43 protein-coding genes (1 of these 43 running past the window's edge) are annotated in these 57,671 nt (G+C 66.6%); 19 read left to right on the plus strand and 24 right to left on the minus strand.

Going from position 1 to position 57,671, the window contains the following annotated elements; translation table 11 throughout:
• The 3 genes from tagH to tagF all read left to right on the plus strand — a co-directional run.
• Positions 1-806 (plus strand): type VI secretion system-associated FHA domain protein TagH (tagH, locus tag AC3WOS_RS20785; protein WP_492718155.1); only part of this gene is annotated, 806 nt, incomplete at its 5' end.
• Between the two features lie 45 nt (positions 807-851).
• Positions 852-2,183 (plus strand): type VI secretion system baseplate subunit TssK, encoded by a 1,332-nt coding sequence (tssK, locus tag AC3WOS_RS20790; RefSeq protein WP_492718157.1) that lies wholly within the window; start codon positions 852-854, stop codon positions 2,181-2,183.
• Between the two features lie 12 nt (positions 2,184-2,195).
• The gene (gene tagF / locus AC3WOS_RS20795) at positions 2,196-2,903 is read left to right on the plus strand and encodes a type VI secretion system-associated protein TagF (RefSeq protein ID WP_492718159.1); all 708 of its coding nucleotides are present in this window, start codon (positions 2,196-2,198) and stop codon (positions 2,901-2,903) included.
• A gap of 73 nt (positions 2,904-2,976) precedes the next feature.
• Here tagF and AC3WOS_RS20800 read toward each other — a convergent pair whose 3' ends face one another.
• Complete coding sequence (locus AC3WOS_RS20800; RefSeq protein ID WP_492718160.1) at positions 2,977-3,849, minus strand: PP2C family protein-serine/threonine phosphatase; 873 nt, start codon at positions 3,847-3,849, stop codon at positions 2,977-2,979.
• A 122-nt stretch (positions 3,850-3,971) separates the two neighbouring features.
• Here AC3WOS_RS20800 and AC3WOS_RS20805 point away from each other — a divergent pair, with 122 nt between their 5' ends.
• Together AC3WOS_RS20805 and AC3WOS_RS20810 are read left to right on the plus strand one after the other, a co-directional pair.
• Positions 3,972-6,857 (plus strand): serine/threonine protein kinase, encoded by a 2,886-nt coding sequence (locus AC3WOS_RS20805; protein ID WP_492718161.1) that lies wholly within the window; start codon positions 3,972-3,974, stop codon positions 6,855-6,857.
• 96 nt (positions 6,858-6,953) lie between these two features.
• Positions 6,954-7,739, plus strand: a complete 786-nt coding sequence (locus AC3WOS_RS20810) for a hypothetical protein (RefSeq protein WP_492718162.1) — start codon at positions 6,954-6,956, stop codon at positions 7,737-7,739.
• Here AC3WOS_RS20810 and AC3WOS_RS20815 read toward each other — a convergent pair.
• From AC3WOS_RS20815 to AC3WOS_RS20840, 6 genes are all read right to left on the minus strand, one after another.
• Positions 7,698-8,429, minus strand: a complete 732-nt coding sequence (locus tag AC3WOS_RS20815) for a hypothetical protein (protein WP_492718164.1) — start codon at positions 8,427-8,429, stop codon at positions 7,698-7,700. The two genes, AC3WOS_RS20810 and AC3WOS_RS20815, sit on opposite strands and share 42 nt — an antisense overlap.
• Complete coding sequence (locus AC3WOS_RS20820) at positions 8,426-9,487, minus strand: ABC transporter substrate-binding protein (protein WP_492718165.1); 1,062 nt, start codon at positions 9,485-9,487, stop codon at positions 8,426-8,428. The genes AC3WOS_RS20815 and AC3WOS_RS20820 overlap by 4 nt, the downstream gene beginning before the upstream one ends.
• Complete coding sequence (locus AC3WOS_RS20825; protein ID WP_492718166.1) at positions 9,484-11,484, minus strand: MFS transporter; 2,001 nt, start codon at positions 11,482-11,484, stop codon at positions 9,484-9,486. Before AC3WOS_RS20825 ends, AC3WOS_RS20820 begins: the two co-directional genes overlap by 4 nt.
• Complete coding sequence (locus AC3WOS_RS20830; RefSeq protein ID WP_492718167.1) at positions 11,481-12,170, minus strand: hypothetical protein; 690 nt, start codon at positions 12,168-12,170, stop codon at positions 11,481-11,483. Before AC3WOS_RS20830 ends, AC3WOS_RS20825 begins: the two co-directional genes overlap by 4 nt.
• Before the next feature lie 169 nt (positions 12,171-12,339).
• Positions 12,340-13,266, minus strand: a complete 927-nt coding sequence (locus tag AC3WOS_RS20835) for a lipase secretion chaperone (protein ID WP_492718169.1) — start codon at positions 13,264-13,266, stop codon at positions 12,340-12,342.
• Between the two features lie 10 nt (positions 13,267-13,276).
• The gene (locus AC3WOS_RS20840) at positions 13,277-14,191 is read right to left on the minus strand and encodes a lipase family alpha/beta hydrolase (protein WP_492718171.1); all 915 of its coding nucleotides are present in this window, start codon (positions 14,189-14,191) and stop codon (positions 13,277-13,279) included.
• A 305-nt stretch (positions 14,192-14,496) separates the two neighbouring features.
• Here AC3WOS_RS20840 and AC3WOS_RS20845 point away from each other — a divergent pair, with 305 nt between their 5' ends.
• Positions 14,497-15,153, plus strand: coding sequence for a TetR/AcrR family transcriptional regulator (locus tag AC3WOS_RS20845; protein WP_492718173.1), 657 nt, complete (start codon positions 14,497-14,499; stop codon positions 15,151-15,153).
• Positions 15,154-15,206: 53 nt separating this feature from the next.
• On the opposite strand, the gene AC3WOS_RS20850 is transcribed toward AC3WOS_RS20845, so the two are convergent.
• Entirely contained in the window at positions 15,207-17,528 is a 2,322-nt protein-coding gene (locus AC3WOS_RS20850) for a penicillin-binding protein 1A (RefSeq protein ID WP_492718175.1), read from the minus strand.
• Positions 17,529-17,763: 235 nt separating this feature from the next.
• Between AC3WOS_RS20850 and glpD the strand changes: the two genes are divergently transcribed.
• Positions 17,764-19,302, plus strand: a complete 1,539-nt coding sequence (glpD, locus tag AC3WOS_RS20855; RefSeq protein WP_492718177.1) for a glycerol-3-phosphate dehydrogenase — start codon at positions 17,764-17,766, stop codon at positions 19,300-19,302.
• 66 nt (positions 19,303-19,368) lie between these two features.
• Here glpD and AC3WOS_RS20860 read toward each other — a convergent pair whose 3' ends face one another.
• Entirely contained in the window at positions 19,369-20,874 is a 1,506-nt protein-coding gene (locus AC3WOS_RS20860) for a peptide MFS transporter (RefSeq protein WP_492718179.1), read from the minus strand.
• A gap of 302 nt (positions 20,875-21,176) precedes the next feature.
• Here AC3WOS_RS20860 and ppnN point away from each other — a divergent pair, with 302 nt between their 5' ends.
• Entirely contained in the window at positions 21,177-22,547 is a 1,371-nt protein-coding gene (gene ppnN / locus AC3WOS_RS20865; protein ID WP_492718180.1) for a nucleotide 5'-monophosphate nucleosidase PpnN, read from the plus strand.
• 182 nt (positions 22,548-22,729) lie between these two features.
• Here ppnN and lysS read toward each other — a convergent pair whose 3' ends face one another.
• The 3 genes from lysS to prfB form a co-directional block, all read right to left on the minus strand.
• Positions 22,730-24,259: a lysine--tRNA ligase gene (gene lysS / locus AC3WOS_RS20870; protein ID WP_492718182.1), complete on the minus strand. Its 1,530-nt coding sequence runs from the start codon at positions 24,257-24,259 to the stop codon at positions 22,730-22,732.
• A 23-nt stretch (positions 24,260-24,282) separates the two neighbouring features.
• Entirely contained in the window at positions 24,283-24,969 is a 687-nt protein-coding gene (locus tag AC3WOS_RS20875; RefSeq protein ID WP_492718183.1) for an HAD family hydrolase, read from the minus strand.
• A gap of 3 nt (positions 24,970-24,972) precedes the next feature.
• Positions 24,973-26,077, minus strand: a protein-coding gene (gene prfB / locus AC3WOS_RS20880) for a peptide chain release factor 2 (RefSeq protein WP_492718185.1) whose coding sequence is annotated in 2 segments (ribosomal slippage) — positions 24,973-25,995 and positions 25,997-26,077 — 1,104 coding nt in all. Because the reading frame shifts where the segments join, the coding sequence is not laid out codon by codon here.
• 150 nt (positions 26,078-26,227) lie between these two features.
• Between prfB and AC3WOS_RS20885 the strand changes: the two genes are divergently transcribed.
• Positions 26,228-28,246, plus strand: a complete 2,019-nt coding sequence (locus AC3WOS_RS20885) for a bifunctional 2',3'-cyclic-nucleotide 2'-phosphodiesterase/3'-nucleotidase (RefSeq protein WP_492718187.1) — start codon at positions 26,228-26,230, stop codon at positions 28,244-28,246.
• Here AC3WOS_RS20885 and AC3WOS_RS20890 read toward each other — a convergent pair.
• Positions 28,222-30,825 (minus strand): cation-translocating P-type ATPase, encoded by a 2,604-nt coding sequence (locus AC3WOS_RS20890; RefSeq protein ID WP_492718189.1) that lies wholly within the window; start codon positions 30,823-30,825, stop codon positions 28,222-28,224. The genes AC3WOS_RS20885 and AC3WOS_RS20890 overlap by 25 nt on opposite strands.
• Positions 30,826-31,001: 176 nt before the next feature.
• Here AC3WOS_RS20890 and AC3WOS_RS20895 point away from each other — a divergent pair, with 176 nt between their 5' ends.
• Together AC3WOS_RS20895 and AC3WOS_RS20900 are read left to right on the plus strand one after the other, a co-directional pair.
• Positions 31,002-31,715, plus strand: a complete 714-nt coding sequence (locus AC3WOS_RS20895) for a cytochrome b/b6 domain-containing protein (RefSeq protein WP_492718190.1) — start codon at positions 31,002-31,004, stop codon at positions 31,713-31,715.
• 125 nt (positions 31,716-31,840) lie between these two features.
• Positions 31,841-34,237 carry a heavy metal translocating P-type ATPase gene (locus AC3WOS_RS20900; RefSeq protein ID WP_492718192.1) on the plus strand — a complete coding sequence of 799 codons (2,397 nt, stop codon included), beginning with the start codon at positions 31,841-31,843 and terminating at the stop codon, positions 34,235-34,237.
• A 22-nt stretch (positions 34,238-34,259) separates the two neighbouring features.
• On the opposite strand, the gene AC3WOS_RS20905 is transcribed toward AC3WOS_RS20900, so the two are convergent.
• From AC3WOS_RS20905 to AC3WOS_RS20930, 6 genes are all read right to left on the minus strand, one after another.
• Positions 34,260-35,741 carry an APC family permease gene (locus AC3WOS_RS20905; RefSeq protein WP_492718193.1) on the minus strand — a complete coding sequence of 494 codons (1,482 nt, stop codon included), beginning with the start codon at positions 35,739-35,741 and terminating at the stop codon, positions 34,260-34,262.
• A gap of 73 nt (positions 35,742-35,814) precedes the next feature.
• Entirely contained in the window at positions 35,815-37,227 is a 1,413-nt protein-coding gene (locus AC3WOS_RS20910; protein WP_492718234.1) for a gamma-aminobutyraldehyde dehydrogenase, read from the minus strand.
• A 74-nt stretch (positions 37,228-37,301) separates the two neighbouring features.
• On the minus strand, positions 37,302-38,111 hold the full coding sequence (locus tag AC3WOS_RS20915) for an ABC transporter permease (protein ID WP_492718195.1): 810 nt from the start codon (positions 38,109-38,111) through the stop codon (positions 37,302-37,304).
• Positions 38,101-39,066: an ABC transporter permease gene (locus AC3WOS_RS20920; RefSeq protein WP_492718196.1), complete on the minus strand. Its 966-nt coding sequence runs from the start codon at positions 39,064-39,066 to the stop codon at positions 38,101-38,103. The genes AC3WOS_RS20915 and AC3WOS_RS20920 overlap by 11 nt, the downstream gene beginning before the upstream one ends.
• Positions 39,063-40,067 (minus strand): ABC transporter ATP-binding protein, encoded by a 1,005-nt coding sequence (locus AC3WOS_RS20925; protein ID WP_492718197.1) that lies wholly within the window; start codon positions 40,065-40,067, stop codon positions 39,063-39,065. Before AC3WOS_RS20925 ends, AC3WOS_RS20920 begins: the two co-directional genes overlap by 4 nt.
• Before the next feature lie 214 nt (positions 40,068-40,281).
• Positions 40,282-41,190 (minus strand): LysR family transcriptional regulator, encoded by a 909-nt coding sequence (locus tag AC3WOS_RS20930; RefSeq protein WP_492718198.1) that lies wholly within the window; start codon positions 41,188-41,190, stop codon positions 40,282-40,284.
• Positions 41,191-41,451: 261 nt separating this feature from the next.
• On the opposite strand from AC3WOS_RS20930, the gene AC3WOS_RS20935 reads away from it, so the two are divergent.
• The 6 genes from AC3WOS_RS20935 to AC3WOS_RS20960 all read left to right on the plus strand — a co-directional run bounded on the left by AC3WOS_RS20935 (position 41,452) and on the right by AC3WOS_RS20960 (position 51,118).
• Positions 41,452-42,624: an ABC transporter substrate-binding protein gene (locus tag AC3WOS_RS20935; RefSeq protein WP_492718199.1), complete on the plus strand. Its 1,173-nt coding sequence runs from the start codon at positions 41,452-41,454 to the stop codon at positions 42,622-42,624.
• 208 nt (positions 42,625-42,832) lie between these two features.
• Positions 42,833-44,185 (plus strand): DUF1329 domain-containing protein, encoded by a 1,353-nt coding sequence (locus AC3WOS_RS20940; RefSeq protein WP_492718200.1) that lies wholly within the window; start codon positions 42,833-42,835, stop codon positions 44,183-44,185.
• A 52-nt stretch (positions 44,186-44,237) separates the two neighbouring features.
• Positions 44,238-46,022, plus strand: a complete 1,785-nt coding sequence (locus AC3WOS_RS20945; protein WP_492718202.1) for a DUF1302 domain-containing protein — start codon at positions 44,238-44,240, stop codon at positions 46,020-46,022.
• 51 nt (positions 46,023-46,073) lie between these two features.
• The gene (locus AC3WOS_RS20950) at positions 46,074-48,434 is read left to right on the plus strand and encodes an efflux RND transporter permease subunit (protein ID WP_492718204.1); all 2,361 of its coding nucleotides are present in this window, start codon (positions 46,074-46,076) and stop codon (positions 48,432-48,434) included.
• A 13-nt stretch (positions 48,435-48,447) separates the two neighbouring features.
• Positions 48,448-49,461 carry a WD40/YVTN/BNR-like repeat-containing protein gene (locus AC3WOS_RS20955; protein ID WP_492718206.1) on the plus strand — a complete coding sequence of 338 codons (1,014 nt, stop codon included), beginning with the start codon at positions 48,448-48,450 and terminating at the stop codon, positions 49,459-49,461.
• A 64-nt stretch (positions 49,462-49,525) separates the two neighbouring features.
• Positions 49,526-51,118 (plus strand): flavin monoamine oxidase family protein, encoded by a 1,593-nt coding sequence (locus tag AC3WOS_RS20960; protein WP_492718208.1) that lies wholly within the window; start codon positions 49,526-49,528, stop codon positions 51,116-51,118.
• A gap of 204 nt (positions 51,119-51,322) precedes the next feature.
• On the opposite strand, the gene AC3WOS_RS20965 is transcribed toward AC3WOS_RS20960, so the two are convergent.
• The 5 genes from AC3WOS_RS20965 to AC3WOS_RS20985 all read right to left on the minus strand — a co-directional run bounded on the left by AC3WOS_RS20965 (position 51,323) and on the right by AC3WOS_RS20985 (position 55,819).
• Positions 51,323-52,609, minus strand: a complete 1,287-nt coding sequence (locus tag AC3WOS_RS20965) for a glycerate kinase type-2 family protein (protein WP_492718210.1) — start codon at positions 52,607-52,609, stop codon at positions 51,323-51,325.
• Between the two features lie 226 nt (positions 52,610-52,835).
• The gene (locus AC3WOS_RS20970; RefSeq protein WP_492718212.1) at positions 52,836-53,744 is read right to left on the minus strand and encodes a PaaX family transcriptional regulator; all 909 of its coding nucleotides are present in this window, start codon (positions 53,742-53,744) and stop codon (positions 52,836-52,838) included.
• Positions 53,745-53,769: 25 nt separating this feature from the next.
• Positions 53,770-55,077: a permease gene (locus AC3WOS_RS20975; protein WP_492718214.1), complete on the minus strand. Its 1,308-nt coding sequence runs from the start codon at positions 55,075-55,077 to the stop codon at positions 53,770-53,772.
• Positions 55,078-55,097: 20 nt separating this feature from the next.
• On the minus strand, positions 55,098-55,358 hold the full coding sequence (locus tag AC3WOS_RS20980) for a DUF2249 domain-containing protein (protein ID WP_492718216.1): 261 nt from the start codon (positions 55,356-55,358) through the stop codon (positions 55,098-55,100).
• Complete coding sequence (locus AC3WOS_RS20985) at positions 55,355-55,819, minus strand: hemerythrin domain-containing protein (RefSeq protein ID WP_492718218.1); 465 nt, start codon at positions 55,817-55,819, stop codon at positions 55,355-55,357. The genes AC3WOS_RS20980 and AC3WOS_RS20985 overlap by 4 nt, the downstream gene beginning before the upstream one ends.
• Before the next feature lie 128 nt (positions 55,820-55,947).
• On the opposite strand from AC3WOS_RS20985, the gene AC3WOS_RS20990 reads away from it, so the two are divergent.
• Both AC3WOS_RS20990 and ubiU read left to right on the plus strand, forming a co-directional pair.
• Positions 55,948-57,111: an NAD(P)H-dependent flavin oxidoreductase gene (locus AC3WOS_RS20990; RefSeq protein ID WP_492718219.1), complete on the plus strand. Its 1,164-nt coding sequence runs from the start codon at positions 55,948-55,950 to the stop codon at positions 57,109-57,111.
• Between the two features lie 96 nt (positions 57,112-57,207).
• Positions 57,208-57,671 carry the beginning of a ubiquinone anaerobic biosynthesis protein UbiU gene (ubiU, locus tag AC3WOS_RS20995; RefSeq protein ID WP_492718221.1) on the plus strand. It continues 580 nt past the right edge of the window, so the window shows 464 of its 1,044 coding nt (coding positions 1-464); the start codon lies at positions 57,208-57,210; its stop codon lies off the right edge, out of view.

Raw genomic sequence — 57,671 nt, forward strand, 5'->3', positions numbered from 1 at the left:
GCCCCGGCCCCGGCCCCGGCCCAGCGTTCGACCCCGGTCATGCATCGGTGCAGGCACACGCGCAGGAAACCGTGGCGGTGCGCGCTCAGGCGCCGGACTATGTCGCCCCAGCCGAGCAATCACCCGTCGCCCCAGCCGCGCCTACTCCTGTCGCCCACACCCCGGCGCCGGCTGCCGCCAGTGCGCCCGCAACCGCCGGCGCGCCGCAGGGCGCCGATATGCAGGTGCTGCAAGCGTTGCTGCGTGGCCTGGGCGTGCCCGACATCACGCCCGCGCGCGCGCCCGCCGAAACGGCCGAACTGGTCGGCGCCATGCTGCGCGAAGCCGTGTCGGGCACCATGGCCGTGCTGCTGGCACGCGCCATGACCAAGCGCGAAACGCGGCTGGAGGTGACGGTGCTGGGCGCCCATGCCAACAATCCGCTCAAATTCTTCCCCGACGCCGAGACGGCATTGATGCAGATGCTGACCGGGACCGGGGGTGGCTACATGCCGCCCGTGAAAGCCATCGGCACCGCCTTCGACGACCTGAAGTCGCACGAGCTGGCCGTGATCGCCGGCATGCAGGCGGCGCTGGCGGGCGTGCTGGCGCGTTTCGATCCGGCCCGGATCGAGGCGGCCATGGAGCCGGGCGGCGTGATGGACAAGATGATGGGCGCCAGCCGCAAGGCCAGGATGTGGGACCGCATGGTGGAGCAGTACGGCACCATTGCGCGCGAGGCGGACGACGACTTCCAGCGCCTGTTCGGCGACAAGTTCGCGGCCGCCTACGAGGAGCAGATAGGAAGGCTGCAGCGGAAGAACTGAACATCGAACGTACACTTTACCGTAGCGTTAAACAAGCGAGAAGCCATGTCATGGAATCGTAAAGTCATCTGGTCCGAGGGAATGCTGCTGCAGCCGCAGCACCTGCAGCAGCACGACCGTTATCTGCAAACCCAGCTCGAGGCGCGCGTGGCGCGGCTGCGTGCTTATGCCTGGGGCTTTTCCTCGCTGCGGATCGACGAGCAGCAGCTGGCGCTGGGCAAGCTGGCACTGCTGTCCTGCCATGCCGTGCTGCCCGACGGTACGCCGTTCACGCTGCCGGCCGACGACGACCTGCCGCTGCCGCTCGACATCCCGGAGGATGCCCGCAACGTGCTGGTGGTGCTGGCGCTGCCGGTGCGCCGGCCCGGCATCGCGGAGACGGGCAACAGTCCGGCGCCCGACAATTTTGCCCGCTACGGCACGGTGGACCACGAGGCCTGGGACAGCAACGGCATCGACAACAGCGCCCTGATGCAGGTGGGCCGCCTGCGCCTGCGGCTGGCGCTGGAGCCGGAAGTGGCCAATGCCTACGCCTGCCTGGGCGTGGCGCGCGTGATCGAACGCCGGCCCGACAACCGGCTGGTGCTGGACCCGGAATACTGCCCGCCGTGCCTGGACCTGCGGGTGGCGCCCCGGCTGGGCGCCTTTGCCGATGAACTGGTCGGCCTGCTGCACCAGCGCGGCGACGCGCTGGGCAACCGCCTGTCCCAGCCCGGCGCGGCCGGCGCGGCCGAAATCGCCGACTTCCTGCTGCTGCAGCTGATTAACCGCAGCGAGCCCCTGTTCGGCCACCTGGCCACCATGACGGGGCTGCATCCGGAGGAGTTCTTCCGCGAGGCCGTGCAGCTGGCCGGCGAGCTGGCCACCTTCAGCCCCGTCAACAAGAGGGCGCAGCAGTATCCCGTGTACCGGCACGACCAGCTGCGCGAGAGTTTCCAGCCCGTGATCGACGACTTGCGCGAATCGCTGTCGTTGGTGCTCGATACCCACGCCGTCCCGATCGCGCTGGAAGAGCGCCAGTTCGGCATCCGGGTGGCCGTGATGCGCGATCCGGAGCTGGTCAAGTCGTCCACCTTCGTGCTGGTGGTGAACGCGCAGGTGCCGCCGGAGACGATACGCTCGACCTTCCCGCGCCAGGTCAAGATCGGCTCGGTGGAGAAGATACGCGACCTGGTCAACCTGCAGCTGCCCGGCATCGCGCTGCGCCCGCTGCCGGTGGCGCCGCGCCAGCTGCCGTTCCATGCCGGTTTCACCTATTTCGAGCTGGACCGCAACAGCGAATACTGGCAGCAGCTGTCCACCTCCGCCGGTTTCGCCATGCACGTGGCGGGCGACTTTCCCGGGCTGCAGATGGAGTTCTGGGCCATCCGCAAATAACGGGGCGCGTTCATGGACGATCTCACCGCTGCCGTCGGCTTCGGCCCCACGGCCGGATTTTTCGGCAAGGTCACCACGCATGGCGACTTTGTCGCGCGCCGCCTGCCGCCGGCGCTGGTGGGCCTGTGGGACGCCTGGCTGCAGGCCGGGCTGCAGGCCAGCCGCGAACTGCTGGGCGCACGCTGGCTGGACGTCTATCTCACCAGCCCGATCTGGCGTTTTGCGCTGGCGCCCGGCGTCTGCGACGAACATGCGTGGGGCGGGGTGCTGATGCCCAGTGTGGACCGGGTGGGGCGCCATTTCCCGCTCACCATCGCCGCCGGCGCATCCGGCGGGGCGGCCTTGCTCGATTGGCTCAGCTGCGGCCAGGCATGGTACGAACAGGCCGAAGCCCTGGCCCTGTCCACGCTGCAGGACGGCTTTGTGCTCGACCGGTTCGACGCCGCCGTGCAGGCGCTGGCGCCATTGCCGGACGCGCCGCTGGCGGGCCGGCTGGGGACGGCGGAGTGGCGGCTGGAGCTGTCCTCATTCGACGCGCTGGCCGGCCTCGCGCCGCAAGTGTCGGCCGCCGCGCTGCGCGGCCATAGCCTGTGGTGGACGGAAGGATCGGCCCAGGTGGCGCCGTCGCTGCTGATGTGCCGCGGCTTGCCCGCGCCGGCCGTGTTCGGCGGCATGCTGGCGGGGACGTGGCCCGAGGCGGGCGACGCCGGCCCGGCCTGAAACGGAGTGGCGCGGGCCGCCGTGGCGTTGGCGGCGGCGCGCCGGCCTGGCGCACGGCCCGGTGCCCGGCTCCTCAGCCGGTACACATGACCAGCAAGGCCGTGATGTTGTCGCGGCTGCCGTCGCGCTTGGCCATCTCCACCAGTTCGGCGCAGCAGCGGTCCAGATTGTGCTCGGTGGCGCCGGCCAGGATGGCTTCGATCCGGCCCGGCGCCGACTCGCCATACAGGCCATCGCTGCACAGCAGGTAGACATCGCCCGGCATCATTACCTGCGACTGCAGTTCCGGCACCAGGTCCGGCGCCGGTCCCAGCGCCTGCAGCAGCAGGTTGCGCGGCGGGAGCGGGGGCGGGGCGCCGGCATCGAGCGCCTGCTGGAACAGGGTCTGGTCGTGCGTGATCTGCACCAGGCGGCCCTGGCGGTAGCGGTACAGCCGGCTGTCGCCCACATGGAACACGAACATGGGGCCGTCCGGCGGCAGTTGCCACAGCCCCGTCAGCGTGGTGCCCATGCCGCTGCCGTCGGCCCGGTCCTGGGACAGGTTGGTCTGGTACATGCGGTCGTTGGCATATTCCACCGCGTCGTGCAGGGTGATCATGGCTTTCATGGCCGCGTCGGACCAGGTGGCGTCCGGATCGGCCAGGGCCGGATCGAAGGGCGTGGCGCGGAACAGGGGCACCGTGCTTTCGCCGCCGGGCGGGGTGGCGGGCGCATCGCGCGCGGCGCGGACGAAGTTGTAGACCAGGTTGAGCGCGTCGGTGCTGGCCACTTCGCCGCCGTTGTGGCCGCCCATGCCGTCGGCCACCATGACCAGCCCCAGGTCGGGCGCGATGTAGAAATTGTCCTGGTTCGATTCGCGCACAGTACCGATATCGGTCAGCCCGAACGCGACGCCGAAATCGAGCCGGTGCAGGACGGACGGCGATAATTGTTTCCAGTTGTCCAAGGTGTCTCCTGGCCAGAAAAAACGCAACCGCGAAGATGACTTTTCGCCAATGGCGAAGTATCCCATGCTAGCATGAGCAATGCATCAGATCGATGTAAATTCCTCAAAAAAAGTGGAACCGCATGGACCGGAGCGCCGACAGTCCCCTATCCGATGAGGCCGGCCTTGGCGCGGGCGATCGCGCGGCCATGCTGGCGCGCCGGGTAGCCGCGCTGGAAACGGTGGTGGTCCTGGAGCGGCGCCTGCGCGAGGTGCACGCGGCAGCGGCGCGCAGCGCCCACAGCCAGCTGGCCGCGCTGGCTGGGCGGCCGGCGGCCGGCGCGGCGCTTGATGGCGATACGGCGGCCACTGCAGCAGCCGCCAGCGCGCACCAGCAGCCGGTGTTGCGGTATGACGACGACGCGACCCGGCTGGCCAGCAGCGGCCTCCGGGGCGACGACGCGACGCGGCTGGCCCACAAGGACGACGACGCGACCCGGCTGGCCCACAGCGCCCCCCAGGACGATGACGCGACCCGGCTGGCCAACAGCGCCTCCGAGGACGACGACGCAAGCCGGTTGGCACCGCGCGGCCATCAGGATAACGACGCGACCCGCCTGACGCCCGCAGTGCCCCACGATGACGACGCGACCGGCGTGGCCGGGGCGATGCGGATGGATGATGCGACCCGCATCGCGGCTAGCGGGATGGAAGCGAAGGGCAGCGTGTCGCTGGCGGCGGTGCGCAATGCCGCGGCGGTGGGTGTGCCGCCAGCCACACTGTCGCAGCCGCCGCGCAGCGTGCTGCCGGCCGTGCCGCCGCCCGCAGGCGCCGCGCCCGGGGTGGAGCTGCCGTTGGCGCTGAGCCCCGGCTTCCAGCTGTTTGAATACCGCATCGACGCCGTGCTGGGGCAGGGCGGATTCGGCATCACCTACTTGGCCACGGACGTCAACCTGAACGCCAGGGTGGCGATCAAGGAGTATCTGCCGGGTGATTATGCCACCCGCGCATCGGACCATTCCGTCTCGCCGCGCTGGGCCGCGGACAGCGAATTCTACCTGAGCGGACTGGAAAGCTTCCTGGTCGAGGCGCGCACGCTGGCCACGTTCCGCCACCCGAACATCGTGCGCGTGGCGCGTTTTTTCGAGGCCCATCGGACCGCCTACATGGTGCTCGAATACGAACGCGGCAAACCGCTCAAGCAGTGGTGGGAGCGGCACCGGGCAACGCCGGAGCCGCAGCTGCTGTCGCTGCTCCATCCTCTGCTGGACGGCCTGGCGCTGGTGCATGAATCGGGCTATCTGCACCGCGACATCAAGCCGGACAACATCTACGTGCGCAAGGAGGACGGCAGCCTGGTGCTGCTCGACTTCGGCGCCGCGCGGCAGACGGCCGGTGGCGCGCAGCAGGTGGCCGACGTGGTCACGCCAGGCTATGCGCCGCCGGAACAATACGATGGCGGCCCGCAGGGACCGTGGACCGACATCTATGCGCTGGGGGCGACGCTGTACTGGATGGTCACCGGCAGCAAGCCGGCGCCTGCGCCGGAACGCCAGCACGGCGTGGCCCAATATGTTCCGGCGCGGGAGGCCGCGGCGGGCAAGTACAGCGCCGCCTTCCTGTTGGCGATCGACGAGGCGTTGATGCTCGATCCGGCGCAGCGGCCGCAAACCATCGCCGACTTCGGGCGCAGCCTGTTTGCGGCCCATACCGGCAGCCTGGGGTTGCAGGACGCCTTGCGGGTGGGGGAAATGGAGGCGCAAAAGCGGCTGACCAAGGGCGTGCGCCGTTTCGGCCGAGCCGTGTGGCGGCCCGCCTCCTGGCCGCTGATGGTGAAGTTGGCGCTGGCGCTGGTGCTGGCCGCGCTGCTGCCGATGACGATCACGGCCTATTACAACCTGCGCGCCAGCGTGGCGACCGTGTCGGCCAGCGAACTGCGCAACCTGGAGAGCCTGGCGCAAAGCACGGCCGGACGAGTGGCACAGCTGCTGGGCGACTCGCGCCACCTGGCGGCCTATCTGGCGGCCGATCCGGTCTTCATCGACTACCTGCGCGCGCCAGGCGCCGCCGGCAGGGAGGCTGTCTATGGGCGTCTGCTCAGCGTGGTCCAATCCAATCCCGATGTGCACCTGATGTTCCTGATGAACGGCGATGGCGAGGCGCTGGTGTCGAGCGAGCCCGGTGTGGCGGGGCTGAATTTCAAGTTCCGGCAGTACTTCCAGGAGGCCATGCAGGGGCGTCCGTTCACCACCGGCGTGATAGTTGGTTCCACCGAAGGCAAGCCGGGCGTCTATTACGCCAATCCCGTGTTCGACGCCAGACATGCCGTGATCGGCGTGGTGGTCTTGCGGATCAAGGGTTCGACGATAGGGGCCATCCTGGACCAGGTGCGGGCCAACAGTTCGCGTCAGCCGTTCATGATCGACGGCGACGGCGTGCTGGTGCAGTATCCGGACGAGCGCATGCTGTACCGCAGCCTGGCGCCGCTGCCGCGTGCGGCGCTGGCGCGCATCGTGGCCGACCAGCGTTTCCGGCGCCACCGCATCGAAAGCCTGCAGATGCCGGAGCTGGCCCAAGCCATGGTCGGCGCACATGCCACGGGCAGCATCCGCTACCGCTCCACGCTGACGGGGGTGGACGAGTATGCCGGCTTTGCGCCCGTTGCCGGGCATGACTGGGTGGTGGGCGTGACCGAGTCGCGCCAGCGCTTTGAGGCGCCGCTGCGTCACCTGTTCGACAATGTGCTCTTCAGTGTGGCCCTGGTGGGGCTGGTGTTTCTGTTGCTGGCGCTGTGGTTCGCGCGCAGCATCGTACGGCCGGTGGCGCGGCTGACGGAGGCCGCCAACGCGCTCAAGGAGGGGGACTATGAGCGGGCCAACATCCAGGTCACTTCCAGCGACGAGATCGGCCAGCTGGCCCGCACGTTCAATGTGATGATAGACGTGCTGCGCCAGCGCGAGCGCGAACAGCGGCGCGGCGGCCTGGGACGAAAACGGACCGGCGCCGGTCAGGGGCGCGGGGAAAGCTGAGACGGCAAGGCCGTCCGCACGATTGAGACCGCGCAAGCGCGCGTGACTACGACGGTGCTAGTTTGATGTTTTCGGGGCGGCGAAGACGGGGACATCATGCAAGAGGACAATAGCACGGAGACCATTGAAAGCGCACGGCGCGGGGCCTATGATGAAACACAGGCGCGGGTGGCCAAAATCGAAGCGCGCCTGTCGGTAGTCGAGGTTGATATGGCTGTGACGCGCTCCACTTATGTCAGCAAGGACGATCAACATCGCATGAGCGACGAGATGCATGCGATCAAGCTGGAATTGCTGAGTGCGTTTCATAGGCATAAAGAAGAAGTGAATACGGCGCTGCACGGGCTAAGGGAAGAATTGCTCGCGGCGCTACACGCGCTGGATGAAAAGTTGACCCGGGAGTTGCATCAGCAGCGGGACGAATTTACCACTGCGATGCGTGCTCAGGATGAGCGGTTCACCAAGGCGTTGCATGATCAGGATGAACGGCTCATCAAGGCGTTACGCGACCAGAAGGACGAGCTGACGGCCGCCCTGCACCAGCAAGGGACCGAATTGACGGCCGCGCTGTACGCTCAGAAGGTTGAGTTCTCAACTAATTTGCACCAGCAGCAGCTTGAATTCAAGACCGCCTTACACGAACAGAAAGTTGAATTCAGCACAGCCCTGCGGGAACAAAAGGAAGAGCTCAGCAAGAGTCTGCAGCAGGGCACTAACGAATTGCGCGACAAGCTGGACGCCAGTCTGGAGAAATTCTCGACCGAGATGCACAAGCAGCGCACCGACATGCTCAAGACGATCAACCGGCAAACCTGGGGGCTGTACGCTTTCATGTCCGTGTTAATCGCCGGGGCCTACCTGTTGCTGCGCACCACCGGATGAAAACCCATCATGGCCCGGCTCGGCCGGCGCCGGCTTGCCGTATTCGATATGCCACGCCTTGGCATAGTCCTGTTGGCAGCCGTAGCCGAGCAGGCCTTCGGCCAGCGCCATCCGGTGGCCGATATGGTCCGCCGCCGCCACCTTGAGCGCGAGCTGCCATTGCTGGCGGGGCTGCAGCAGATCGCGCGCCATCAACAACCGGGGCAAACCGCCGTAGATGGTGGCATAGCCATGCACGGCGTAACCGTGCAGCAGCAGGCCGCGCAGGCTGCGCATGTTTTCCGGCGTCACCGTGGCCAGCACCAGCGTGCGGCCCAGCGACCGCGCCAGTTCGCCCCGTGCGTCAATCGCTGCGCCGTGCAGGCTCTGGCCCCGCCACTGGGGCAGCGAGGCGGCGCCGTCCAGCGCGCAGGCCCGCAGGCAGTCGGCCGGGTTCAGCGCCAGCAGGCCGGCCAGGTGCGTCACCGTCTCCGACCTGATGCCCAGCACGCCGTACGCGATCAGCTGGTCGCCGGCAAAGCAGCCCAGGATGCGCCCCAGCATGTGGATGTGCTGCTCGAAATGGGACAGGCTGTCCGGCCGCACCATGCCGGCCGGGGTGGCCGCGAACACCTGGGCGTGCAGGCCCCAGGCGGCAGACGCTTCTTCCTGGCGCAACGGGCGCCAGCGAAATGGGCTGTCGCCGCTCACCGCAACAGCTCCGCGTAGTTGATGACCTTGAGGGGCGGGTAGAGACTGAGCTTGTCCGCCACCGACATGTTGACCAGGTAGGAAAAGCGGGCCAGCGTTTCCACCGGTATCGCGGTGGGTGGCACATGGTGGACCAGGATCCGGGCCGCCTTGTGGGCCGTGAGCCGACCCACGCTCTCGTAGCCCGACACCAGTCCGAACAGGGCCTTGCCGTCGCGTAGCTGCACTTCCGTGGCGGCGAAGGTGGGCAGGCGCTGCGCCAGGGCGGCCTCCGTCAGCGCCTTGCGGTTGGCAGCGAGGAAGCTGTCCGGCCCGATGTACAGCAGCTGGGTGCCATAGGCGGCCAGGGCGGCCACCAGCCGGGGCAGGGTGGCCGCCTCAGGCTGTCCCCTGGCGTCCAGCGGCACCGGTTTTTCCACCAGCTGCAGGCGGTGCGCGGCGGCCGTGGCGCGCCATTCGGCCACGTTCTGCACCGAATTGGGTTCGGCCGGATTGTAGATCACGGCGATCCGCTCGAACGGGCGGTAGGCCCGGATGGCGCTTAACTGCTGCTGTAACGGCACCACATGGCAAGCCCCGGTCAGGTTGCGGCCCGACGAGGCGAGCGACCTGACCAGGCCTGAACCCTGTGGCGAAGCCACCATCGTGAAGACGATAGGGATATCCGTCACGTGGACGGCGGGATCGACGGCGCCTTCGCGTCCGGCCACGGCCAGCGTCACCGGCGTGCCCCAGGTGTAGATCAGGTCCGCATGCAGGGCGCGTGCTTCGGCGACCAGTTGCGGCACCCTGGCAATGTCCTGCGCCACGTCGCGCACGACCAGGTCCACGGCGATGCCGTTGACGGCGAAGTAGTCGCGGAAGCCTTGCTCGACGGCGCTCTGGCCCCGGTACAGCATCATGTAGATGCGGAACGGGCGCGGACCGGCAGCCAGCGCCGGCGTGGCCAGCCAGGCGCAGGCGGCACCGGCCGCGCGCAGCAGGGCGCGCCGCGGCGGTGCTGGCGGCGACGGCGATGGTTGTGGCGGGCGTGGTGCGGCCGGCGTGGCGGCCGTCATGACATCCCCTCCCGGTGCAGCCGCCGCGGCCTGGACGGCCACAGCGTGGCCGCGAACAGCAGCGTAGACGCCAATCCCGCAGCGCCCAGGATCAGCATGGCGTCGGCCGCGCCGTAGCGCACCACCAGCGCGCCGGTGACGATGGGGCCGGCGGCGGCGCCCAGGCGTTCGATCAGGCGGAACACGCCCATCACGGGGCCGCTGCCCGCGTCCAGCGTTTCGTTACGGGTCACGCGGGCGACCAGTACCAGTTGCGCGGAGATGCTCATGGCCTGGCCTATGCCCAGTCCGGCGATGCCCAGCAGGACCGCTTGTGCGCCGGCGCCGCGCATGGCCGACAGCATGCCCAGCGCCGTCAGCAGCCCGCCGCCGGCCACCATGGCGCCGTAGGCGTTGTAGCGGTCGGCCAGGTGGGCAAACAGCGGCGCCAGCAGCAGGCAGCACAGGCCATAGAGCATGGTGTAGCGGCCGATTTCCGACTTGGAGTAACCCAGTCCGTTCAGCAGCACCGGCACCAGGAAGATCAGGAAGCCGGAATACAGGAACTTGGCCGGTATGCCCGACAAGACGGTGAGCGCCACAAAGCGGCGGTTGCGGGCCAGCTTGCGCAGGGGCGCGCGCTGGCGGGCCTTGGGTGCGGCAGCGCTGTCGTCGAGCACTACGCCGGCGATCAGCGCGGCCGCCAGCGCGATGGCCGCGCCCAGTGCGAATACGAGCCGGTAGCCCAGCCGGTCGGCCAGGATGCCGCCCACGGCGGGCGAGCAGATTTCCGCCACCATGATGGCGCCCACGAACAGGGCCATGCCGCGGCCCCGGTTGGCGCTGTCGGTGCTGTCGAACACATAGCCCTGGCAGGCCATGAACATGACGGCGTAGCCGACGCCCGTGACGGCGCGCGCGGCCAGCAGCACCCAGTATTGCGGCAGCAGGGCGGTGGCGGCCAGCCCGGCGACGACCAGCAGCGCGCCCGTCACATAGCTGCTGCGCCGGCCTGCGCGATCGGACCAGTGGCCGGCGGCGGGCATGCTCAGCGCCACGCCGAGCAGGAAGGCCGTCACCGGCAGGCTGGCGCGCAGGCCTGCCGGCAGCGCCATGCCCGGCAGCGGCAGCGTGGTCGCATAGACGGGCAGGAAGGGGCGCGACAGCATTTCCGCAAACATGAACAGGAAACTCAGCACCCGCACCAGCACGATGCGCTGCTGCGTCAGTTCGCCATCGGCGCCGCTGTCCCCGAATGCGTAGCTGCGCCGCAGCTGTCCCAGCGCCGCGGCGGCGCTGTCCTGGCGCGCCGCGTCGCGCTGGCCGGTCGCCAGCGCCGCCAGCTTTTCGTAGCCCTGGTTGACGGCGGCCGCGATCGCGCCCAGGCGCAGCGCCAGCGGTTCGCTGCCCTGCGGCAGGCGTGGACGGCGAAAGTCGCCCGCCGCCAGGCGCGTCATCATGGCCGCGATCTGGCGCATCGGGGCGGTGAAGTTGAGCGTGACGACGAACCACAGCACTTCAAACGCGATCAGCACGCTGGCCAGCAGCACGATGCCGATGTCGTAGCGCAGGTCGCGCACGCGGGCGGCCAGGTAGCTGCGGCCCACGCCCACGTGCAGCCGGCCGACGATGGCGCCGTGCAGCCGCAAGGGCACCGGCTGGTCGATGTAGGTATCCGGCGCGCCGCCGTCCTGGCCGGCGCGGAACAGCACCGCGTCGTCCGCGTCGCTGACGCGCAGATAGGCGAGGTCCGGATTTTGCCTGAGGACATCGGCAAAATACTCCGGCACCCCTTCCAGCCGCGCCAGCGGGATGCCGTAGCCGAGCGCCCGTTCCAGCCTGGACGACAGCGACAGGGCGGCCGTGCGCGCCTTGCTGCCCAGCTCCGGCAGCAGCCTGTCCTCGGCACGGGTCCACGCGTAGTACGACAGGGCCAGCTGCGTTACCACCAGCAGCGCCAGCGCGAACGCGAACAGCTGGCGCACCGGCCGCGCGTACAGGCGCTGGCCGGGCGTCACTGGCGTTCCCCGGCCACGTCGGCGCAGGTGATGGCGCGCGTGGCGCGGTCCAGTTCCTGCAGTGCGCCGTCGGCGCGCTCGCGCGCCTGGCCGGCCAGGGTGGCCGCTTCGGCGTCGGGGTGGGGCGGTAGCGGGGTGTGGGCCAGGGCCGATTCGATGCTGTCCACGGTGCGGCCGATGCGGCGCATCCAGAACCGGATCGCGCACCATGCCAGCACGGCACCGGCGGCAGCGATCAGCGCGGCGGCCCGCGTCAGCTGGCGCGCGTAGGCCGCGACCGACAGTTCCTGGGCCTGGCGTGCATAGCGCAGTTCGATCGCGCCCATGGTGACGCCAAAGTTGTTCGACAGGGGGGTGCGCAGCGTGGCGCCGCCGGTCGCGTGGCCCGTGCTGAAGACGGGCACGCCGGCTGCATCGACCACGCGGATGCCGACGATGGCATCGTCCTGGTGCGCCTCCCGTTCGATGGCCGCCTGCGCGTTGCCCAGGCCCTTGACGGGCAGGCCCAGGTCCAGCCCCGTTTCCAGGTTGTCGCGCAGGTCGTCGAGGATCAGGTGCAGGCGCGATTGTTCCAGCTCGTTGAGCGTGCGATCGAGCTTGCCGACGCTGAGGTAGGCGTTCAATCCGATCGCCAGGGCGCCGATCAGGACGATGGGCGCGGTAATCGTGACGCTGAGCCGTGACATCGCCATGCCGCACCCGGATGATGTTGAATTGACAAAAATTGTAGCACCGAACGGGGGCGGCGCGTCAATGCGGTAAGGCCATGTGGCGGGCAAGCCGCACTGCCTGCCACGCTCCCACCCGTCCTGCTCCGCCACCGCCCATCCGGGCTACCCCGGCTGCCGGGACGACCTATTCGTAGGCCGGCAGCCGTTTCTGCTCCAGCGGCGTGAAGCCGGCATCGCGCAGCTGCTGCAATTCCTCCGCCGTGGCCGGCGTGGCGCGCGCCTGCAGCTGGCGGCGCTGGGCCTGGTAGCTGGCGATGCGGCGCTGCCAGTCGGCCTCGTCGCGGTCCAGCTCCGCCAAGCGGTCGGCGGCGGCCGGCGACAGGGTGGCCGCGCGCAGCTGGTAGATTTCGTTGTCACCCGCGCCCTGGGCACGGCGCCGCTGCACTTCATCCTCCAGCCGCACCACGCGGGTGGGCGCTTCGCGTTCTTCGCGCAGCGCGGGCGGCAGTCTGGCGTCCAGCGCGGCCAGCTTTTGCTGGCGCTGGGCCGGCGTGAGGCTGGTGTCGGCATTGATTTCCAGGCGGGCGATGGCGTCCGTGTCGTAGGCGTCGCTGGCGCCGAACAGGCCATCGCTTTCGTCCTGGCTGAAATAGCGGTGGCGCAGCTGCTGCATCGCCTCCAGCCGCGCGCGCGCGCCGGCCGTCAGGCTGGCCGGCTTGGGCAGGCTGCGTTCCAGCTCCACCAGCGCGCGCTTGTAGTCGAGGTATTGCCCCAGCAGGCGGCGCGCCTCGGCGGCCGGGCCGGGTTTCAGGCGGCGATCGAGCTCGCGCCCGATCTCGACCCGGATCGCTTCGAGCGGCTTCTCGCCCAGGCCCGCCAGATAATAGTCGAACAGGTGCGCCAGTTCGGCGTCGACCACCAGCTTGTCGGCGCCGTTCTGGCGCACCTCGCCGTCGGGCGTGGTGCCTTCCTGCGAGCGCACGAACGCAAAATAGTTGGGGTCGGAGCGGGCGGTCTGGGCCGGCGCCTCCGGCTGGTGCAGCGTGAAATACAGGGCGCCGGCGGCCATGGCCAGCCCGCCGGCCCGCAACAGGTTTGCGCGTGCGTTCATGCGTCCTCCCTTACAGGCCCAGGCCCTGCAGGCGGTTGGCCTGCTGGCGGAAGACGGTGACCGGGCTCGTTTCGAACAGATTGGTGATGCCTATCATCTGGTTCACCTCGTCCAGGTGGTTCATGGCGTAGTCGTCGCGGATCACGCGGCCCAGGTGACTCGAGCAGCTGGCCACCAAGCCATCGTTCTTGGCGCCGTTGAAGGCCAGCGAGGTCAGGGCCAGCACCGGATCGCTGATGTCGAAGATGTTGGTGTAGGGCTGGGCGCCGCTCCACGAGAAGTAGTACACGCCGTTGACCTGGTAGGCGCCTTCGCCGCAGGCCGTGGTGGGCACGCCTTCCGGATGGCGGCTGTTGAAGGCGGCCGTGCCGGCCGTGCTGAGCGACTGGGCGGCCGCCACGGCATCCTGCGGCAGGGTGGGGCTGCCGGACAGGAAGCTGATCAGGCCTGCCACCGCGTTGGCCAGCGTGTAGGTCACGTCCGGCACCGCGCCGATCAGCACATCGGCCACGCGCGAACCTTTGTTCACGCCGCCCACGCTGCTGACCGAGGCCACCAGGTCGGGCCGCACGGAGGCCACGTAGCGGGCCGTGGGGCCGCCGTGGCTATGGCCGATCAGGTTGACCTTGGTGGCGCCGGTGGCGGCCAGGATCTGCTTGACCTGGGTCAGCAGCTGCTCGCCCCGCACTTCCGTGCTGTTGGCGGCCGATACGGTGGTGATGTAGACCCTGGCGCCGCCGCTTTGCAGGCCGGAGGCGATGCCGTAGAAGTAGTCCACCGGACCGAGGCTGTCGAAGCCGAACAGGCCGTGCACCAGCACGATGGGGTATTTGGTCTGGGTGTAGCCGGTGGCCCACGACGACGCGGGCAGGGCGGTGAGGGCGATCAGTAACAGTGACAGGTATTTCCAGAAGCGTTTTTTCATGGTGTCTCCGTGAAGGTTGTAAAGGCAGGGACGGCCGTTGCGCCGCGCACGTTGCGCCGTGGCGGCGGCATACGCACCCCGGCGGCGACCGTTCCTTCCCGCTCTGCGTCGGGAATAAAACGAGCGCTCGCTCGGTTTTTTCAATGTAACATTGTCGTTAGGTTAATTTTTAGCGTTGGTCGAATGCGGCCCGCAAAATTGGAAAATCGGCCGGGGACAGTTGTTTTCCTGCGTTATAATCATCCCCGAATTTAATCTTCGGGGCGACCTTGCCTGTCCACTTCACTTTTCAGCAGTTCCAGCGCATGACGCCACTCGACGGCGTCAATATCTGGGCCTTCCTGCTCGACCGCTACGCCGACCGCATCGGGGTCAAGCGCCGCCGGCCGGCGCTGGAGAATCTGGAAAAAATCTTCAACGCCACCTTCCGCCTGGCCAACGAGGTTGGCTTCCGGGCCATGAACCTGCGCGACCTGTGCCGCGAGACGGGCTTGTCGATGGGGGGCTTGTATGGCTACATCAGCGGCAAGGACCAGCTGGCCGAGATGATAGAGGAGGTGGTGCGCCACGCGACCCAGGAAGTGCCGCGCATGTTCGCCCACGTGACCGACCCGCTGGACCGGCTGGAGGCGCTGATACGGGCCTCGATCTTCCTGTCCGAGATCCTGCAGCCGTGGTTCTACTTCGTCTACATGGATTCGCGCGCGCTGCCGCCCGAGCAGCGCGCCATGGCCAAGGATTCGGAACTGTATGTGCAGACGCTCATTACGGGCATCATCAACAGCGCCGAGCCGGGTCCGCCCGGGGTGGCGCCGCTGCTGGCGGCCCACTGCATGGCCGTGTTCCAGGACTGGTACGTCAAGCGCTGGAAGTACCGCGCCGCCAAGGTCACGCCCGACCAGTTTGCCGAGAGCACGGTGCGCTTCGTGCGCAGCTACCTGACGGCGGCGCGCGCGGCCTGAGGCCGCGCGGCGCCTTGCGCGCTGCTGGCGCGTCCTTCACGACCGATTCTTCCCTAGTTGGTGGCCGGCCTGTCTGCCGCCGGCGCGTCGGGCTCCGGCGCCGCGTCGCCCATGTCGAGCGAGTGGACGGCGGCGTCGCCCATGAATTCATCGTACAGCCATTCGCCATCGAGCTGGGTCAGGCCGGCCGGCACCGGATGTTCCTGCGGCGGGCGCCGTTGCAGCGCCACGCGCATGTAATCCATCCAGATCGGCATCGCCACCGTGGCGCCGAATTCGCGCCCGCCCAGCGACTTGGGATCGTCAAACCCCATCCAGGAAACGGCCACGATGCCGCCGCCATAGCCGGAGAACCAGCCGTCCACCGCGTCGCTGGTGGTGCCGGTCTTGCCGGCGATGTCGGGCCGTCCCAGCTTGGCCGCCGCGGCGCCGGTGCCGCTGCGCGTCACTTCGCGCAGCATGCTGTCGGTGACGTAGGCGTTGCGCGGATCGATCACGCGCGCGTTTTCCTGCAGGCCGGCGGGCGGCGCGGTTTCCGAGATCACGGCGCCGTTGCCGTCGACGATGCGCGAGATCAGGTAGGGCTCGATCTGGTAGCCGCCGTTGGCGAACACCGCGTAGGCCCCGGCCAGCTGCAGCGGGGTGACGGCGCCCGTGCCCAGCGCCAGCGTCAGGTTCTTGGGCTGGCGGCCCAGGTCGAAACCGAACTTGCCCAGGTAGTTGTGCGCATAGCCGACCGTGACGTTGCGCAGGATGCGCACCGAGGCCACGTTCTTGGACTTGGCCAGGGCCGTGCGCATGGTGATCGGGCCGTCGTAGACGCCGTCGTCATTGCCGGGCCGCCAGCTCTCGTTGCCTGTCTCGGCGCCGGTCAGTTCCAGCGGCGCGTCGTTGATGATGGTGGCCGGCGAAAAGCCCTTTTCCAGCGCCGACGAATAGATGAAGGGCTTGATTGAGGAGCCGGGTTGGCGCCATGCCTGCGTCACGTGATTGAACTTCTGCAGGTTGTAGTCGAAACCGCCCACCAGCGCGTGGTAGGCACCCGTGGTGGCGTCGATCGACACGAAGGCGGCCGCCACCTGCGGCACCTGTGTGATGACCCAGGCGTTCTTCTCGCCGTGCATGATGCGTACGATGGCGCCGGGGCGCAGCTTGAAGCCGTCCTTGGCGCCGGCGGCCAGCGCGGGGGCGGCCAGGCGCAGGCCGTCGCCGGCAATGTCGATCTCCTGGCCGAACGGGTCCTGCACCTTGACGCTCTTTGCGCCCGCGACCAGCACCACGGCCGGGATCAGGCGGTCGCTGCCGGGGCGCTTCTGCAGCGCTTCCTCGATGACGTCGTCGCGCTCCTCTTCGCCGGCCGGCAGCTCGATGAACGCTTCCGGGCCGCGGTAGCCGTGGCGCTGGTCGTAGGCCAGCACGTTGCGGCGCACCGATTCGTAGGCTGCATCCTGGTCGGCCTTGAGGATGGTGGTGTAGACGCTGATGCCCTTGTTGTACGACTCGTCCTTGAACTTGGCGTAGACCACCTGGCGTGCCAGTTCGGCCACGTATTCGGCGTGGGTGTCGAATTCCTGGCCGCGGTTGTTCACGCGCAGCGGTTCGTGCAGGGCCTTCTGGTACTGGGCTTCGGTGATGTAGTCCAGTTCGCGCATGCGTTTCAGCACCACGTGCTGGCGCTGCTTGGCGCGCTTGGGATTGACGGCCGGGTTGTGGTGGGCCGGGTTCTTGGGCAGCCCGGCCAGCATGGCCATTTCGGCGATGCTCAGGTCCTTGAGCTGCTTGCCGTAGTAGACCTGGGCCGCGCTGCCGAAGCCGAACGAGCGCTGGCCCAGGTAGATCTGGTTCATGTACAGCTCCAGGATCTGGTCCTTGCTGAGCGCCGCTTCGATTTTATAGGCCAGCATGACTTCGTTGAGCTTGCGGCCGATGACCTTGTCGCGCGTGAGGAAGAAATTGCGGGCCACCTGCATGGTGATGGTGGAGCCGCCCTGGCGGAAGCCGCCGGCCAGGTTGGAGCGGGCCGCGCCCAGCGCGCGCACCCAGTCGATACCGCCGTGTTCATAAAAGCGCGTATCCTCGATGGCCAGGATGGCCTTCTTCATCATCTCCGGCATGTCCTTGATGGGGATGAAGTCGCGGTGCTCCTCGCCGAATTCGCCGATCAGTACCTTGTCGGCCGTGTAGATGCGCAGCGGGATCTTGGGCCGGTAGTCGGTGATCACGTCCAGCGATGGCAGGTTGGGCGCGATGGCCAGCAGCAGATAGGCTGCCAGCAGGCCGGCGGCGATGAGGCCGGCGAGGACGATGGCGATCAGGCCGCGGACGATGTTACGGCGCTTGAACAACTGGGATGCAGCAGGCAGGGTAGCACTCAAGACAAGATTCTCATGGTTGCGAAGTGGGGGGGATTATAGACCAATCGCCCACGCCCGCCGCGATTCGCCGTCGCGTACGGCGCGCGCGGCCAGGCCGGTGGCCACGGCGGCTGCCGTGGCCGGGGCGTGCGGACGGACGCAGGATAGACGGCGGCCGGCGGGTGTATTTATAATGGTTTGAACGGCAACCGGCGCCATGGCCTTCGGCCCATGGCCCAAGTGTATCGGGGACGATATGACCGAACCGCAGCATACGATAGATTGCGACGTCCTGGTGGTGGGCGGCGGCATCAACGGCGCCGGCATCGCGCGCGACGCGGCCGGGCGCGGGCTGTCGGTCGTGCTGTGCGAGAAGGACGACCTGGCTTCGCACACGTCGTCCGCCTCCACCAAGCTGATACACGGCGGCCTGCGCTACCTGGAGTATTACGAATTCAGCCTGGTGCGCAAGGCCCTGCTCGAGCGCGAAGTCCTGCTGCGCAGCGCGCCCCACATCATGCGCCCCCTGCGCTTCGTGATGCCGCACGCGCAGGGCCAGCGGCCGGCGTGGATGATACGGGCCGGTCTGCTGCTGTACGACAGCCTGGCCCGGCGCGAGCTGCTGCCCCCGTCGGCCGGCATATCGCTGCGCTGCCATCCGGCCGGCCAGCCGCTCAAGCCTGTCTTTACACGCGGCTTTGTCTATTCCGATGGCTGGGTGGACGATGCGCGGCTGGTGGTGCTCAACGCGATCGACGCGGCCGAGCGGGGCGCCACCGTGCTGACCCGCACCAGCTGCCTGTCGGCCAAACGCGAGGGCGGGCGCTGGCAGGCCATGCTGGACAAGGTCGATTGCGGCAGCATCCGGATCAACGCCCGCTGCCTGGTCAACGCGGCCGGGCCCTGGACGGCAGCGTTCCTGCAGGCGGCCGTACCGCAGGCGGAACCGCGCCCGCTGCGCCTGATCAAGGGCAGCCATATCGTCGTGCCGCGCATGTTCGAGCACGAATACGCCTATATCTTCCAGCATCCGGACGGGCGCATCGTGTTCGCCATCCCCTACGAGCAGGACTTCACGCTGATCGGCACCACCGACCTCGATTACCAGGGCGATCCCGGCCAGGTGGCCATCACGCAGGAAGAAATCGGCTACCTGTGCGAACTGGCCAGCTATTACTTTGCCGCGCCGGTGGTACCGGCCGACGTGGTGTGGAGCTATTCCGGCGTGCGCCCGCTGGTGGAGGACGAGGCGGCCGACGCCAAGGCCGTCACGCGCGATTACCGGCTGGAGGTGGAGCAGGACGGCGCACCGCTGCTGAGCGTTTTCGGCGGCAAGATCACCACCTTCCGCAAGCTGGCCGAGGAGGCCGTGGACCTGATCGCGCGCGCGCTCGACAACCGGCATGGCGGCTGGACGGCGGGCGCCTGCCTGCCGGGCGGCGATCTGTTCGGCGCCGCGCCCCAGAGCCGCTCCGTGCTTGAATTCGCGGATTGGCTGCGCGAACAGCAGTTGCACTACGGCTGGCTGCCGTCCCAACTGGTGGCGCGCTATGCCCGCGCCTACGGCACCCGCATGCACACGCTGCTGGCCGGGACGGAGGCGCCCGGCGCCATGGGCGAGGAAATCGTCGCCGGCCTGTATGCGGCGGAAGTGGAATACCTGCGCCGCTACGAATGGGCGCGCAGTGCGCAGGACATCCTGTGGCGGCGCTCCAAGCTGGGCCTGCACCTGCCGCCCGATGCGGCAGACGTCCTGCAGGACTGGCTAGCTGGCCACCCGATGCGCAAACCCTGAACCACCGGCCCAAAAGCAAACGGCGGCCCGCGGGCCGCCGTACTTGTACTCAAGCTCTGTAGCGGCTTATTTGACGCCGTGCATCAGCTTGTTGATCAGGGGAGCGATCAGGAACAGCAGGATGCCGCCGGCCATCAGCGAGTAGAAGCCCATGGTGTAGCCTTCCAGCGCCGACGACACCGACATGCCTTTTTCGCCGCTGACGAAGCTGGCGAAGATGCCCGACAAGTTGTTGCCGATGCCGGTGGACAGGAACCAGCCACCCATGCCCAGGCCCACCAGGCGGGTCGGGGCCAGCTTGGTCACCATCGACAGGCCGATAGGCGACAGGCACAGCTCACCGACGGACTGGATCACGTAGACCATGAACAGGGTCCAGAACGGGATCTTGTTGTGCACGTCGACCAGCGACGACAGGGCGAACATCAGCAGGCCGAAGGCGACGCCGTTGAAGATCAGGCCCAGGCCGAACTTGCGCGAGATCGAAGGATTGATGTTCTTGCGGCCCATGGCCACCCAGATGAAGGCGATGATCGGCGCCAGCGTGATGATGGCGATCGAGTTCACGCTCTGGAAGTAGGCATTCGGGAACTCCCAGCCGAACATCATGCGGTCGACGATCTTATCGGCCAGGAAGGTGAACGAGCTGCCGGCCTGTTCGAAGAACATCCAGAACATGATATTGAAGAAGAAGATTAGCAGCATGGCGATGACCTTGTCGCGCGCCACCTTGCCGTTGCGGATACCCTCGATCAGCAGCATGACGGACAGGCCGATGAACAACACCGACAGCACGCCTTGCAGGCGGTTGGCGCCAACGGCCAGCAGCAGGTACACCAGCGGGATCACGCACAGCGCGCCCAGGGCCACCCACAGCATGCGCTTGGGGTCCTGCATCTGCGCTTCGGGAGCGCCGATGCCTTTCAGGCCGCGGCGGCCGATGCTGAACCAGAAAAGGCTGATCAGCATGCCCACGCCGGCGGAGATGAACACCACCTTATAGGCCGGCATGCCGCCGGTGCCGAAGATTTTGGTGGCCAGGAACTCGGTCAGCACCGGTGCGATCAGCGCGCCGGAGTTGATGCCCATGTAGAAAATGGTGAAGCCCGAATCGCGGCGCGTATCGGCCAGCGAGTACAGTTTGCCGACCATGGTCGAGATGTTCGGCTTGAACATGCCGTTGCCGACGATGATGGTGGCCAGGCCGAACTTGAAGATGTTCGGGTCGGGCAGCGCGATCATGAACAGGCCTGCGGCCATGAAGATGGCGCCGACGATGATGGAACGCTGGTAGCCCAGCACGCGGTCGGCCACGTAGCCGCCGAACAGGGCGCCCGCATACACGAGGGCCAGATAGGAACCGTAGGTCAGGTTGGCGGACGATTCGCCGGCCGCATCGCCGTTGAAGAACTGGGCGACGATGTAGAGCACCAGGGCCCAACGTATGCCGTAGAAAGCGAAACGCTCCCAGAACTCGGTCATGAACAACATCCAAAGCGGAGCTGGGTGTCCCATGATCTGTTTGAACTCGGGGACAGCGACTTCCTGGTTAGGGGTGGTAGCACCGCTCATGCGGTTTCTCCTAAAAATTATTATGGTCGATAAAATGGGTGGGAAGCCACATCCTGGCTGGGTAAGCCTATGGGCGCAACGATCCACACCGGTCTTCCGGGTGCGGCATTTTAATCTACAAATCAGTCGCGGCGCACCTTTTGAATAGTCGCCAGCGAAAAAATGTCTTTTGTGCTAATAATATCCGCGGCGCCGCACCGCGGCGGCGCCCTGCAATCTCCGGCCCCAAACGGGCCGAGTTGTCGTATATTGGCACTGCAAGCCATCACGTTGCAGCGAATCTGAATAAGGATTTTTGTATCATGGAACATGACGTTGTCGATACCCTGATCGCGCCTGAAGGACAGCTGGAAGTACTGTCCAAGGCCGAAGTAAACAAGCTGCTCGACACCAGCCAGGGCGGCCTCTATAACATCTTCCGCAACTGCGCACTGGCCGTGCTCAATTGCGGCAGCACGATCGACGATGGAAAGGAACTGCTGGAGCGTTACACGTCGTTCGACATCAGCATCATCCAGCGCGAACGCGGCATCAAGCTCGATATCAAGGGCGCGCCGGCGATCGCCTTCGTCGACGGCAAAATGGTCAAGGGCATACACGAGCACCTGTTTGCCGTGCTGCGCGATATTATCTTCGTCAGCAACGAGGTGACGGACAACCCCGAATTCAATCTTGACAGCACCGAAGGCATTACGGACGCGGTGTTCCACATCCTGCGCAATGCCGGCATCCTCAAGCCGCAGATCAATCCCAACCTGGTGGTGTGCTGGGGCGGCCACTCGATCAACCGCGCCGAGTACAACTACTCGAAAGAGGTGGGCTACCAGATGGGCCTGCGCGGGCTCGATATCTGCACCGGCTGCGGGCCGGGCGCGATGAAGGGCCCGATGAAGGGCGCCACCATCGGCCACGCCAAGCAGCGCATGGACACGGGCCGTTACCTGGGCATCTCCGAGCCGGGCATCATCGCCGCCGAATCGCCCAACCCCATCGTCAACGCGCTGGTCATCATGCCGGACATCGAAAAGCGGCTGGAAGCGTTCGTGCGCACGGGTCATGGCATCGTCGTGTTCCCTGGCGGCGCCGGCACGGCCGAGGAGATCCTCTACATCCTGGGCATCCTGCTCCATCCGGACAATGCGGAGATCCCGTTCCCGCTGATATTCACGGGGCCGGAAACGTCGCGCGAGTACTTCGTGCAGATCAACCAGTTCATCCACGACACGCTGGGGCCGGAAGCGCAGCAACGCTACAAGATCATCATCGACGATCCGGAACTGGTGGCGCGCGAGATGCAGGCCGGGATCAAGCAGGTGCGCGAATTCCGCAAATCGCGCAGCGACGCCTACTATTACAACTGGCTGCTGAAGATCGACCACGAGTTCCAGAAGCCGTTCGCGCCCACGCACGAGAACATGCGCAACCTGAGCCTGCACAAGAACCAGGAAGTGCACCTGCTGGCGGCCAACCTGCGGCGCGCCTTCTCCGGCGTGGTGGCGGGCAACGTGAAAGACGAAGGCATCCGCGCGATCGAAAAGCACGGCCACTTCGAAATCCACGGCGACGCCTCCATCATGGGGCCGATGGACGCGCTGCTGGCATCGTTCGTCGCGCAGCACCGCATGAAGCTGGCGGGCAAGCACTACACCCCCTGCTACCGCGTGATCCAGTAACTCAATAATGGGGTACGTCCCCATTTCTGCGAATGGGGATGGAAAAATGGGGACGTACCCCTTTTCCGCTTTTCCAAAGAATGGGGTACGTCCCCATTTCTGCGTCCCCATTTCTGCCATTTCTGCGAAAAAGCCGCCCGATCTTGCGATCGGGCGGCTCTTCTTTTGGGATGACGCTGCGATTACTCTTCGCGGCGCAGGTGCGGGAACAGCAGCACGTCGCGGATGTTGGGCGAGTCGGTGATGATCATCATCAGACGGTCGATGCCGATGCCGCAACCACCGGCTGGCGGCATGCCGTATTCCAGCGCGCGGATGTAGTCGGCGTCGTAGAACATGGCTTCTTCGTCGCCGGCGTCCTTGGCCGCTACCTGGGCCAGGAAGCGGGCCGACTGGTCTTCCGCATCGTTCAGCTCCGAGAAACCGTTGGCGATCTCGCGGCCGACCATGAACAGCTCGAAGCGCTCGGTGATGCCGGGCACGGTGTCCGAGGCGCGCGCCAGCGGCGACACTTCGACCGGGTAGTCGATGATGTAGGTCGGCTCCCACAGCTGCGATTCAGCCGTCTCTTCAAACAGCGCCAGTTGCAGCGCACCCAGGCCCGAGTGGGCGTGCGGCTTGACGCCGAACTTGGCCAGTTCGGCCGTGATGAAGGCGGCGTCGTGCAGCTGCTCGTTGGTGTAGTGCGGTGCGTACTTGTTGATCGCGCCAACGATGGTCAGGCGGTGGAACGGCTTGGCCAGGTCCAGCTCGCGGCCGCCGTAGGTCAGGGTGGCGGTGCCGTGGGCGTCGATGGCGGCCTGGCGGATGACCGCTTCCGTGAAGTCCATCAGCCACTTGTAGTCGGTGTAGGCCGCGTAGAACTCCATCATCGTGAATTCAGGATTGTGACGGATCGATACGCCTTCGTTGCGGAAGTTGCGGTTGATCTCGAACACGCGGTCAAAGCCGCCCACCACCAGGCGCTTCAGGTACAGCTCGGGCGCGATACGCAGGTACATTTGCATGTCCAGCGCGTTGTGGTGGGTGATGAATGGCTTGGCCGCCGCGCCGCCGGGAATGGTGTGCAGCATCGGCGTTTCCACTTCCATGAAGCCGTTCTTGTCCATGAAGCGGCGGATCGACGAGATGGCGGCGGTACGGGCCTTGAAGGTGCGGCGCGTCTCTTCGTTCATGATCAGGTCCACGTAGCGCTGGCGGTACTTGGTTTCCTGGTCGGCCAGGCCGTGGAACTTGTCGGGCAGCGGACGCAGCGACTTGGTGATCAGGCGCAGCTCGGAAACCTTGATGGTCAGTTCGTCGGTCTTGGTCTTGAACAGGGTGCCGACCACGCCCAGGATGTCGCCCAGGTCGTAGTGGTGCAGGGCGGCCATGGCCGCTTCGCCCGTCAGGTCCAGCGTGGCGTAGATCTGGATGCGGCCGTCGGCGCGCGGGCCCGAGGCGTCCTGCAGGGTGGCAAAGGCGGCCTTCTTGCCCGCTTCGCGCTTGAGCATCATGCGGCCGGCCAGCACCACGGTGACGGGATTGGCTTCCAGCTCCTCACGCGACTTCTGGCCGTACTGCTCGTGCAGGTCGGCAGCCTTGTGCTCGGGCTTGAAGTCGTTGGGGAAGGCGACGCCCTGTTCGCGCAGGGCGGCCAGCTTGACGCGGCGCTCGGCGATGATCTTGTTTTCGTCCGGGGCGGCTGCTTGTTCTTGAAGATCCGTAGTCATGTTGTTCTCGTAGATTGATGTATTTAGATTGCGGTGGCTGCCGGTGCGGCGGCAAACAGCTGCTCGATATCGAGCTCGCTGAAGTCGCGCGCGATGCAGATCACGTTGTCGAATTCGGCAAAGGCTTCGGCGGGCAGCGTGGTGGTCAGCGCCACGGCGCGCATGCCGGCGCGGCGCGCCGCTTCCACACCCAGCGGCGCATCTTCGAACACGATGCTGTGCGCGGGCAGGGCGCCGCTGCGCTCGGCCGCCAGCAGGAACACGTCCGGGTTCGGTTTGCCGCGCGCCACGTCGGCGGCGCCCACCACGGCCTTGAAGTGGCTGCGCAGAGCCAGCCCGTCGAGCGTGAAGGTGATGTTGTCGTTGGGCGCGGCCGTGGCCACGGCCAGCGCCACGCTGCGACTCTTGGCGGCGGCGATGAACTGGTCGAAGCCGGGCACGGTGGCCAGGTGCGGTGCGTACAGTTCGCGGTACAGCGACTCTTTTTCAAAATCGAGCAGCGCGCTTTCTTCCTTCGTCAGGTGATCGCCCAGGTAGTGGCGCATGATCTCGTGCCCCTGGCGGCCGGCGGTGGCGCGGAAGAATTCGTCCGCATCGATCTGGTGGCCACGGCGTTCGAAAAAGGCGATCCACGACTGGGTGTGGAAGGCCATATTGTCGACGATCGTGCCATCCATGTCGAAGATGAATGCGCGCTGCTGATTTGCCATGCTTTATACGCCTTGCTTGAGGGAGGCCGAGATGAACTCGTCCAGGTCGCCGTCCAGCACACCCTTGGTGTTGCCGGTTTCGAAGTTGGTGCGCAGGTCCTTGATGCGGGACTGGTCCAGCACGTAGGAACGGATCTGGTGGCCCCAGCCCACGTCGGTCTTGGAGTCTTCCAGTTTCTGCTGCTCGCTCATGCGCTTGCGCAGTTCCTGTTCGTACAGCTTGGCCTTCAGCATTTCCATCGCTTCGGCGCGGTTGCGGTGCTGCGAGCGGTCGTTCTGGCACTGCACCACGATCCCGGTCGGCAGGTGGGTCAGGCGGACGGCGGAGTCGGTCTTGTTGATGTGCTGACCGCCGGCGCCGGATGCGCGGTAGGTATCGACGCGCAGGTCGGCCGGATTGACTTCGATGTCGATCGAATCGTCCACCTCAGGGTACACAAACAGCGACGTAAACGAGGTATGGCGGCCGTTGGCCGAGTCGAACGGCGACTTGCGCACCAGGCGGTGCACGCCCGTTTCCGTGCGCAGGTGGCCGTAGGCGTATTCGCCTTCCACCTTCAGGGTGGCGGTCTTGATGCCGGCTACCTCGCCGTCGGACTGTTCCATGATCTCGACCTTGAAGCCCTTGCGTTCGCAATAGCGCAGGTACTGGCGCAGCAGCATCGAGGCCCAGTCCTGGGCTTCGGTACCGCCGGCGCCGGCCTGGATGTCGATGAAGCAGTTGTTCGGGTCCATCGGATTGTTGAACATCCGGCGGAACTCCATGCCTTCGATGACCTTGCGGATTTCCTCGGTATCGCCGATGACCGCTTCCAGCGTGTCGTCGTCGTTTTCTTCCTTGGCCATGGCGAACAGGTCGTTCATGTCGGCCAGGTCGGCGTGGGCCTTGGTGAGGGCGAACACCACCGATTCCAGCGACTTCTTCTCTTTACCCAGGTCCTGGGCGCGCTTGGGATCGTTCCAGACCGTGGGGTCTTCCAGTTCTTCGTTGACTTGCTCTAGTTTCTCTGACTTTTTATCGAAGTCAAAGATACCTCCGAAGTTCGGCTTCGCGCGTCGTGAGATCGGCGAGCAGGGCGGAGAGGGCGTTGATGCGTTCGGCTTCCATATTGGATCTTTTCTAGGCTGAAATCAAACCTGAGATTATACCCTAGCGGGGGCCGCCCTGGTCCATAGACGTGGCACGGGCGCTAGACCGGTGCCCGTGGCGGGCGTATCATGCGGCCGATATTGCGAAAATCATACGAGCCAGCCGCCCATGCACCACAAAGTCTCCTTGTCTGTACTATCCCTGCCATTGTTGCTGTCCTGTGCGGCGGTGTTGGCTGCGGACGGCGCCGCACCGCCGGCCGGCAGCACCGCCACCCTGGCCGTACTGGAGACGACGGACCTGCACGCGACCGTGCTCAGTTACGATTATTACAAGCTCAAGCCGGAACCGGCCATCGGCCTGGAACGCACGGCCACCCTGATCCGCCAGGCTCGCGCCGAATTCCCCAACACGCTGCTGCTCGACAATGGCGACGCGATCCAGGGCACGGCGCTGGCCGACTACCAGGCGCTGGTGGCGCCGCCGCCCTGCGACCGGGCGCTGGCCATCTACCGTGCGCTCGACGCGCTGGGCGTGGAGGGCGGCGGCATCGGCAACCACGAGTTCAATTACGGCCTGGCCTACCTGAGCCGGGTCACAGGCAGCGCGTTCCAGGTGGACGGGGTGGACCCGGCCGCGCCCCGCTGCGTCGGCCCCCATTTCCCGCTGGTGCTGGCCAATGTGTACAGCGCGCGCACGCACCAGCCCCTGTTCGCTCCTTACCGGATTCTGGAAAAACAGGTCAGCGCCACGGGGCCGGACGGCAAGCCGTTACGGACCACGATCCGGATCGGCATCATCGGCTTGACCCCGCCGGCCATCCTGGACTGGGACAAGGGCGCGCTGGAGGGCAAGGTCTACACGGAAGGCGTACGCGAAACGGCACAAAAATACATACCGAGGATGCGGGCCGAAGGCGCCGACCTGGTGGTGGCCATCGCCCACGGCGGCATCGACGGGGCGCACTATACGCCAGCCATGGAGAACGCCGGCCTGTACCTGGCCCAGGCGCCCGGCGTGGACGCGATGCTGATCGGCCACGCGCACCAGACCTTCCCGGATGCCGCCAGCACCGCCCCGGCCTTCAACCTGCCCGGCGTGGACAAGGTGCGCGGCACCGTCCACGGCGTGCCGACCGTGATGGCCAGCCTGTGGGGCAAATACCTGGGCGTGATCGGCCTGCACCTGCGCTACGACGGCCATCGCTGGCTGGTGGACAAGGAGCGCACCACGGTGGAAGCGCGCAGCATCCAGCATGCGGACCGCAGCTTCGTCGCGCCCGATCCGGCCATCGCCGCGCTGGTGGCGGACGAGCACGCGGCCACGATAGCCTACGTGCAAACGCCGCTGGGCAGCAGCGACTTTCGCATGGCCAGCTATTTCGCCGACGTGGGTGACCCCGGCGCGATCGAACTGGTGAACCGCGCCCAGACGGAATACGTGCGCCGCTACGTGCAGGCCAACCTGCCGCAATACGCCGGCCTGCCCGTGCTGTCCATGGCCTCGCCGTTCAAGACCGGGGCGGCCGGGGTGGGCGATTACACCGACGTCAAGCCCGGCCCGGTGGCGCTCAATAACGCGGCGGACCTGTACCTGTACCCGAACGCCCTGTACGCGGTCAAGGTGACGGGCGCGGAACTGCGGGCCTGGCTGGAAAAGGGGGCCGGCCGCTTCCGCCGCATCGATCCTGCCGTGAGCACGCCGCAGGAACTGGTCGATACGGCTTTCGCCGGCTTCAATTTCGACATGCTTACCAGTCCGGACGTGCACTATGAGATCGACGTGACCCGCCCTGTGGGCCAGCGCATTGTGGACCTGCGCTACCGGGGCGCTCCGGTGGCGGCGGAGCAGTCCTTCGTGGTAGCCACCAACAGCTTCCGCGCCAATGGCGGCGGAGCATTTCCAGGCCTGGACGGCAGCAAGACCATACTGGCCGCGCCGGACGCCAGCCGGGACGTATTGATCGCCTATATACGCGCCACGCACAGCCTGACCCGCGCCGCCCATGGTTCGGCGCGCAGCTGGCATTTTGCGAAAGTGGTGCATCAAGGGCCGGTGGTCTTTCACACGGCGCCTGGCATGGTGGCGCTGGCGCGCGAGGCGGGGTTGACCAACATAAGGCAGTTGCTGGCCGACGACGGCAGCGGCAAGGGCTTTGCCCTTTACGGCATTGACCTGTCCCATTGACCGTTTGACGCCGCCCGCCGTCCGTTCAGCATCTTCTTGCAGGCCTCAAACCACAAGGTGCTGACCAGGCCCACCCCGACCGCCATCGTCAGCAACGGCCAGGTGGGCAGTGTGAATCCGAACAGGGTGCGCACCTGCGGCACGCCAAGAACCAGTGCCAGCAGCGCCAGGGTAGCGGTGCTGCTCCACCGGTAGGCGTGGTTGACGGCGCCGGTCTTGTTCCAGCCGTTGCCGGACCACGTCCGGTTGGCGTAGATCAGCCCCAGGTTAGCGCACACCAGCGTGACGAAGGTGAGCGCGCGCGCCAGCGGATCGGCGGCCCCGGCGGCGCGCAGCGCCAGGTTCAGGGCCAGCAGGATGGCGAGCAGGCCGGCGCCCTGTATCAATCCCCGCAGCAGCACTTCCCGGTCGAACAGGCGTGCCCCGGCCGCGCGGGGTGGTGCGTGCATGGCGCGCGGTTCGATCGCTTCGGCTTCAAAGACGACCGAGCAGGCCGGGTCTATGATCAGCTGCAGGAACAGGATATGCACCGGCATCAGCAGCGCCGGCCAGCCAAACAGCACGGGGAAGAACGACAGCCCCACGATGGGCACATGCACCGCCACGATGAAGGCAATGGCCTTGCGCAGGTTGGCAAACACGCGCCGTCCGTGGCGCACGGCGGTGACCAGCGAGGCAAAATCGTCGTTCAGCAGCACCAGCGCGGCCGCTTCGCGCGCCACGTCCGTGCCGCGTACGCCCATGGCGACGCCGATATCGGCCGCCTTCAGGGCCGGTGCGTCGTTGACGCCGTCGCCCGTCATGGCCACCACGTCGCCGCGCGCGCGGAAGGCTTGCACCAGCCGCAGCTTCTGGGCCGGCTGGACGCGGCAAAAGATGTGGGTGTCGGCCAGGCGCGCGGCCAGGGCTGCATCGTCCATGGTTTCCAGTTCGGCGCCGGTGATGGGGGCGCCGTCGGCCGTCAGGCCGGCCTGGCGCGCGATGGAGCGGGCCGTGGACGGATGGTCGCCCGTAATCATCACCACCCGCATGCCGGCGCGGCGGCATTGCGCGATCGCCTCGGGCACGTCGGCGCGTACGGGATCTTCCAGCGCCACCAGGCCCAGGAACTCGAAATCGAAATCGTGCTGCTTGTCCGGCAGGCCTGGCGCGGCGACGGGCGTGGTAAATTCGGCGCGGGCCACGCCCAGCACGCGCAAGCCGTCGTTGGCCATGGCCGCCACCTGGCGCGCAATGGCGGCGCAGCGCTCCGGGGAAAGGTGGCACAGGTCCATGATCGCTTCCGGCGCGCCCTTGGCCGCAATCAGCAGGGCGCGATGGTCGGGCGACTGCCAGACGCGCGACATGGCCAGCATTTCGGGCGACAGCGGATAGTCGTCCACCAGCGTCCAGTCGTCATGCAGGTGTTCGGTATTGGCCAGCAGTTGCTGGCCGGCCGCCGCGATGGCCGTTTCCATCGGGTCGAAGGCGCGGCGGTGGCTGGCCAGCACGGCATATTCCAGTACGCCGTGCAGTTCCTCCTGCAGCGGCAAGGCGGCGTCGGTCACCGTGTCGTAGGCGGCGTCGTCGCACCACAGGGCGCGCAGCTGCATGTGGTTCATGGTCAGCGTGCCGGTCTTGTCGACGCACAGCACGGTGGTCGCGCCCAGCAGCTCGATGGCGGGGATGCTGCGCGCCAGGACCTTTTCGCGGGCCAGCCGCCATGCGCCCAGGCCCAGGAAGATGGTCAGCACGACGGGCAGCTCTTCCGGCAGGATGGCCATGGCCAGCGTCAGGCCGGCCAGCAGGCCGTGCAGCCAGTCGCCCAGGCGCAGCCAGTAGAACAGCGCCAGGCAGACGGCCAGGGCCAGGCCGGCAATGGCCACCTGCTTGACCACGCGCGCCGTTTCCGCCTGCACCGGCGTGGGCTGGGCGCCAATGCTGGCCAGCGATTGGCCGATCCGGCCCAAGGCGCTGCGCGGACCGGTGGCGATCACGCGCCCGCGCGCCGTGCCCTGCGTGACCAGCGTGCCGGAATACGCCTGGCACACCGCTTGCGGCGCGTCCGGTGCGGCAATGACCGGCTGCATGCCGGGTGTGCCGGGCGCGGCGGCGACCTTGGCGACGGGGACCGATTCACCGGTCAGCATGGACTCGTCCACCGTCAGGTTGGTGGCCGCCAGCAGCAACAGGTCGGCCGGGACCCGGTCGCCCTCGGCGATCAGGATGACGTCGCCGCACACGAGGGCCGCCGCCGGCACCTTGCCGATCTGGCCGTCGCGCATCACGGTGGCTACCGGATCGGAAAGGGCGCGCAGGGCTTCCAGCGAACGTTCCGTGCGGCGCTGCTGGACGAAGGAGATGGCCATCACCACGAACACGAAACCCAGCAGCATCCACGCTTCGTTCTGGTCCCCCAGCAGCAGGTAGATGGCGCCGCAGGCGACCAGCAGCAGGAACATGGGTTCGAATACCACTCCGCGCAACAGGTTCAGCGCGTTGCGCGGCTGGGAGACGGGGAGGGCATTCGGACCGTCCTGTTGCAGACGCCGCATGGCTTCGGCACTGCTCAAATCGTCGCGCGTCAAGTCTTCTGGCATGTTCCGGGCTGGCCGTGCGGCCTGTTCTCTGAATGCCGCCGCAGCGGCGCATGATTCGAGTCTAGCACGGCGCTTACTTAATTTGGCTGCGTAAGAATTGCTTAATGTCGCGGTACCATCATCGCTATCATGACGGATCAGGCGTGGCCCGATCCAAATCGACCAAGGAGAGCAAGATGACTGAATTGAAGGGCACTGCCGCCGCCGCGGCGGATGGCAAGGTGCTGGTATGGGATGCGCCGGTACGCGTGTTCCACTGGCTGATGGTGCTGTGCTTTGCCGGCGCCTACCTGACGGCGGAGGAAGACAGCCTGCGCCTGCTGCACGTGACACTAGGCTACAGCATGGGCGGTCTGGTGCTGTTCCGGCTGTTGTGGGGCGTGGTCGGCACCCGCCATGCGCGGTTTACCGATTTCGTGCGTGGCCCGGCCAAGGCCATGGCATACCTGCGCAGCCTCGCGCAGCGCAAGCCGCAGCACTTCGTGGGCCACAATCCGGCCGGCGCGCTGGCCATCGTGGCCATGCTGGGCCTGACCCTGGTCATCGTCGCCACCGGCTGGATGCTGTTCCAGGATATGGGCGGCGACGCACTGGAAGAGACCCATGAACTGCTGGCCAACCTGATGGTGGGGCTGGTCGCGGTGCACGTGGCGGCCGTGGTGCTGAGCAGCCGGCTGCATGGCGAGAACCTGGCGGCGGCCATGGTCACGGGCCGCAAGCGTGGTACGGCGGGCGAGGCGATCCGCAGCGCATGGCGTCCGCTGGCCGTGGTGCTGCTGGCTGCCGTGCTGGGCTTCGGGGCGCTGCAGTGGTATTACGCGCCCGCCGGCATCCCCGCCCTGAGCGGCAAGGGTGAGCATGCTGCCGGGCAGAGCGAGCATCATCATTAACTCGCGCCGGCCGGCGGCCATCGTTTGGCCGCCCGGTCAGTTGCCGGCGGATTGACGCCGGCACTTGACCTTACTATGGTGGTAAGGTGCACACTGTAGGTCACGTGTTGCTACCGGAGTAAGTAATGAGTGCTGTCAGTCTCAAGGAACTGGACCTGCCCATCGCGGGCATGACGTGCGCCTCGTGCGCGGGGCGGGTGGAAAAGGCGCTGGGCGCCGCGCCTGGCGTGCACAGCGTGTCCGTCAACCTGGCCAATGAAACGGCCCGCGTGACGGGCGATGCCGGCATGTCCGCTGCCACCCTGGCCGGCGCGGTGCGCAAGGCCGGCTATGACGTTCCTACCCATGAATACACGCTGGCCATCGGCGGGATGACGTGTGCTTCCTGCGCCGGCCGCGTGGAAAAAGCCTTGTCGGCAGTGCCGGGCGTACTGTCGGCCACCGTCAACCTGGCCACGGAACGGGCCAGCGTGACAGTGGCCGGCGACGAAGCCGATGTCGCGCGGTTGGCCGCGGCGGTGGTCAAGGCCGGCTATGAAGCCAGCCCCGCCGATGCGCCCGGTGCGCCGGCAGCCGCATCGCGCCAGCTGCCGGAACCGTGGCAGATCGCCATCTCGGCCGCGTTCACCATCCCCCTGCTGGCACCCATGGTGGCCAATCTGTTCGGCGTCCACCTGATGCTGCCGGCCTGGCTGCAATGGGCGCTCGCCACGCCGGTGCAGTTCTGGATAGGTGCGCGTTTTTACCGCGCCGCGTGGAAGGCGCTGCTGGCGCGCACGGGCAATATGGACTTGCTGGTGGCGCTTGGCACCTCGGCCGCCTACGGCTTGAGCCTGTATTTGTGGCTGACCCAGCCGGGCGGCATGATGAACCTGTATTTCGAGGCGGCGGCCGTCGTCATCACGCTGGTCCGGCTGGGCAAGTGGCTCGAAGCGCGCGCCAAGCGCCAGACCACGGAGGCCATCCGCGCGCTGCAGGCGCTGCGTCCCGACACGGCGCGCGTGCGCAGCGGCGCCAACTGGCGCGAAGTTCCCGCCGCGGCGCTGCGGGTGGGCGACGAGGTGCAAGTGCGTCCCGGCGAACGCATTCCGATGGACGGCGTGATCCTGGAAGGCGGCACCCACGTCGACGAGTCCATGCTGACCGGCGAGAGCCTGCCCGTCAGCAAAGGCCCGGGCGAGAAAGTGATCGGCGGCGCCGTCAACGGCGAGGGCGTGTTCGTGGCCCGCACCAGCGCCGTAGGAACCGAATCGACGCTGGCGCGCATTATCCGCGCCGTGGAGGATGCGCAGGCGGCCAAGGCGCCCATCCAGCGCATGGTGGACCAGGTCAGCGCCGTTTTCGTGCCGGCCATCGTCGCCATTGCGGCCGTCACCTGCATCGGCTGGTGGCTGGCCGGCGCCGGCTGGAGTACGGCCATCCTCAACGCGGTGGCGGTGCTGGTGATCGCCTGCCCGTGTGCGCTGGGCCTGGCGACGCCGACCGCCATCATGGCCGGCACCGGCGTGGCGGCCCGTCACGGCATCCTGATCAAGGACGCCGAAGCGCTGGAACTGCTGCACGGGGTGCAGGTGGTGGCCTTCGACAAGACGGGGACGCTGACAGTGGGGCATCCGCGATTGGCGGCCCATGTCGCCGCCGATGGCGATAACAAGCGGCTGCTGGCGCTGGCGGCGGCCGTCCAGCAGGGCAGCGAACACCCGTTGGCGCGGGCCATGCGCGATGCCGCCCAGGCCGAAAACATCACCGCGGTGGCGGTGCTGGATATGAAAGCGGTGCCCGGCTATGGCGTGACGGCGCAGGTGGATGGGCAGCCGCTGGCCCTGGGGAACGAGCGCATGATGGCCCAGCATGGCATCAGCGTCGATGCCTTGCGCGCGCAGGCGCGCGAGCAGGAGCAGGGCGGCGCCACGGTGTCCTGGCTGGCGCAGCTCGGGCAATCGCCCGCGCTGATCGGCATGCTGGCCTTTGGCGACGCCGTCAAGCCGGAAAGCCGGCAGGCCGTGGACCGGCTGCATGCGCTGGGCGTACGCACCGTGATGCTGACCGGCGACAACCAGGGGGCGGCCGACCATATCGGCCGTGAGCTGGGTATCGACGAAGTGCATGCCCAGGTTCTGCCGCAGGCCAAGGGCACGGTCATCGCGGAGTTGCGCAAGGCCGGCCAGCGGGTGGCCATGGTGGGGGACGGCATCAACGATGCGCCCGCGCTGGCGGCGGCCGACATCGGCGTGGCCATGGGCAGCGGCACCGACGTGGCTATGCAGACGGCCGGCGTGACGCTGATGCGGGGCGATCCGCGCCTGCTGGTGGATGCCATCGACATCTCGCGCCGTACCTACAGCAAGATTCGCCAGAACCTGTTCTGGGCATTCATCTTCAATATCGTGGGGGTGCCGCTGGCCGCATTCGGCCTGCTCAACCCCATGATCGCCGGCGCCGCGATGGCGTTCTCCAGCGTGACGGTGGTGAGCAACGCCTTGCTGCTCAAGCGCTGGCGGCCGGCGCCACCGTCAGCCTGAGCGTGCCCGCTCGCCCACTCGATCAGTCGTCCAGGTGCAGCAGATGCGCATCGCCCGATGGCGACGTGCCATGGTCGTACGGCCGCGCCGTCAGCATGTAGAGCAGGCCCAGGCCCACTACGGCGGCCGTGCTGATGATCATGCCGTAGTTGCTGAACCAGGGATCGCCCGGGCTGCGCGGCCACACCATATCGACAATGGCCAGCACGCCGTAGCCCAGTGCCGCCACGTTGACCACCCAGCCCCAGCGGCCCAGCGTGAAGGCGCCGGCGGGGCGCCAGCCTTTCCAGCGTGCGATCAGCGCGGCCAGTACCAGCATCTGGAACGCCAGGTAGATACCCACCGCCGCGAAGCTGATGATAGTGCTGACGGCGTCCGCCAGCCACAGCCCGCACAGGGCCAGGGCAGCCGGCACCAGGCTGGAAACGAGCAGCGCCACCACCGGCACCCGGGTCTTGGCGGACAGCTTGCTCAGGTAGCGGCTGCCGATGATCATCTGGTCGCGGCCATAGGCGAACAGCAGGCGGCTGGCCGCGGCCTGGAGGCTGAGCAGGCAGGAAATGAACGATACCAGCACCACGGCCAGCACGGCGCGGAAGCCCATCTCGCCCATGGCGCTGCGCAGGATGGTGGCCACCGGGTCCTTGTCCTTGCCGCTCAGGACCTGCGCCATGTCGGGCACGGCCAGTACCAGCGCCAGGCAGACGAAGATGGCCGAGGCGCCGCCCACGTAGATCGTCATGCGCATCGCCTTGGGGATCATTTCGCCGGGGTTCGGGGTTTCTTCGGCCACGTCGGCGCACGCTTCGAAGCCGTAGTAGCAGAACATGCCGCCCACTGCGGCGGCGGCAAAGGCCCACAGGTAGCTGCCGTTGGCCTGCACGCCGTGGGTGTCGAACACGGCGCCCCATGGCTGGTGACGGGCGAACAGCAGCAGGTAGCCGCCGACCAGGATGGCGCCGATCAGCTCGCAGATAAAGCCGAACATGGCTACGCGCGCCAGCAATCGGGTGCCGCTCAGGTTAAGCGCGGTGGTCAGCACGATCATGGCGATGGCCACCACGGTGTTGATGACCGGGCCCGGCTCCATGCCCAGCGCCTGGCTGAGGAAGGGCGCCGCGCCCGTGGCTACGGCGGCGATGGTGGTGCACAGCGCGCAGGCGTAGACCCAGCCCGCCATCCACGCCCAGCGCTTGCCCACCAGCCGCCGCGCCCATGGGTACAGGCCGCCTGAGATGGGGAACTGCGACACGATCTCGCCGAACACCAGGCATACCATCAGCTGGCACAGGCCGATCAGCAGGTAGCTCCAGAACATGGGCGGGCCGCCGGCAGCCAGCGCGTAGGCGAACACGGTGTAGACGCCCACCACGGGCGAGAGGTAGGTGAAGCCGAGCGAGAAATTCTCCCACTTGCTCATGGTGCGGTCGAAATTGGAGCTGTAGCCTAACGCCCGCAACTGTTCGCTGTCGTCCACCAGCTTGATGTTATCCGTGATCTTCATCCGATTGCTCGCTCTCAAAGTGGTCTGCCATGCCGGGTGATGCGGGGCGGCGTCCGCACGCCGCCCCTTTGGTTCAGTGCTTGATCATGACGTGCCGTACCAGGCTGTAGTCGTCCAGCGAATAGCCTGACATGTCCTTGCCGTAGCCGGACTTCTTGACGCCCCCGTGCGGCATCTCGCTCACCAGCGTGAAGTGGGTGTTGACCCAGGTGCAGCCGTACTGCAGTTCGGAGGTGACGCGCATCGCCTTCGATATGTCCGGCGTCCAGACCGAGGAGGCCAGGCCGAAGTCCGAATCGTTGGCCAGTTCGATCGCCTCGTCCACGCCGTTGAACGGGGTGATGGACACCACGGGCCCGAACACTTCGCGCCGCACGATTTCATCGGTCTGGCGCGCATGGGCGATCACGGTGGGGGCATAGAAGAAGCCTTCCCGGTCCAGCGCATGGCCGCCGCAGGTCACCTCCATGTGGTCGCTGTCGGCGGCGCGCTGCACGAAGCTGGCCACGCGGCCCCGCTGACGCTCGCTGATCAGCGGCCCCATTTCCACGCCGGGGTCGTCCGGCCCGCCGGCCCTGATGGTGGCGACGGCGGCTGAAAAATCGGCCACGAAGCGGTCGTAGATCTTCTTTTCCACATACAGGCGGCAGGCTGCCGTGCAGTCCTGGCCAGCGTTGTAATAGCCGAAGGTGCGCAGCCCTTCAATGGCAGAAGCGATGTCGGCATCCTTGAAGATGATGACGGGCGCCTTGCCGCCCAATTCCAAATGGGTGCGTTTCATGCCGTTCGAGGCGCTTTCCAGGATGCGCTGGCCGGTCGAAACGTCGCCCGTGACGGAAATCATGCGCACCTGCGGCTGCGTAATCAGCGGCACGCCGACCGTCTGGCCCCGGCCCAGCACCACGTTGACGACGCCCGGCGGGAAGATCTCGGCCATGTACTGGGCCAGTTGCAGCGTGGTGAGCGGGGTTTGCTCGGACGGCTTGAGCACGCAGGTGTTGCCGGCTGCCAGCGCCGGGCCCAGTTTCCAGGCCGCCATCATCAGCGGATAGTTCCACGGCGCGATGGAGGCGACCACGCCCAGCGGGTCGCGCCGTATCATGCTGGTATGGCCGGCCAGGTATTCGCCCGCGACGGAGCCGTGCATGTTGCGGATGGCGCTGGCGAAGAAGCGGAACACGTCGGCGATGGCCGGGATTTCGTCGTTCAGCACGGCCAGGTAAGGCTTGCCGCAATTGAGCGATTCCAGCCGCGCCAGCAGGGGGCCGTTCTGCTCGATCTTGTCGGCCAGGGCCAGCAGCATGGCGGCCCGCTCGCGCGGCACCTTTTTGGCCCAGGCCGGAAAGGCGCGCTGCGCCGCTTCCACCGCCAGCGTCACCTGTTCCGGCGACGCCTCGTGCATGTGGACGATGCTCTTGCCGGTGGCCGGATTGATGATGTCTTCCAGTTCGCCTTCGCCGGTGATGAATTGACCGTCGATGAACAACTGCTGGTGCAAGGTGATCGATTCCATGTCTCTCCTGTCCTGTTATGAGGGGGTGTTCAGTCTGAAAAAGACGCTTATCGGGCGCCGCCTGCCGAGCCTTCCATGTCGCGTGTGAGGTAGTAGGCGCCCAGTATCGGCAGCGCCGTGACGCAGATGACCATTAGCGCGACCACGTTGGTGACGGGCCGGTCGCGCGGACGGAACAATTCGTTCATGAACCAGACCGGCAGCGTGACCTGGTCGCCGGCCGTGAAGATGGTGACGATTACCTCGTCGAACGACAGGGCGAACGACAGCATGGCGCCGGCCAGCAGCGCCGTGGCCAGGTTGGGCAGCACCACGTGGCGGAAGGTCTGGAAGCCGTCGGCCCCCAGGTCCATCGACGCTTCGATCTGGCTGGCCGGGGTGCGCTTGAGCCGGGCATACACGTTGTTGTAGATGGTGACGATGCAGAACGTAACGTGGCCCAGCACCACCGTCCACAGCGATGGCGTCAGCTCCAGCAGTTTGATCGAGGCCAGCAGGGCGATACCGGTGACGATGCCGGGCAAGGCGATGGGCAGCACCAGCAGTACGGTAAAGCCGCTCTTGCCGGGAAAGCGCTCCAGGTGCATGGCGCCGGCGGCCAGGCTGCCCAGCACCATCGCCGCCAGCGTGGACAGGGCGGCGATGCGCAGGGACAGCCCCAGCGCCTGCCAGATGTCGTCGCGCTGCATCAGTACGTGGAACCAGTGCAGCGTCAATCCGGGCGGCGGGAACTGGAAGGTCTTGTCGTCGGTGGTGAACGCATACAGGGCGATCAGCAGCAGCGGCAGGTGCAGGAAGGCGATGGCCAGTGCGGCCATGCATTTGAGCGCCAGCGGCGCCTTGCGGTCAGAGTGCATCGAACGCTCCCAGGCGCTTGGCCAGTACCAGATAGACGGAAATGAGCACCACCGGCACCACGGAGAAGGCGGCCGCCAGCGGGATATTGCCCGCCGTGCCCTGCTGGACGTACACCATCTGGCCGATGAAATAGCCGGGCGCGCCGACGATGCCGGGGATGATGTAGTCGCCCAGCGTGAGCGAGAAGGTGAAGATGGAGCCGGCCACCACGCCCGGCAGCGACAACGGCAGCAGCACCTTGAAGAAGGTCTGCGACGGCCGCGCCCCCAGGTCGCTGGACGCCTGCAGCAGGTTTTCCGGCACCCGCTCCAGCGCCGCCTGGATAGGCAGGATCATATAGGGCAACCAGACGTAGGTGAACACGACGAACATGCCCAGGTAGGAAGTGGACAATGCAGGTCCGCCCAGCACCGGCATGGCCAGCACGGCATCGAGCAGCCAGCCCAGGTGCAGCTGCCCGGCCACCCAGCTGACGATGCCTTCCTTGGCCAGGATCAGGCGCCAGGCGTACACCCGCACCAGGTAGCTCGACCACAGCGGCACCATCACGGCCAGGTACAGCAGGGCGCGCGTGCGGCCGCGCGCGTAGCGGGCCATGTAGCAGGCCAGCGGGTAGGCCAGCAACACGGAGGCCAGCGTGACGGCGCAAGCCATGGCCACGGTGCGGAAGATGATGTCGAGGTTGGACGGTGTGGTCAGCAGGTTGCTGTAGGTGGACAGCGTCAATTGTGGCAGCACCTGGCCGGAAAATTCGTCGAGCGTATAGAAGCTTTGCAGCAGCAGCACGAACAGCGAGCCGGCATACACTACGCCGAACCACAGCAGCGGCGGCAACAGCAACAGCAGCAGGAACAGCGTGCGGCGCCGGTACAGCAGCGACGACAGCGCGCGCAGCGGCGCCGGACGTGGCCGGGCGACGACGTTGGCCTCCATGGTGGCGCCGGCCCCGTTCATGGCCGCGCATCCAGGAAGCGCAGGGCCGGCAGCGGAATGCCGATCTCGATCTGCTGTCCCACGGCGGGCAGGCTGCCATGCTGGTCGTGGCCCACGGTGGCGATCACGGTCTGGTCGCCGTCCAGTGTGACCATGGCGCGGCTGACGGCGCCCAGGAACTGCAGATCGCTCAAGGTGCCGTGCAGGCGGATCTCGCCCTGGCCGGCGGGGCCCAGGCGCACATGCTCGGGCCGCACGGTGGCCGGCGCCCGGCCCAGCGTGCGCTGCCAGAAATCGCCCTGCAGCAGGTTGGAGGCGCCCACGAAGTCGGCCACGAACAGCGTGGCCGGTGCATTGTAGATGTCGTGCGGCGTGGCGATCTGCTCGATGCGGCCACGGTTGAAGATGCCCACCCGGTCCGACATGCTGAGCGCCTCGCCCTGGTCGTGCGTGACGTAGATGAAGGTGATGCCCAGCTTGCGGTGCAGCGCCTTCAGTTCGAACTGCATCTGCTCGCGCAGCTTGAGGTCCAGGGCGCCCAGCGGCTCGTCCAGCAGCAGGATCTTGGGCTGGTTGATCAGGGCACGGGCCAGGGCCACGCGCTGGCGCTGGCCCCCGGACAGGGCGGACGGGGCGCGGTCGCCCAGCTCGGCCAGGCGCACCAGTTCCAGCATCTGGTCGGCGCGCCGCAGCCGTTCGTCCTTGGCCACGCCGCGCACCATCAGGCTGTAGGCCACGTTGTCGCGCACATTCATATGGGGGAACAGGGCGTAATCCTGGAACACGGTGTTGATGTCGCGCTCATAGGGCGGTGCGCCGGCGGCGTCCACCCCGTTGATGAGCAACTGGCCGGCCGTGGGCTGGTCGAAACCGGCGATCATGCGCAGGCAGGTGGTCTTGCCGGAGCCGGATGGGCCCAGCATGGAGAAGAACTCGCCCTGTTCGATGGAGAAGCTGACGTCATCGACGGCGCGCATGGCGCCAAAGGCACGGCTGACATGGTTGAATTCGATCGCTTTCAAAAGGCTACCTTTTTCGATGACATCGTTGCACGTGGCGGAGAGTGCGCCGTCGCTGGCGGCCGCAGGGGCTGTCAAACTGGAAATGATTGTACGAGCAGGGGCAAGCCCCTTACCAATACTGATTTCCAAAAACACATATCGAAAAAAGCGATATCGCCCCCGGCGCCGGGCTGGGCCGGGATGGGAACGGGACAAAAACAGGGCGGGCTGGGGATCAGGCCGTGAGCTGGCGGCTGTATTCGCGGGCGATCAGGAGGAAATTGCGGGTGGCGTCGGACAATTCGTAGCCGCGGCGCCACGCCACGCCGATTTCCACATTGGGCAGTTCTTCGGCCACGGGGCGCGCTTCCAGGCGGTCGCCTTCGAGCGACCAGGGGCGGTAGATAAAGTCGGGCAGCAGCGTCACCCCGGCGCCCGTGGCCACCAGGCTGCGCACGGCTTCGACCGAGGTGGTGCGCATGATATTGGCGTTGTTGCCCACGTGGCGGCGCATCAGGGCGCCCGTCATTTCATCGATGGCGTCGTTTTTCAGCATGATGATCGCGTGTTCGCGCAGCTGTTCCAGCGATATCTTCTTGTGCTCCAGCAGGGCATGGTGGATGGGCAGCCATACCCGCCACTGCGACTGGGTCAGCATCTCGGTGCCGATGGAATAGGGGTCCTTGACGTTGGAGATGATCATGATGGCGACGTCGATCTCGCCATTAATCAGCAGATCCTGCAGGAATTCAGGCTTGTCCTCGATGACGTTGACCGTCACATGGGGCAGCACGCGGCGGTAGCGGTCCAGCAGATAGGGCAGGTAGTAGCCGATCATCAGGCCTGTCACGCCGATGTTGAGCGTGCCCGATACCGTGTCCGGCCGCTCGGTGATGGCGTTGCGGGCCCGCTCGATGGCGGCCATGATTTCGTGGCAGTGCCGCAGAAACTGGTGGCCGGCGTGGGTCAGCGACATGCCGCGCGCGTGGCGGTCGAACAGGCTGGTGCCCAGGTCTTCTTCCAGGCTGCGGATCGATTCCGTGATGGCCGATTGCGAGATATTGAGTTTCTGGGTGGCGCCCGTGATGGATTCAGACTGGGCCACGGCAGCGAAATAGCGAATATTGCGTATCGAGATGGACATGGAACCGCGCCGCAAGTGAAGGTACTTTAATTATGCATCAATTATTCCGATACCTCGTATAGAAATTAAAATCTTGTGACTATTCCGCAATATTCATAGAATCAATTCACTTTGGCAAGGTACTAACAAAAACACGTCCGCCTTGCCGAATCGTTCTACCGTCGCCTGTCCGTAGCACGGCATGACACCCGCAGAGGTGGCCGGGGATGGGAGGCGCAAGCTGGTCCAATAATTCCAATAAACAGGATGAAGGGAACGCAGATGACGACGGAAAACAAGCCGCAGTTGCGGCTGAGGATGGTCGTATTGGCCGCCGTGGCGGCAGCGACACTGGGCGCCGCGGCGCTGGGGCAGGCGGCCGTGAACCAGCCGGCCGGCGAAGGGCAGGTCAGCATCATCGCCTGGCCCGGCTATATTGAACGGGGCGCTTCCGACAAGGACTACGACTGGGTCACCCCGTTTGAGCAGGCCAGCGGCTGCAAGGTGTCGGTCAAGACGGCCAACACGTCCGACGAAATGGTGTCGTTGATGAACCAGGGCGGTTACGACCTGGTGACGGCATCGGGCGACGCTTCCTTGCGCCTGATCCGCGGCAAGAAGGTGCAGGCGATCGACGTGGCGCGCATACCCAGCTACGCCGCCATCGACAAGCGCCTGGCCAGCGCCCCCTGGCACACGGTGGACGGCAAGCACTACGGCGTACCGTACCAGTGGGGCCCGAATGTGCTGATGTACAACACCAAAGTCTTCCCCACGGCGCCCACCAGCTGGTCCGTCGTGTTCGAACCGGGCAAGCTACCGGACGGCAAGGCCAACAAGGGCAGGGTGCAGGCGTACGACGGCGCCATCTACATCGCCGACGCCGCCATGTACCTGATGAACAAGCGTCCCGAGCTGGGCATCAAGGATCCCTACGAATTGAACGAAGCCCAGTACCAGGCCGTGCTGGCCTTGCTGCGCCAGCAGCGCCCGCTGGTGGCGCGCTTCTGGCATGACGCCAACGCCCAGGTACAGGACTTCACCAACGAAGGCGTGGCCGCCTCGGGCGCCTGGCCGTTCCAGGTCAACACGCTGCGCGGCAACAAGCAGCCCATCGCCAGCGTGATCCCGAAAGAAGGGGCCACCGGCTGGGCCGACAGCACCATGATGCACGCCCAGGCCAAGCACCCCAGCTGCGCCTACCAGTGGATGGAATGGTCGCTCAACAAGAAAGTACAGGGCGACCTGGCCGCCTGGTTCGGTTCCGTGCCCGTGGTGCCGGCCAGCTGCGACAACAAGCTGCTCGGCCCCAAGGGCTGCGCCGACAACGGTATCGCCTACCTGGAAAAGCTGCACTTCTGGCGCACGCCTGAAACGCAGTGCAAGAGCCAGGGCACCTGCGTTCCCTACAGCCGCTGGACCACCGACTACATCGCCATCATCGGCGGGCGTTAGCGGCGCCTTCCACTCCACCTGCAGCGGTGCCTGACCGTCCGGCCTCCAGCCGGATGGTGGGGCGCTGCACGCCCGGGGCCTGACACGGCCGCCGGCACCGATCCAAGCACACCGGATGCCGCGGCATCCACCGTATCGCGTAGGCGAGCCTGGCGTTCGTCCACTGTTTTGCATCACTGCTCGGTACAACACATTACAAGGGGAAAACATGAAACTCAAAAAATTGGCGCTTTGCATGGCACTGGGATATGGCGCTTGCGCCGGGGCGGCGGTTGACCTGACCCCGGTCGGCGCGGAAAAGGCGGGCAACAAGGACAACACCATCCCCGCCTGGAGCGGCGCCACCGACAAGCCCCAAGGCAACTGGGCATGGGGCAAGCCGCGCGGCGACTTCTCCCGTTACAAGGATGAAAAGCCGCTGTTCGTGATCGACGCCGACAACGTGGACAAGCACGCCGACAAGCTCAGTCCCGGCCAGGTGGCCATGGTCAAGCAGATGAAGGGCTACCAGATGCAGGTCTACCCTTCGCACCGGGGCTGCTCCTATCCCGACTTCGTCCTGAATAACACCACCAGCGGCGCACCCAAATCGAAGATCGCGGCCGACGGCTGGTCGCTGGAAGAGGCCAGCCTGCCGGGCGTGCCTTTCCCGCAACCCAAGGCCGGCATCGAAGTGATCTGGAACTACCTGATGCGCTACCAGGGCGTGGGCGTGGAGTGGCAGGATGCGCACACCACCGTGTCGCCGCGGCCCGGCTCCAGCACTGGGGTCGATACGCGCTGGGACCAGGCCGCCTACTTCCCATGGGGGAAAAAGGGCACCACGTCGCCGTCCCAGGTCAAGGGCGTGCAGCAGGGCTTCTACTACGCCTTCAAGGAACCGCCGGCATTGGCGGGCCAGGCCCTGATCCAGAACTACTTCCTGGCCAAGGATGCGGAATCGTTCTACTACTTCACCGGCCAGCGCCGCGTGCGCCGCCTGCCCAACTACGCCTACGACACGCCGCTGATCGGCTTCGAGAACCAGCTGCCGAACGACGGCTTGTTCATGTTCTACGGTAACCCCGACCGCTTCAACTGGAAGATCGTGGGCAAGAAGGAGATGTACATCCAGTACAACAACTTCGGCTCCACCAGCATCGCCCTGCGCGCCCAAGGCATCAAGCAGCCCTACGTGGACAACGACGCGCGCCGCTATGAGCTGCACCGCGTGTGGGTGGTGGAAGCGACCGTCAAGCCGGGCGTGCGCCACCTGACGCCGAAGAAAGTGTTCTATTTCGACGAGGATACCTGGCTCGCCTCCGACAGCGAGGACTACGACGCCCAGGGCAAGCTGTGGCGCCAGAAGGAGTCGGGCGTGTATCCGGCCTGGGAAATCGGCGCCTGCACCAATACGGCACTGTACTACCTGAACGACTTCGTCAGCGGCCGCTATGTGACGGACTCCAACGTGAGCGGCGGCGGCAAGGACTTGCGCTTCTATCCCGAACCGGGCAACAACCCGCGCATGCACGACGACTTCTACACCTCGGAAAACCTGCGCGCCATCAGCGACCGCTAGGACCCGGACCGATCCGAACAATTTGATACAGGGGTAGCAAATGAAGAGGAAAGTGATAAGTGTACTGGTGCGTGGCGCGGTGTACGCCATGGCGCTGGCGACTGTACCGGCACAGGCGGTGTCGGTCAAGAACGAGTCGGGCTCCGTGGAGGGGGCCTTCGATTCCACCCTGACGATGGGGTTCGGCAAGCGCCTGCAGGGCCAGAACTGCGCGCTGGTGGGCGATCCGTCCGTGTGCGGTGCCAACGCCAACACGGCTCAGTGGTCGGCCGGTGACAACGGTGACCTGAACTACAACAAGGGCGACATCTTCAGCGCCTATCTGAAGGGCACGCACGAACTGCTGCTGTCCATGCCGGAAGAGAAAATCAAGTTCATGGCCCGCGCCAGCTGGATGAAGGACTTCAAGGCCGACGACACGCGCCGCACCGACCTGTCCGACAGCGCCCGCGACCAGGTGGTCAACGACGTGCGGCTGCTGGACCTGTGGGTCAGCAAGGAAGTGCGGGTGGGCGAGCAGAATGCCCGCATCCGCTTCGGCAACCAGGTCATCAACTGGGGCGAGAGCCTGTACGGCATCGGCGGCCTGAACGTGACCAACGCGCTGGACTTGCAGCGCCTGATGGTGCCGGGCACCCAGATCAAGGAAGCCGTGCTGCCGGCGCCCATGCTGAGCGTGGCCAGTGCGCTGGGCAATGGCCTGAACATGGAAGCCTACTACCAGTTCCGCTGGAACCGCAACCGCGTGCCGCCCGTGGGCAGCTATTTCTCGGTGGCCGACTTCTACGACCGCGGGCGCGAACCGGTCAGCTACATGGGCACCAACTACAACCAGACGGCGCTCGATCCGGCCGCCGTCAGTCATTCGCGCAATCCGCCCGGCGCCGACGTGCTGGCCACGCTCAGCCCCGACTTCTGGATGCCGGTGCTGGCCGACCGCACACCCAAGAACAACGGCCAGTACGGCCTGGCGCTGCACTACAAGCCGCAAGGCTCGGTGTTCGACCTGGGCTTCTACGTGCTCAATTACCACGACAAGTCGCCCGTGCTCAACATCGTCAACAGCGGCACGGCCTTCCAGTGGCAGTTCCTGGAAGACCGCAAGATGTACGGTGTGAGTACCAATTTCCCGCTGGGGAACTGGGCGGTGGGGGCGGAACTGTCTTACCGGCCGCGCGATGCCGTCTCGCTGTCGGGCTGCTTCCTGTCCGGCGGCGCGCTGGACGCCAATACCAACGGCGCCGTCGTCAGCGCCTGCCCGCTGTGGGCCGACAACAAGAAGTATCAGCTGCACGTGACGTCGCAGCTGCAGCTCACGCCGGGCGACCACAAGCCGGTGCTGGACTTCCTGGGCGCCGACGCCGGCTTTGTAACGGCCGAACTGGTGGCCATCAACTACCCCGGCATCGGGCGCAACACCCGCATCACGCGCGTGATCGACGGCGTGACGGTGGACCAGGTGCCGGCCGCCGGCTACCTGACCTTCCTGGACCGCAGCGATCCGGCCAACCCGATCGCCAAGGGCGGCGGCACGGCCACCTCGTTTGGCTACGTGCTCGACTTCAACTGGACCTACGACGGCACCGTGATCGACGGCTGGCAGCTGACGCCGGGCGCCACCCTGTCGCATTCGGTCAAGGGCGATACGCCCAACTTCACGGCCAACTACCTGGCCGGGGCCAAGTCGGCCAATTTCTATCTGCTGTTTAACCAGAACCCGATCAAGTGGCAGGCCGGCATCAACCTGACCACCTATTTCGGCGGCAAGAGCGATCCGATGCGCCAGGTGTACAAGGATCGCCGCTTCATCGGCGGTTTCGTCTCGTACAGCTTCTGAGACGCGGGCGTCCGTCCCGGCGGACGTCCTGTTTGAATGGAAGGAATGACCATGCTGGCCAAAGTAGTGCAATTTTTTGAATCGTTCCTGTTCCGGCGCCGCCTGGCGGTGCTGGTTTCGCTGTCAGCGCTCACGGCGCTGATGGCGTTTTTTGCCGTGCAGCTGAAAATGGAGGCCGGTTTCGACAAGCAGATGCCGGTCGGCCATGAATACATCGCCACGTTCCAGAAATACCGCGACCAGCTGTTCGGTGCCAACCGCCTGACCATCGTGGTCAAGGCGCGCCAGGGCACCATGTGGAACAAGCCGGCGCTGACCAAGCTCTACAACGTGACCCAGGCCGTCATGTTCCTGCCCTATGTGGACCGGGCCGGCGTGCAGTCGCTGTGGACACCCAACAGTTTCGTCAACGAGATCACGGAGGAGGGCTTCCGCGCCCAGCCCGTCATTCCCGGCACCGTGACGGTGGACAGCCTGACACCGGACGTGATCGGCGACATCCAGCGCGCCACCAGCCAGGGCGGCTATGTGGGCGTGCTGGTGGCACGCGACCAGGGCAGCGCCATGATTTCGGCCGAACTGGCCGAGGTGGGCGCCGACGGCAAGAAGCTCGATTACGTGGCCTACAACCATTTGCTGGAGCAGCAGATCCGCGCCAAATTCGAGGATGACAAATACGAGATCCAGATCATCGGCTTCGCCAAGCAGATCGGCGACATTGCCGACGCCGCATCGGGAGTGTTGAAGTTCTGTGCCGTCGCCGTGTTGCTCACCGCACTTGCAGTGTACTGGTACTGTCATTCTTGGCGTCTGACGTTGCTGCCCATCGTGTGTTCGCTCACGTCACTGGTGTGGCAGTTCGGCACACTGCATCTGATCGGCTACGGCCTCGATCCGCTGGCCGTGCTGGTGCCGTTCCTCGTGTTCGCCATCGGCGTCTCGCACGGGGTACAACAGATTAATTTCATCGTGCGCGAAATCGCCCACGGCAAAAGCACGCTGGAGGCGGCGCGCCACAGCTTCACGGGCCTCATCATCCCCGGCACGCTGGCGCTGGTGACGGCCTTCGTGTCCTTCATCACGCTGCTGCTCATACCCATCCCCATGGTCAAGGAACTGGCCGTCATTTCCTCCATCGGCGTGGGCTACAAAATCATCACCAACCTGGTCATGTTGCCGCTGGCCGCGTCCTACTTCAATTTCACCCAGGCCTACGCCGACAAGGCCATGCTCAAGCGCGAGAACCGCTCCGGCTGGCTGCGTGGCCTGGCGCGCGTGGCCGAACCGCGCAACGCCGTCGTGATGTGCTGCGTGACCGTCGTCGTGCTGGGGCTGGCCGTGTGGGGCAGCCGCGACCGCGTGGTAGGCACTGTGCAGCCGGGTGCACCGGAACTGCGCCCTGAAGCGCGCTACAACCGTGATGCACTGTCCATCGCCGCATCCTACGACCTGGGGCTGGACTGGCTCAGTATCGTGTTCGAGGCGCCCAGGGATTCCTGCGACAAGGTGGCCGTGGCCGGCTTCCAGGACGACTTTGTGGCCGAGATGCAGCAGCTGCCCACGGTGCAGGCGGTGAATTCCTTCGCCGGCCAGCTGCGCATCTACAACCAGGGCTACAACGAGGGCAGCCCCAAGATGGCCGTGCTGCCCATCGATAAAGGCAATTACGCGGGCCTGGCGACGGAAATCGGCCGCACCCGCGGCTACGTCAACACGGACTGCAGCATGACGGCAGTCCACCTGTACCTGACCGACCACAAGGCCAGCACGTTGAACGGCGTGATCGGCCAGGCCAGGGCTTTCCGCGCCAGCAACAAGCTCGATGGGGTGGCGATCCGCCTCGCGTCCGGTAATGCCGGTGTACTGGCCGCCATCAACGACGAAGTGGAGCGCAGCGAACTGCCCATGATGCTGTATGTGTATGGCGCCATCGCCTTGCTGGTGCTGCTGGCCTACCGCGACCTGCGGGCCGTCGTGTCCTGCTGCCTGCCGCTGACGGTGGCCACCTTCATCGGCTACTGGTTCATGAAGGAATTCGAGATCGGCCTGACGGTGGCCACCTTGCCCGTGATGGTGCTGGCCGTGGGCATCGGCGTCGACTATGCGTTCTACATCTACAACCGCCTGCAAAGCCACCTGGCGGCCGGCGACGACATCGTCAAGGCGCTGGAAGCGTCCATCCTGGAAGTGGGCATGGCCACCATCTTTACCGCCATCACGCTGGCCATCGGCGTGGCCACGTGGTCGTTCTCGGCGCTCAAGTTCCAGGCCGACATGGGCAAGCTGCTGGCCTTCATGTTCCTGATTAACCTCGTGATGGCCATGACGGCCTTGCCGGCATGCGCCGTGGTGCTGGAACGGCTGTTCCCCCGCAAGGGCCCGGTGCGCCTGCCGGGCATCCTCAATCATTAAAGGAGCGACCGCCATGAAGACTGCAAACTGGACCTGGCTGGCCGCCGCGTTGGCCGCCACGGCCGTGGCCACCGCGCTGGCCACCACCGCCCTGGCCGCTGCCGGCGCCCTGATCCAGCCCGACGGCGCGCCGGCCGAACTGCGCCAGCAAAGCGCCATGCACTGGAAGCATCCGCTGCAAACCATGATCCTGGGCGCAGCCCACGCCGGCAAGCGGCTGGTGGCCGTGGGCGACCGGGGCCTGGTGCTGCTGTCGGACGACGACGGCAAGAGTTATCGCCAGGCCCGCGCCGTACCCACCCGCGTCACGCTCACGTCGGTGTCGTTTGCCGATGCCATGCACGGCTGGGCGGCCGGCCACTGGGGCACCATCCTGCGCACGGTCGATGGCGGTGAGAGCTGGACCTTGCAGCGCGATGACCGTGACAACGACCAGCCGCTGCACACGATCTGGTTCAAGGATGGAGCGCACGGCATCGCGGCCGGCCTGTTCAGCCTGTTGTTGACGACGGACGATGGCGGCAAGTCCTGGGTGCCGGGCAAGCTGCCCGTCGCGCCGGGCGCCAAGCGGGCCGACCTGAACCTGTTCCGCCTGTTCCCCGACCGCCAGGGCAATGTGCTGCTGGCCGGCGAACAAGGCTCGGTCTACCGCAGCGCCGACTTGGGCCACAGCTGGCAGCTGCTGGCCACGGGCAACAAGGGCACGCTGTGGGCCGGGGTGGTGCTGGACGACGGCACCATCGTCGTCGGCGGCATCCAGGGCAAGCTGCTGCGCAGCAGCGACGGCGGCCAGCACTGGGCCGCCATCGACAGCGGCACCAAGAGTTCGATCACGGAACTGATCGAACTGCCCGGCGGGCAGGTGCAAGGCGTGGCACTCGATGGTGTTTCCCTGCTGAGCGCGGACCGCGGCCTCAGCTTTACCCGGCGCCAGCGCGACGATCAGCTGCCGCTGACGAGCGTGCTGGCCGACAGCCAGGGCCGGCCGCGGATGTATTCGCAGTCGGGCGTGGTGAGCGGCAACTGAGCCGGCTGCGCCGGACTAGGCGCGGTGCAGGCATCCATCCACCCACTTTGTCGGAGAGAACACGATGGCGCATTCCCCCTTGCTCAATAAGCTGCTGGCGATCAGCCGCCTGGCCGAAGCTAGCCGCGGCCTGGATTTGAACTACGAACAGGCGCGGGCCGCGGCGGCCGGCCGGCGCCGCTTCCTCAAGACGGCGGCGGGCGGCGTGGTGTCGGCGCTGGGCTGGCCGGCCATGGCCAGCGCCATGAGCTACAAGGCGGCCCGGGTCGTCATCGTTGGCGCCGGCCTGGCCGGCCTGCGCGCGGCTTACGAGTTGAAGAAGGCGGGCATCGCGTCCACCGTCTACGAGGCCAACCCCAGCCGCATCGGCGGGCGCTGCTACTCCAACACCTCCGCCTTCGGCCCGAACGTGACGGAAAATGGCGGTGAATTGATCGACACGGCCCAGACCAACATCCAGAAGCTGGCGGCTGAATTGGGCCTGGTGCTCGACGACTGCGGCGGCTGGAGCGACGACCTTGGGCTGGGCGAACTGTATTACGTGAACGGCCATATGTACACGGCGGCCCAGGCGTTTGACGACTTCTCGCTGATGGCCAACCAATTGAACCAGGACCGCGCCCACGCCCAGTTCCCCATGACCTGGGATAATTACTCGGCCCGGGGCCAGGAGCTGGACTTCATGACGGTGGCGCAATACATCGCCGCCTACGCGCCCGGCGGACCGGATTCGGACTTCGCCAAGGTGCTGAACGTGGCCTACACCATCGAATACGGTGCGGAACCGAGCCAGCAATCGGCCTACAACCTGGTGTCCCTGCTCGGTTACTCGAACACCACCACCCACGGCATCAACCGCTTCTACCTGTTTGGCACGTCGGACGAGCGCTATCACATCCGGGGCGGCAACGACCAGCTGGTCACGCGCATGGCCGCGCGGCTCGATCCGGGCCAGATCCAGCTTGGCTACGAACTGAAGAAGATCGTCCACAATGCGAACGGCAGTTACACGCTGAGCTACCGTCACGGCAGCGCCAACGTGGACGTGGTGGCCGACCACGTGGTGATGGCCATCCCGTTTTCCATCCTGCGCAACAGCGTCGATTTCAGCGGGGCCGGTTTCGACGCGCGCAAAACCCTGGCCATCAACACCATGCCAATGGGCAATAGCTGCAAGTTCCAGCTGCAGTTCAACCGCCGCATCTGGCAAGACTACCAGGCCAGTGGCGAAACCTATGCGGACACGGGCTACCAGAACACGTGGGAACCGACGCGGGCGCAACCGACGGCCACGGGCGTGATCAACAATTTCACCGGTGGCAATACGGCGCTGGCCTATGCCGAGCAGACCGACCTCGATGCGCAGGCGCGCCACTTCCTGGCGCAGTGGGAACTGCTGATCCCCGGCTGCACGGCGCAGTGGAACGGCAAGGCCATCCTCAACAACTGGCCCAAGAATCCCTGGACGAGGGGTGCCTACGGCTACTACGCGCCGGGCAACTACACCAGTTTTGTCGGCTACGAAGGGACGCGCCAGGCCAACTGCCATTTCTGCGGCGAGCACACCTCCATCGTCGCGCAAGGCTACCTGGAAGGGGCGGTGGAGACGGGCCAGCGCTGCGCCAACGAAATCATGGCGGACCTGAAAAACGCCTGATGGCTGATCGGGGGAAGGGCTGCACCGCAGGCCGGCAACGGCCCGCGGTGCTTTTTTTTGGAAAAAAGGGCGTGCCCAAGACAGCCCAAGCAACGAACTAAATGGGGAAGCGAATTAAATGGGGACGTACCCCTTTTTCGTAAAATGGGGTACGTCCCCATTTTTTCGTCATACCATCTTTGCGGCTTGGTATCGTTTGAATGCTCAGACCTCCGACGGCGGCGGCGAGGCCGCATCGATCAGGATGGCGCGAAAGTCGTTCACGTTGGTCAGCGTGGGCCCGCATACCACCGAATCGCCCAGCGCCTGGAAGAAGCCGTGGCCGTCATTGTTGGCCAGCGCATCGCGCGGCTTGATGCCCAGCGCCCAGGCCCGTTCCAGCGTGTCCGGGCCGAGCAGGGCGCCGGCGATTTCCTCCTGCCCGTCCACCCCGTCCGTGTCGCAGGCGATGGCGTGGATGGCTGCTTGGCTGTTCAACGCAATGCCCAGCGATAGCAGGAATTCCACGTTGCGTCCGCCGCGCCCCAGGCCGCGCACGGTGACCGTCGTTTCGCCGCCTGACAGCAGCACGCAGGGCGCGGCGAACGGCTGGCCCCGCGCCGCCACCTGGCGCGCCATGCCGGCCATGACGATGCCCACGTCGCGCGCTTCGCCTTCGATGCTGTCGCCCAGGATGTAGGGCGTGACGCCGGCAGCACGCGCCACCCCGGCAGCCGCTTCCAGCGCCATCTGCGGTGTAGCGATCATGCGGATGTCGCTGCCGGCCAGGCGCGGGTCGCCCGGCTTGACGCTTTCCCCGGCGCCGCTTTCGAGCAGTTGAACGATGTGGGGCGCCGCCTCTATGCCGTAGCGGCGCAGGATGGCCAGCGCGTCGGCGCAGGTGCTGCGGTCGGCGCAGGTGGGGCCGCTGGCGATGTCGGCCGGGTCGTCGCCCGGCACGTCCGAAATCAGCAGCGTGACCACGCGCGCGGGATGGCAGGCCGCCGCCAGCCGTCCGCCCTTGATGGCCGACAGGTGGCGCCGCACGCAATTCATCTCGCCTATGGTGGCGCCGCTTTTCAGCAGGGCCGTGTTGATGGACTGCTTGTCGGCCAGCGTGAGCGCGTCGTCCGGCAGCACCAGCAGCGACGAGCCGCCACCGGAAATCAGGCAGATCACCAGGTCGTCCGCCGTCAGCCCGTCCACCATGGCGCGGATGCGGCGCGCCGCCTGCAGGCCCGCTTCATCGGGCACCGGATGGGCCGCTTCCACGATTTCGATGCGCTGGCACCACACGCTGTAGCCGTAGCGGGTGACGACCAGCCCTTGCAGCTGCCCCGGCCAGTGCTGCTCCAGCGCGCGGGCCATTTCGGCCGATGCCTTGCCGGCGCCGATCACCAGTGTGCGGCCCTTGGGTGGGGCCGGCAGGTGGGGCGGCAGGCACAGGGATGGCTGGGCGGCGGCGACGGCCGCGTCGAACATGCGGCGCAGCAGTTGGCGGGGATCGTTCATGGCGCTGTTCCTTGGCTGGGCCGCATTTCGCGGCGGGGAAAGCGCTAGTGTGCCACGAGGCGGATGTTTGCGCCTTTACTTGTCTCCTGCCTGTTGTACCCGGCCGGCCCAGGGGGTATTTACTTGGGCAGTTGCGGCCTTGCCCCGGAAAGCGCACCGCTGCGGCGCCGCTCGAAAACTTCCGCGTTAGCCGGGTAAGTACGCGGTGACCCGCCCCTGGCTGCGCTTACGCCGCCTGGGCGCACAGCACGGGCATGGGCCTGGCCAGCATGGCCGGCATCGCGATGGGCGCCGCATGCAGATGGCGCTGCGCGCCCGCCTGCGTGCCGCGTTGCAGATCCCGGTACAGGTCGTAGGCGGCGCGGGCCGGCCAGTCGTCGGGCAGGAATTCCAGCGGCAGCATGGGGTCGTGGTGGCGGCACTGCTGCCAGGCCAGGCCCACCAGCACCCGGATCACGAATGCCTGCTCGGCCGTTGGCGCGCTGCCGGCCAGCAGGGCGTCGCGCAGGGGGCCGCACTGTTGCAGGAAGCGGTCGTAGTCGGCGCGGGCCGCGCTCAGGTCCCACGCTTCGCGTCCGAATTCGGCCGGCGCGCGGCCACCCGTCACTTGCTGGCCGCTGACCTTGAAGATCTCCAGGTGCGGTTCCTCGCCCAGTGCCGTCAGGTCGTCCTGGCCGCGCGTTTCATGATCGGTCGGCCGGGCCAGCACGTTGGGCGCCAGCGCGCAATAACCGTGGTTGGCCAGCGCCTTGCGCAAGGTGGCGTAGGTGGCGGCGCCGATGCGGCCGCCGGAATTGATCAGCAGCGTCCAGTTGCCGTCCCAGTGGCGCTCCGGCGCCGCATTGAGGCGGCGCCAGGCCGCGCGCAGCGATTCGGCGGCGGCCGGCGCCACCTCGTAGCTGGCGCGCCGGCCATGGCGGCGCGATTGAAGGCAGCCTTGCTCGGTCAGGCGGAACACGCTGGTGCGGGTGGCCCGCTCGTCCAGGCCGAACGGCGCCATCAGCCGTATCAGCTCGTGCAGCCAGACCGGCTCGTCGCCGCCGAGATCGGGGTCGCTGAAGATCAGCTTGAGCAGGGCCGTGGAGCGGGGCGCCATCTGGCGGGTGGAAGCGCGTATCCAGTGTTCTAGTGTCATGATGTTCTCGTTCGGGACAGGACGTTCAGGCCGGCGCCAAATGCTTGCCGGTTTGTGCTTGCCGTTGCAAGCGGCGGTACAGGCGCATGGCCTGCAGCAGGTTAAACCACAGCATCAGGCAGGAGGCGCACATGGCCGCGCCGGCCGGACGGGCCAGCTGCTGCGGCAGGTAGCACGCCGCCAGCAACAGCAGCAGGGCTGCCAGGTGCAAGGCAAACTGCTGGCGCGCGCGCCGTTCGGGGATGATCTTGTTGACGTTGGGCGCGCCGCGCCCTATCGATTCCTGCAAGTGATACCAGGTCAGGAAGGGCACGATCTTGTATAGCATGCCGTTGATGGTGGTGAGCGCGAAGCCTGCGATGAACAGTGCGCCCAGGGCCAGCGGCTGGGCGGCATCGCCGGTGGCGACGGGCAGCAGCCACAGGACCAGCGCGGCCAGCAGGCTGGCCATGGCGGTGCGCCAGAACAGCGTGGTGGGATCGGCCTTGGGCCGCTTGCGCCTGGCCAGCAGGGCCAGCGTGATGGCGGCGAACAGGCCGTAGCCGCCCACCACGGCCGCTTCGACGGCGGTGTGGAACCATTGGTCCTGCGGCCGTTGCAGCGTGGCGCCGATCGAGCAGGCCAGCAGCAGCAGGAACAGCACGGTGGTGAACGATCGGGTCAGCCAGGCCGGATACGGTTCCGTGACCTGGAACATGGGCACGACCTGGAACGCCACGCCCACCACCAGCAATCCGACCCAGCCGAACAGGCCCCACATGGCGTGCACGTCCGTCAGCAGGGGCAGGGGCAGGGCCAGCAGTTCGGGCCAGGCCAGCGAGCCGGCCAGCAGGCCGCCCAGTACGATGGTGATGGCCAGCGCCGCCAGCGACAGGCGGATGGCGGCCACGGTCGCCGTGGCGCCGCTCGAATGCTGCTGCCACAGGCCCACCGTGCAGGCCACCAGCAGCGCGCACAGCGCCGTCAGCAGCGCCCCGAGCGCCAGCTGGAACAGGGTTGGCGCTTCCAGCCAGAAGGCGGCCGCCAGCAGCAGCGTGCCGGTGCACAGCGCGATATGCACGACGATGGCCACCGGCCTGGCATGGGGCAGCCCGATGCCGGCCACCACGGGCAGCATCTGCAGCAGCGCGCCCACCATGGTCATGCTCAGGCAACCGAGCGTGAGCAGGTGGGTCAGCGCCAGCGTGGCCGGCGTCCAGCGCGAAGCGAGGGCGGCGTCGCCCTGCCACAGCAGCAAGGCGGCGGCCAGCGCGGCGAACAGGGACGCGCTGAGGAAGTAGCGCATGGGCAGCGCCAACGGCGGATTTTGGTCGAGCGACAGGGCGCGTTGCATGGTGTAGTCGGGCAGGTGGTTCAGGCGGCGCCGCCGGCCAGTTGCGGCTCCCAGATCAGCAGTTCATAGCGGTAGTCGGGGCGGGTCGAAATGCTGTGGGCGTAGCCGTTACGCTCCAGGACCCGGTACAGCGGGTGCGGTTCGCGGTCGATCAGCACGCGCAGGCGATGGCGCGGCTCCAGCCGGTCCAGCGCCTCCAGGATCAGCACCATGGGCTCGGGCGGTTCCAGCCCGCCCACGTCCAGATCCTGATCTTCCCATTGCACGCTAATGTCGTTCATGGCAGTACTCCTTGTTCGGCCGCCGCTTCAAAGGCACGCATCTGCTCCAGCAGTTCGGGCATGCGCTGGTCCAGGAAACGGTCGGCCATGGGGTAGAGGATGCCTTCCTCCTTGAGATTGTGCTGGCGCATCAGCATGCGCAGCGTGTCGGCATGGTTGAAAAAGTCATCGCCGGAGCGCTCGGCGATGGCGTCGGCCATGCCCTGCACCAGGTCGCGCATGTGGACGTGCTCGGCGCGCATCACGCCGGTGGGGCCGCCGCTGTGGCCCATGGCCTGCTCCAGTGCGGGGAACATCACCTGTTCCTCCATACCCAGATGGTGCTCCAGCATGCCGCGAAAGGCGGCGAAGTCGCTGGCGGCCAGCTCCCATTGGTTGCCCACCACGCGCGCCTCGGCCAGCGCGTACTGGTCGTCGCATTGCTGGTGGTCGCGTCCCAAAAAAGTGCCGATGCTGCTCATGTCTGTTCCTTGGCGAAGTATTGAACTGCATTGTCACATTCTGGCAAGCCGCAAATCTTTGATACACATCAAGGATTCCAACGATGCATGAGCGTTACAGTTCGGGCTCGCTATCAGGAAGGTCTTTTATGCTGTTGACTGTTTTGAATCGGTTCCGTATCCGGGACAAGCTGCTGCTCCCCATCGTGCAAGGCGGCATGGGGGTGGGCGTGTCCGCGCACCGCCTGGCCGGCAGTGTCGCGCGCGAGGGCGCGATGGGCACCATCGCCAGCGTGGACCTGCGGCGCCACCACCCCGACCTGATGCACAGCACGGGCCGCAGCCAGGACCGGGCCCTGATCGAGGCGGCCAACCTGACGGCACTCGACCGTGAAATCGGCATGGCGCGCGGCATCGCCGGCGGCAAGGGCATGATCGCCGTGAATGTGATGCGGGCCGTGAGCCAGTACGCCGACCTGGTACGCCAGTCCTGCGCCAGCGGCGCCGACGCGCTGGTGGTGGGCGCCGGCCTGCCGCTGGATCTGCCCGAACTGACGGCCGACCATCCCAACGTGGCCCTGATCCCCGTGCTATCGGACGCGCGCGGCATCGCGCTGCTGCTCAAGAAATGGATGCGCCGCAACCGCCTGCCAGACGCCATCGTCATCGAAAATCCCCGTTTCGCGGCCGGCCACCTGGGCGCGCCCAACGCGGAAGCGGTCAAGGATCCGCGCTTCGGCTTTGCCACCGTGCTGGAAGGGGCGCACGCGCTGATGCGCGAACTGGGCCTGGAGCGGGAACGCATTCCCCTCATCGCCGCCGGCGGCGTGCATTCGCACCAGCAGGTCAAGGACTTGATCGGCATGGGCGCCAGCGCCATCCAGCTTGGCACGCCGTTCGCCGTCAGCACCGAAGGCGATGCCCACCAGGTGTTCAAGGACGTGCTGCTGGAAGCGGGCGAGCAGGACACCGTCACCTTCATGAGCGCGGCCGGCCTGCCGGCGCGCGCCGTGCGCACGCCCTGGCTGATGCGCTACCTGGACAAGGAAACCAAGCTGCAGTCGAAAGCCCGTCCCAAGCCCTGCACGGTGGGCATCGAATGCCTGCAGCAGTGCGGCTGGCGCGACGGCGACGCGAAAGCAGGGCAGTTCTGTATCGATACCCAGCTGGCCTTTGCGCTGGAGGGCGACCGCAAGCGGGGCCTGTTCTTCCGCGGCAGCGAGGCGCTGCCGTTCGGCGCCGCCATGCGTCCCGTGCGCGAGCTGATCGACTACATGTTGAACGGCACGCATCCGCCGCCGCTGGCCGCCTGAGCGTGGCCGGGCGCCACCGCGCCCTGGCCGGCGCCACCATTTTTCCACCGGCCGCCGCGGGTGCGGCCGGTTCACCCTAGCCTTGACCTCGCAAACATGAGTAATTTATCCGTATCTTCCCGTCCGGCGGAACGCAACGCCGGCATAGAGCTGGTCTGCCCCGCCGGCAGCCTGCCGGCGCTCAAGGCCGCCATCGATAACGGCGCCGACTGCGTCTACCTGGGCTTTCGCGACGCCACCAACGCCCGCAATTTCGCCGGCCTCAATTTCGACGACGTGGCCATCGCGCAGGGCATCGAGTACGCCCACAGCCGCGGGCGCAAGGTGCTGCTGGCCCTGAACACCTATCCGCAGCCGTCCACCAGCGGCCTGTGGCGCACCGCCATCGACCGCGCCGCCGGCGCCGGGGTGGACGCCGTGATCCTGGCCGATCCGGGCCTGATGCAGTACGCGGCCGAGAACTTCCCCGACCTGCGCCTGCACCTGTCCGTGCAGGGTTCGGCCACCAACTACGAGGCCATCAACTTCTACCAGAAGCACTTCGGCATCCAGCGCGCGGT

It is taken from the genome of Rugamonas sp. FW305-51 (assembly GCF_058786935.1).

Excerpts from the sequence above, each read along its gene's own strand:
- tssK (WP_492718157.1), top strand. The coding sequence starts at position 852 with ATGTCATGGAATCGTAAAGTCATCTGGTCCGAGGGAATGCTGCTGCAG.
- tagF (WP_492718159.1), top strand. The coding sequence starts at position 2,196 with ATGGACGATCTCACCGCTGCCGTCGGCTTCGGCCCCACGGCCGGATTT.
- AC3WOS_RS20805 (WP_492718161.1), top strand. The coding sequence starts at position 3,972 with ATGGACCGGAGCGCCGACAGTCCCCTATCCGATGAGGCCGGCCTTGGC.
- AC3WOS_RS20810 (WP_492718162.1), top strand. The coding sequence starts at position 6,954 with ATGCAAGAGGACAATAGCACGGAGACCATTGAAAGCGCACGGCGCGGG.
- AC3WOS_RS20820 (WP_492718165.1), bottom strand. The coding sequence starts at position 9,487 with ATGACGGCCGCCACGCCGGCCGCACCACGCCCGCCACAACCATCGCCG.
- AC3WOS_RS20830 (WP_492718167.1), bottom strand. The coding sequence starts at position 12,170 with ATGTCACGGCTCAGCGTCACGATTACCGCGCCCATCGTCCTGATCGGC.
- AC3WOS_RS20835 (WP_492718169.1), bottom strand. The coding sequence starts at position 13,266 with ATGAACGCACGCGCAAACCTGTTGCGGGCCGGCGGGCTGGCCATGGCC.
- AC3WOS_RS20840 (WP_492718171.1), bottom strand. The coding sequence starts at position 14,191 with ATGAAAAAACGCTTCTGGAAATACCTGTCACTGTTACTGATCGCCCTC.
- AC3WOS_RS20845 (WP_492718173.1), top strand. The coding sequence starts at position 14,497 with ATGACGCCACTCGACGGCGTCAATATCTGGGCCTTCCTGCTCGACCGC.
- glpD (WP_492718177.1), top strand. The coding sequence starts at position 17,764 with ATGACCGAACCGCAGCATACGATAGATTGCGACGTCCTGGTGGTGGGC.
- AC3WOS_RS20860 (WP_492718179.1), bottom strand. The coding sequence starts at position 20,874 with ATGAGCGGTGCTACCACCCCTAACCAGGAAGTCGCTGTCCCCGAGTTC.
- ppnN (WP_492718180.1), top strand. The coding sequence starts at position 21,177 with ATGGAACATGACGTTGTCGATACCCTGATCGCGCCTGAAGGACAGCTG.
- lysS (WP_492718182.1), bottom strand. The coding sequence starts at position 24,259 with ATGACTACGGATCTTCAAGAACAAGCAGCCGCCCCGGACGAAAACAAG.
- AC3WOS_RS20875 (WP_492718183.1), bottom strand. The coding sequence starts at position 24,969 with ATGGCAAATCAGCAGCGCGCATTCATCTTCGACATGGATGGCACGATC.
- AC3WOS_RS20885 (WP_492718187.1), top strand. The coding sequence starts at position 26,228 with ATGCACCACAAAGTCTCCTTGTCTGTACTATCCCTGCCATTGTTGCTG.
- AC3WOS_RS20890 (WP_492718189.1), bottom strand. The coding sequence starts at position 30,825 with ATGCCAGAAGACTTGACGCGCGACGATTTGAGCAGTGCCGAAGCCATG.
- AC3WOS_RS20895 (WP_492718190.1), top strand. The coding sequence starts at position 31,002 with ATGACTGAATTGAAGGGCACTGCCGCCGCCGCGGCGGATGGCAAGGTG.
- AC3WOS_RS20900 (WP_492718192.1), top strand. The coding sequence starts at position 31,841 with ATGAGTGCTGTCAGTCTCAAGGAACTGGACCTGCCCATCGCGGGCATG.
- AC3WOS_RS20905 (WP_492718193.1), bottom strand. The coding sequence starts at position 35,741 with ATGAAGATCACGGATAACATCAAGCTGGTGGACGACAGCGAACAGTTG.
- AC3WOS_RS20915 (WP_492718195.1), bottom strand. The coding sequence starts at position 38,111 with ATGCACTCTGACCGCAAGGCGCCGCTGGCGCTCAAATGCATGGCCGCA.
- AC3WOS_RS20920 (WP_492718196.1), bottom strand. The coding sequence starts at position 39,066 with ATGAACGGGGCCGGCGCCACCATGGAGGCCAACGTCGTCGCCCGGCCA.
- AC3WOS_RS20930 (WP_492718198.1), bottom strand. The coding sequence starts at position 41,190 with ATGTCCATCTCGATACGCAATATTCGCTATTTCGCTGCCGTGGCCCAG.
- AC3WOS_RS20935 (WP_492718199.1), top strand. The coding sequence starts at position 41,452 with ATGACGACGGAAAACAAGCCGCAGTTGCGGCTGAGGATGGTCGTATTG.
- AC3WOS_RS20940 (WP_492718200.1), top strand. The coding sequence starts at position 42,833 with ATGAAACTCAAAAAATTGGCGCTTTGCATGGCACTGGGATATGGCGCT.
- AC3WOS_RS20950 (WP_492718204.1), top strand. The coding sequence starts at position 46,074 with ATGCTGGCCAAAGTAGTGCAATTTTTTGAATCGTTCCTGTTCCGGCGC.
- AC3WOS_RS20955 (WP_492718206.1), top strand. The coding sequence starts at position 48,448 with ATGAAGACTGCAAACTGGACCTGGCTGGCCGCCGCGTTGGCCGCCACG.
- AC3WOS_RS20960 (WP_492718208.1), top strand. The coding sequence starts at position 49,526 with ATGGCGCATTCCCCCTTGCTCAATAAGCTGCTGGCGATCAGCCGCCTG.
- AC3WOS_RS20965 (WP_492718210.1), bottom strand. The coding sequence starts at position 52,609 with ATGAACGATCCCCGCCAACTGCTGCGCCGCATGTTCGACGCGGCCGTC.
- AC3WOS_RS20970 (WP_492718212.1), bottom strand. The coding sequence starts at position 53,744 with ATGACACTAGAACACTGGATACGCGCTTCCACCCGCCAGATGGCGCCC.
- AC3WOS_RS20975 (WP_492718214.1), bottom strand. The coding sequence starts at position 55,077 with ATGCAACGCGCCCTGTCGCTCGACCAAAATCCGCCGTTGGCGCTGCCC.
- AC3WOS_RS20980 (WP_492718216.1), bottom strand. The coding sequence starts at position 55,358 with ATGAACGACATTAGCGTGCAATGGGAAGATCAGGATCTGGACGTGGGC.
- AC3WOS_RS20985 (WP_492718218.1), bottom strand. The coding sequence starts at position 55,819 with ATGAGCAGCATCGGCACTTTTTTGGGACGCGACCACCAGCAATGCGAC.
- AC3WOS_RS20990 (WP_492718219.1), top strand. The coding sequence starts at position 55,948 with ATGCTGTTGACTGTTTTGAATCGGTTCCGTATCCGGGACAAGCTGCTG.